The sequence below is a fragment of the Vicinamibacterales bacterium genome (genome assembly GCA_036496585.1).
Lineage (GTDB): Bacteria > Acidobacteriota > Vicinamibacteria > Vicinamibacterales > 2-12-FULL-66-21 > JAICSD01.
In genome coordinates, this window is record DASXLB010000050.1 from 1 (window position 1) to 56,440 (window position 56,440).

The following is a 56,440-nucleotide window of genomic DNA, read 5'->3' on the forward strand; positions in this document are numbered from 1 at the left end:
TGCCGGCGCTGCGAATCGGACTGGCGGCGGTGCCGCGCGCGATCGCGGGCGACCCACCGGCCGGCGCGGCGCTTTCGCTGAAATGCGGCCGCACCCCGGAGGCCCCGCGGTCCCAGTTCATCACGTGCGCCGGCGCGTTACCGCGCCTGAACGATCCGTCCGTCACGGTGGTCCACGCCGAGGCATAGCGGCTTCCGTAGTGGCCGGCGTAGTACGACGGGCCGACGTTATAGAGGCCGAGCGAGGACACCGCGTGGTCGTTCCTGCCGAGCGGGCACCAGCTGACATAGCCGGGAGCCGCGGCCCACGACACGTACGCGGGTCCCCAGTGCGTCGCCGGAATCCAGAACCACTGGCCGCCCGACACACCCCACCGTCCATAGTGATGCGTCGGATAGCCAAAGGGATCTGCCGTGATCCACGTCCAGCCGTAGGCGGGATAGGAGGCCCAGGTGCCGTGGTAATAAGGATGCCAGTCCGTCGCCACGCGCGGGTACCAGACATAGCCGTACGTCTGCTGATACTGCCAGTCGCCGTACTGGTCGAACGTGGACGCGTATCCGCTCAGATCTGACGGGAGGTACTGCACCGACGCGCTCGTCGACGGGTACACGACGGCGTCCTGCTGGTCGACCCAGTGATCGAAGTCGTCGGCGATGGCTGAGTTGTAGGCGTAGGTGTACGACGGCAGGAGCCCGGCACTCGCGTAGGCGCGCTCGCCGGCCCGGACGGCGGTCGCGCCCTGCTCGGTCGAGATCTCGCCGCCGCCGCTCGTCACCGCCAACTCGAGCTGCAGCGCCGGACTCACGGCGTCAGGCGCCGCCGGCGCGCCGCGCAGCAGCGCGATGCGATATTCACCCGGCTGCGCGATGTGCGCCGAGCCGGCCGCCGAATCGACGCGATAGCTGACCTGCGCCCCCGAGGTGCGCCGGATGTCGAGGCGCACGCGTCCGTCAGCGAGCCGCAGCAGATCGTCGGCGAGGAGATCGACCGCGGTGTTCGTATCGAGCACCAGCCGGGCGCCATCCGCATACTGCACTTCCACCCGACCGTTCGAGGTGCGGAGCCGGTCGCCGCTCAACAGCGGCATGTTCAGCGGCGAGATCTCGACACGCCCGTCCCGCTGCAGGGTCGCCTCACCATCGACTCGCGCGATGTAGGCGGGCGCGTCGAATTGTGTGGGGGGCCTGGCTGACGCGTCAGCCGATTGCGGTTCTCGAGCCAGACCGGGGCCGCTCGGCGCCAGCGTCGCCAGGGTAAGAGCGGCGACAGCCACTCGGATGTGGAGACGTGGAGATGTCCACATTTTCCCATTTCCACACCTGCGCAGTTTTTGAAATTCCCGTTTGGGGCAGGGTGGCAATTGCCACTATAGCACTGACTTACGGGTTTCAGGCCTGCTCCGAATCGTCATACTTGACATGGCTTAGCTCACATTTTATACTTTGAGGGTTATAAAGCTTAGCGAAGGCGAGGACAATAGGACATGAGCAGCAAGATTATCGGCATCGACCTGGGCACCACGAACTCGGTCGTGGCGGTGATGGAGGGTGGGGAACCCGTCGTCATCACCAATCCGGAAGGCAGCCGCATCACGCCGTCAGTTGTGGGCTTCACCAAGTCGGGCGAGCGGCTCGTCGGGCAGGTCGCCAAGCGTCAGGCCGTGACGAATCCGGAGAACACCGTGTTCTCGATCAAGCGGTTCATGGGGCGCAAGTACGACGAAGTAAACGAGGAAATGAAGATGGTCCCGTACACGGTCGTGCGGGCGGGCAACGGCGACGTCCGTGTGAAGGCGGGCGGGAAGGAATATCCCCCGCCGGAAATCTCCGCGATGATCCTGCAGAAGCTGAAGCAGGCGGCCGAGGAATATCTCGGCCAGTCGGTGACCAAGGCGGTGATCACCGTTCCGGCGTACTTCAACGACGCGCAGCGGCAGGCGACCAAGGACGCCGGGCAGATCGCCGGCCTCGAGGTCATGCGCATCGTCAACGAGCCAACCGCGGCGGCGCTCGCCTACGGCCTGGACAAGAAAAAGGACGAGACGATCGCCGTCTATGACTTTGGCGGCGGCACGTTCGACATCTCGATCCTGGAAGTTGGCGAAGGGGTCGTCGAGGTCAAGGCGACCAACGGCGATACGCACCTGGGCGGGGACAACCTCGATCAGCGCATCATCGAGTGGATCGTCGCCGAGTTCAAGAAGACCGACGGCATCGATCTGTCGAAGGATCGGATGGCGTTGCAGCGGCTGAAGGAAGCGGCGGAGAAGGCGAAGATGGAGCTCTCCACGGTGATGGAGACCGACCTCAATCTGCCCTTCGTCACCGCCGATCAGACCGGTCCCAAGCATCTGCAGCTGAAGTTGACACGCGCCAAATTCGAGCAGCTGGTCGAGGACCTGTTGCAGAAGAGCGTCGGCCCGACCAAGCAGGCGCTCGCCGACGCCGGCGTCGACGCCAGCAAGATCGACGAGGTCGTGCTGGTCGGCGGCTCGACGCGTATTCCGCGCGTGCAGGCGATCGTCAAGGAGCTGTTCGGCAAGGAGCCGCACAAGGGCGTCAACCCGGACGAGGTCGTCGCGGTCGGCGCCGCGATCCAGGCCGGCGTGCTCGCCGGCGAGGTCAAGGACCTGCTGCTGCTCGACGTGACGCCGCTCTCGCTCGGCATCGAGACGATGGGCGGCGTGATGACGACGCTGATTCAGCGCAACACGACGATCCCGACGCGCAAGGGGGAGATGTTCTCGACCGCGGCGGACAACCAGACGAGCGTCGAGGTGCACGTGCTGCAGGGCGAGCGTCCGATGGCGCGCGACAACCGCACGCTCGGCCGCTTCCATCTGTCGGGTCTGCCGTCGGCGCCGCGCGGCGTGCCGCAGATCGAGGTCACCTTCGACATCGACGCCAACGGCATCGTCAACGTCTCGGCCAAGGACATGGCGACGCAGAAGGAGCAGAAGATCACCATCACCGCGTCGAGCGGCCTGAGCAAGGACGAAGTCGACAAGATGATGAAGGAAGCCGAGTCGCACGCCGAGGAGGACCGCCAGCGCAAGGAGGAGATCGAGACGCGCAATCATGCGGACCAGGCGGTCTATGGCGCCGAGAAGCTGGTGCGCGAGGCGGGCGACAAGCTGTCGCCGGCCGACCGTGCGCCGATCGAGAGCGCGATCGAGGACCTGAAGAAGGCGATCGAGCGCAACGACACCGCCGAGATGAAGCGGGCGATGGAGGGGCTGAACACCGTGCAGCACCGCGCCGCCGAGGCGATGTACAAGAACGCGAACGCCGCCGGCCCGCAGCCGGGCCAGGCCGGCGGTGCGCAGGCCTCGTCGAACCCTTCCGGCGGCACGTCGCCGAGCGGCGACGTCATCGATGCCGAAGTCGTCGAGGAGGAAAAGAAGTAACTCTAGAATCGGGTGATCGGGTGATCGGGTGATCGGCGAACCGCCCCATCACCCGATCGGACAGATCACCCGATCACCGGATCACCCGATTACGGTAACCCGATGGACCTCTACGCCCTTCTCGGTCTGGCGCCCGGCGCGACGTCCGCGGACATCAAACGGGCGCACCGGCGACTTGCGCGCCGCTATCACCCCGACATCAATCCGGGGGATCAGGCGGCCGAGCTGCTGTACCGGCGGATTCTCGAGGCGTATGAGACGCTCGTCGATCCGGAGCGGCGACGGCACTACGACGCCGGCGCGCCAAAGGTCGACGCGGCGACGTCGCCGCTCGAGTTCAGCGGATTCGATTTCTCCGCCGCGGCGTACGGCGCGCAGGCGGCCACCTTCAGCGAACTGTTTGCAGACGTGCTGCATCCGCTCGCTCCGGGCGAGGGACGGCCGGAGAACGGCGCCGACCTGCACGCGACGCTCGTGCTCGCGTTCGAGGAATCCATGCACGGCGGCGAGCGGCAGGTCGTCGTGACGCGCCAGGATGTCTGCCGCGCATGCCGCGGCGGCGGTGTCATCCGGACGCCGGAAGGACGTTGCGCGCCGTGCCACGGCACCGGCCACGTGCGCTGGGCGCGCGGGCACATGGTCTTCACGAAGGCTTGTGCCGCCTGCCATGGCAGCGGGCAGCAGCGCACGCTGCGCTGTGCCGCCTGCATCGGCTCGGGTCGGCAGGTTCGCACCGAGGCCGTCCCGGTCGCCGTGCCGCCCGGCATCGTCGAAGGCGCCCGGCTGCGCGTGCCCGAGATGGGGCATGCGGGGCGGCAGGGGGGACGTAACGGAGACCTCTACGTCAGCATCCAGGTCCAGCCGCATCCGGTGTTCCGACGGCAGGGTGACGATCTCTGCATGACGCTGCCGATCGGCGTCCACGAAGCGGTACTCGGCGCGCGCGTCGAGGTGCCGTCACTGGAGGGGCCAGTGCGTCTGCGGGTGCCGCCGGGCACACAGGCCGGCCAGCGTTTCCGGTTGCGTGAACGGGGCGTGCCCGTGCCCTCCGGCCGCGGTGACATCATCGTCGAAATTCGCATCGTGCTGCCGGCGATCGTCGATGAGCGGGGAAAGGAACTGATGCGCGAGTTCGGGAAGCTGTATGGCCAGTAAGCGCGGCGGCAAGGCGTACTACATGATCAGCGCGGTGGCGCAGAAGTACAGCATCCACCCGCAGACGCTGCGGCTGTACGAGCGCGAAGGGCTGCTCAAGCCGTCGCGCACCGAAGGGAACACGCGACTGTACTCGGAAGACGACCTCGAGCAGCTCGAGACCATCCTGTCGCTGACGCGCGATCTGGGCGTCAATCTCGCGGGTGTCGAGATCATCCTCAACATGCGGCGCAAGATGGAGCAGATGCAGGGAGAGGTCAACCAGTTCATGGAGTACGTGAAACACGAACTGGCGCGCGGCCTCGGCGACTGGGAGCAGCGCCTGAGTACGGCGCTGGTCAAGGCGTCGCCGGCGGAGCTCGTACGCGCGCATCAGCCGGTCGTCGACGCCGATCCGGCGCCGCCGGAAAAGATCACCGACGTCACGGCCAAATGACGAATGACGAAACGCTGAATGGTGTAAGATTCTGTCGGCCTTCGTCATCCGTCATCCCTCATCGACATGTGCGAGCGTTGCGACGACACCGGGTGGAAATCGGTTACCGACGACGGTGTCCGGCGCGTCGTCCGCTGTGACTGCTGGCGCGAAGGGCAGACGGCGCGTCTGCTCGAGGACGCGCGCATTCCGCCGCGTTACCGCGACTGCGATCTCTCGACGTTCGTCACCTATCCCAACGAGCGTCTGCTGGCGGCGGTTCGCCGCGCCCAGGCGTTCGCCGAGCACTTTCCCGCCGGCGACTACGCGCAGAAAGGCCTCTGTCTCATCGGTCCGCCCGGCATCGGCAAGACACACATCGCCGTCGCCGTGCTGCGGCGCGTCATCCTGACGCGCGGGGCGCGCGGCCTGTTCTACGACACGCGCGATCTGCTTCGACTGATCCGCAGCACCTACAATCCGCTCGTCCGCACCGCCGAAATGGACATCCTGCGGCCGGTGATGGAGGCGGACCTCCTGGTGCTCGACGATCTCGGATCGGAGAAGACCTCAGAGTGGGTGGAAGAGACGATGAACCTGATCGTCAACACCCGCTACAACGAGCGCCGGCACACGATCTTCACGTCGAACTACGACGACACGCCCGACGACGAGGACCCCAACTGCCTGAAGGCACGCATCGGATTCCGCATCCACTCGCGGCTGCACGAGATGTGCGAGTTCCTCGAGTTCGACGGCGCGGATTTCCGCCTGGGTCCGTCGACGCCGACCGGCGACGATCTGCTCACGCTCTGGAAGGCGCGGCCCACCCGCCGCACGACGCTGCCGACGCGCGCCAAAGGCCCCGTCCGGGCCCAGCTCAAGCCGGGGAAAGAGCTAGGCTGGAGTGGTGGCAAGCACGGGACGTAATTTGATCCGAGGGGCGTCGCCCCTCGGACTCCCCTACACGCGATCTCGCTCGCCGCTTCGCCGGCTCGCTCCGTTCGCGTGGCTCGCGCGCCCTGCGCGCTCGCGCTGCCGTTTGATCCGAGGGGCGTCGCCTCTCGGACTCCCCTACACGCGATCTCGCTCGCCGCTTGGCCGGCTCGCTCCGTTCGCGTGGCTCGCGCGCCCTGCGCGCTCGCGCCGCTGTACTCGTCACGATCGCTTCTGACATGGGTTCCAGGCCGCCGCACGACGACTCCGAGCCACGGCAACCGCTCGGCGTCTACGTTCACATTCCGTTCTGTTCGGCGATCTGCAACTACTGCAATTTCAATCGCGGGCTCTACGACGAAGCGCTGAAGACGCGCTATGTCGACGCGCTCGTCCGCGACGTCGCGGCGGCGTGGTCCGGTGACCCGCGCCTCGCGCCGTCCGCGTCGCCCCGCGCCGACACCATCTATTTCGGCGGCGGCACACCGTCGCTGCTCGATCCCGCGGACATCGCGCGCATCATCGCCGCCGTTCGGGATCGGTTCGACGTGGCGGCCGACAGCGAGATCACCCTCGAGACCAATCCCGAGACCGTCGATCAGCGGGCGCTGGAACGTTTCCGCCAGGCCGGTGTCAATCGACTGAGCTTCGGCGTCCAGTCGTTTCAGGACACCGAGCTGCGGCGCCTGGGCCGGATCCATACGGCGGATCGCGCCCGCGGGGCGGTGCGTGCCGCTCGGGCGGCAGGCTTCGACAACGTCAGCCTGGACTTGATGATGTGGCTGCCGGGGCAGAGTGTCGCCGACTGGCTGGCCAACGTCGACGCGCTGATCGCCGAGGCGCCCGACCATGCCTCGCTGTATCTCCTCGAGCTCTACCCGAACGCGCCCCTGAAAGACGAGATGGCGCGCGGCGGCTGGTCGCTGGCCCCCGATGACGACGCGGCCGAGATGTATCTGCGGGCGATGGAGCGTCTCGAGGCGGCAGGACTCGTGCAATACGAGATCTCGAACGTCGCTCGCCCGCGGCGCCAGTCGAGACACAATCTCAAGTACTGGACCGACGGCGAATGGCTGGCCTTCGGCTGCGGCGCGCACGCGACGATCGGCGGCGTCCGATCGCGGAACGTCGCTGGGACAGGAGACTACATCGATCGGATCACGAACGGCGTCAGTCCGGTGAGCGAGCGGCGTGTGATGACGCCGAGCGAGCGTCTGGAAGACGCGCTGTTCATGGGCCTGCGGTTGAATGAAGGAATCGACGTCGCGGCGGTAGGGCGCCGTTACGGGGTCGATGTCTTCGCGCGGTTCGGGCAGGCGCTGCGCCCATTCATGGACGCCGGATGGCTGCTGCGCGAGGGCGACGGGCTGCGCCTGACTCGGGATGGAATGCTGATGGCCAACGAAGTGATGGCTGTTTTCGTGTGATAGAGTGTCGGTTCCTTTCGCCCAAGGAGGAGATTGGGATGCGTTCTTTCGTGACATCGACTTTCGCGCTCGCGCTGGCCCTGGTGCCCGCCGTAGCCTTCGCACAGGCGACGCCGCCGCCGGCCCAACAGCCGCCCGCCGGTCAGCCACCCGCGGCTGCTCAGCCCGCGGCTGCTCAGCCCGCGACCCCCGCTGCGCCGAAACTTTCGTTCTCTACTCCCGCCGGTATGCTCCTCGTGCAGGTGAAGCCCGATCAGGCTGCCGCGTTCGAAGAGATGATCGGCAAGATCAAGACAGGCGTGGCGGCGTCTACTGATCCGTCGGTCAAGGCGCAGGCTGGAAGCTGGAAGGTCTACAAGGCTGCTGAGCCCGCGGCCGGCGGCAACATCATGTATGTCGTCCTCATCGATCCGGCCACGGCCAATACCGAATACCAGTTCTTCGAGGTGATTCAGAAGACGCTGACCGACGAGCAGAAGCGCGATCCGGCCACCGCGGAGATGTACAAGAAGTACGCCGCGGCGATCGCCGGCATGAACAAGCTGAACGTCACGCCGATCGGGCAGTAGACGCCGGCTGTTCGCAGCCGGCACATGTGTCTGCCGTGAAGGTTCTGACGATCGTATTTGGAGTGGCCGCGGCAGCGATGCCTGCCGCGGCGCTCGCCCAGGCCCAGACTCCCGCGGCACCGGCCGCCCAAACTCCCGTCGCGCCAGTTAGTCCGCCGGCCGTCCAGGCGCCAGGCACCCCGCCGCCTCCCGCCGTACCTGCCTCGCGCAAGTTCACGTCCGACGGCGGCATGATCTTCAACGTGATCAAGCCCGACAAGGGGCCTGATTTCGAAGCGGTGATGGCGAAGGTCAAAGAGGCGCTCAACAAGAGCGACAACCCGAAGCGCAAGCAGATGGCCCTCAGCTGGCGTGTGCTGAAGGGGGTCGAGGCCGGCCCGGGCGGCAATCTCGTCTACATTTTCTGGCTCGATCCGCCGGTGAAGGACGAGGACTATTCGATCACCAGCATTCTCGCCGACGGGTTCCCCAACGAAGCGCAGGATCTGTGGGCGAAGTTTACCGCCTGTTTTGCCAGCGGCCAGACGATGTTGAATCTCGCGCAGGTGCTCAACATGTCCCCCAACGCGGCCGTCGTGGCGAAGTAGCGAAGTCGCGACCGATTCCCCGGTCCCTCCTCAGAATTTCAGATTGAGACCGGCGTAGAACCGCTGCACGGGCGTGTGGCGCGGTGTCCCGTGCAGGTTGAAGACGCGATAGTCGAGGCGCAGCCGCAGCGGGCCGGCGAGGTTCATCTTGGCGCCGCCGCCGATGTTGCTGCCGAAGTTCGTTTCGATGGCATTGGGCTGCGTCGAGAGCGACTCGCGGTAGACGCCGCCGCCGAGCGTGCCGTAGAACTGGAAGCCGGCGATCGGGATCGGCGTCTGCAGCAGGCCGTTGAACATGAAGGTGCGCAGCGAGGGACCGCCGAATTCGACGTCTTCGCTGGTGTCGGCGTATTCCGCTTCGAACCCGATGATGACCAGCCCAGCGCCGATCGCGAACCCCTTCACGGGCCGATTCACGGGCGTCGGGTTGATGCCGAGAAAACCCGTGAGATCGGCGTAGGCCGGCACGGCGAAGGCAAGAAGACAGAAGAGAGAGAACGGCAGACAGATGCGGCGCATGGGGATGATCGTAACCCAACCTCCACGGCCCGACCTCCTCGCTATAATCACCACATGGACTTCCGCCCATCGGAGGAACAGGAGCTCCTGCGCAAGAGCGTGCGGGAGTTCGCCGAGGCGGAGATCCGGCCCCACGTCATGGAGTGGGACGAAGCGCAGCGCTTTCCGATCGACCTCCTGCCGAAGCTGGCTGCCCTCGGGCTGATGGGCATTCAGTTCGACGACCGCTACGGCGGCGCCGGCATGTCGGCGCTCGACTACTGCATCTGCATCGAAGAGCTGGCGCGCGTCTGCCCGGCGATCGCGCTGTCGGTGGCCGCGCACAACGGTCTGTGCTCGTCCCACATCAACATGTTCGGCAGCGAGGCGCAGAAGGCCCAGTACCTGCCTCGGCTCGTCACCGGGGAAGTCCTGGGCGCGTGGGGGCTGACCGAGGCAGCAGCCGGCAGCGATGCGGCGGGCATGCAGACCCGCGCCGAGCGCGACGGCGACAGCTGGGTGATCGACGGGTCGAAGCACTTCATCACGCACGGCAGCATCGGCGGTGTGATGGTCGTGATGGCGGTGACCGATCGGACGAAGGGCAGCCGCGGCATCTCCGCGTTCGTGGTCGAGCGAGGTACGCCGGGCATGACGCCGGGCAAGAAAGAGAACAAGCTCGGCATGCGGGCGAGCGACACCAGCGAAGTCGTGTTCACGGAATGCCGGGTACCGGCCTCGCAGATGCTCGGCGCCGAAGGGCAGGGTTTCATCAACACGCTGCAGGTGCTCGACGCCGGCCGTATCGGCATCGCCGCGCTCTCGGTTGGGCTCGCACAGGGGGCGTACGAAGCGGCGCGCCGCTACGCCAAGCAGCGCCGGCAGTTCGGGCAGCCGATTGCCGCGTTCCAGGCCATCCAGTGGAAGCTGGCCGACGCGGCGACGACGATCGAGGCGGGACGTCTGCTCACCTATCGCGCCGCTTACCTGAAGGATCTCGGACGGCGGATGACGCGCGAATCGGCGATGGCCAAGCTGTATGCGAGCGAGGTCGCCGTCCGCGTCGCCGACGACTGCGTGCAGATCCACGGCGGCTACGGTTTCGTCAAGGACTACCCGGCCGAAAAATACTTCCGCGACGTGAAGCTGCTCACCATCGGCGAGGGCACGAGCGAGATCCAGCGGCTGGTGATCGCCCGGCAACTGCTCGCCCAGTGAACAGCCTCCCGCTTGCCGAACGGGTGCTCGACGGCGATCCGCGCGCCGTGGCGCGCGCCATTACCCTGGTCGAAAACGAGGAGCCGGCCGGCGCCGATCTGGTGCGGGCGGTGTTCGGCCGCACCGGGCGCGCCTACCTGGCCGGCATCACCGGCGCCCCCGGCGCGGGCAAGAGCACGCTGGTCGATCGTCTGATTGCCGAGCTGCGGCGGCGCGACCTCACGGTCGGCGTCGTCGCCGTCGATCCGAGCAGCCCATTCAGCGGCGGCGCGCTGCTCGGCGATCGCGTACGCATGCAGTCGCACGTGGCCGACGCCGGCGTCTTCATCCGCAGCATGGCGACCCGCGGCCATCTCGGCGGGCTCGCCCGGGCCACCGCGGACGCGGCGCTCGTCCTCGATGCCGCGGGGCGCGACTACGTCCTCATCGAGACCGTCGGCGTCGGCCAGGACGAGGTCGACATCGTCAGGACCGCCGACGTGTCGATCGTCGTGCTGGTGCCAGGCAGCGGCGACGACGTGCAGGCGCTGAAGGCCGGAATCATGGAGATTGCCGACATCTTCGTGGTCAACAAGGCGGATCGGGATGGGGCCGACCGCACGGTCGCGTCGATCGAGGCGATGCTCTCGCTCGAGTCGTTCGAAGGCGCCCGCTGGCGCCCGCCCATCGTCAAGACGGACGCCACGACAGGCACGGGCGTCGGCGAGCTGATGGACGTCATCGAGCGCTTTCGCGCGCATACCGCGGCGCGGCTCGGAGAGCGGCGCCGCGCGCGGGCGGAGTTCCGCGTGCAGGAGCTGCTGGCGCAGCGCTTCGTGCGGCACGTCGCGTCGAGCGTGCTGTCGGCGGGGGAGTTCGAATCGATGCTCGACCGGATTGCCGCCCGCGAGGCCGATCCGTATTCGGTCACCGACGAAATCGTCGGCCGGGCGCTGGCCACGCGCGACGTGCCGCTCAGTCGCCCCGAGCTTGACCACGTCGGCATCGCCGTCTCGGATCTGCCCCAGGCGCTGGCGTTCTACCGTGACGCGCTGGGGCTTGCCGTGGGCGCGCCGGAGGACGTGGCCAGCCAGCGCGTGCGGGCGCATTTCATCCAGGCGGGCGGCGCGGCACTGGAACTGCTCGAAGGCACCGCAGACGATTCGCCGATCGCGAAGTATCTGCACACGCGCGGCCCAGGGCTTCACCACCTCACGCTGCGCGTCCCCGACATCGGCGCGGCGCTGGCGCGGCTGAAGGAGAACGGCATCCGGCTGATTGACGACGAGCCGCGGCATGGGGCGCACGGCTCGCTCGTCGCATTCATCCATCCCTCATCGGCGCACGGCGTCCTTGTCGAGCTCAAGCAGGGATGAGCGTGCCTTCCCCAGGTCGTCCCCTTCGCATCGGGGAACTCGAACTCCTTCCTCTTCTCGACCGTCACTTCCGGCTCGACGGCGGCGCGATGTTCGGCGTCGTGCCCAAGCCGCTGTGGGAGGCGCGAACGAGCGCCGACGCCCGTAACCGCATTCCACTTGCCATGCGGCCGCTCCTCGTCAAGGGCGCGCGCCTGATGATCATCGACGCGGGCGCCGGCGACAAGATGCCGGCCAAGCTGGAGGAGATCTACGGTTTCGAGAAGGCAGAGAGCCTTGACCGGTCGCTCACGGCGGTTGGGCTGAGCGCCGCCGACGTCGACATCGTGCTCGCGTCGCATCTCCACTTCGACCACGCCGGCGGCTTCACCGTCCGCGACGCGTCGGGCGCCCTCCTGCCTCGGTTCCCGAAGGCGCGATACGTGATCAACGCGGGCGAGTGGGAGGACGCCACCCATCCGCACGAACGCAACCGGGCCAGCTATTTCGACGAGAACTACCGGCCGCTCCAGGAGGCCGGCGTGGTCGACTTCACCACCGGCGACGCCGAGATCATGCCCGGCGTCCGCGTCCGCTGCACCGGCGGCCACACCCGCTGGCACCAGATCGTGTATCTGGAATCGGGCGGACGGACCGCGGTGTTTGCGGCCGACCTGATTCCCACGACGGCGCACGTCGACGTGCCGTGGATCATGGGCTACGACCTCTATCCCATGGAGACGCTCGCGTTCAAGCGCGCGTTCGTCCGCGAGGCGATCGAGCGCGAGTACGTTATCTTCTTCGAGCATGATCCGGAGGTGGCGGCCGGTTGCATCCGGCAGGCGAACGGCCGCCTCTACGTAGAACCTGTATAACGAGCCATCGGCTTATCGATTATGAGCGACGCGATCAAGATCGGGATCATCGGCGGCTCGGGCCTCTACGACATGGCGGAGCTCACCGACCGCGAGGAACGGCGGCTGACGACGCCTTTTGGCGATCCCTCCGATCCGTATGTCGTCGGCATGCTGAGCGGCCAGCGGGTGGCGTTCCTGGCGCGGCACGGCGCCGGGCACCGCTTCACGCCGAGCGAGCTGAACTACCGCGCCAACATCTTCGGCATGAAGATGCTGGGCGTCGAGTACATCCTCTCGGCGAGCGCCGTTGGATCGCTCCAGGAGCAGTACGTTCCGCAGCACCTCGTCATCCCCGATCAGTTCTTCGATCGCACCAAGGGGCGGGTCAGTACCTTTTTCGGCCACGGCCTGGTCGCACACGTGGCGTTCGCGCACCCCGTATGCGGACGTCTCGGCGACGTCGCCTACGAGGCGTGCACGGCGGTCGGCGCGACGGTGCACCGCGGCGGCGCCTATGTGTGCATGGAGGGGCCGCAATTCTCGACGCTCGCCGAGTCGAAGCTCTATCGATCGTGGGGCATGGACATCATCGGGATGACCAACCTGCAGGAGGCCAAGCTCTCGCGCGAGGCCGAGATCTGTTACGCGACGATCGCGCTCGTCACCGACTACGACTGCTGGCACCCGGCCCACGACTCGGTCACGGTCGAGATGATCATCCAGAATCTCGTTGCCAACGCGAAAACGGCGCAGGCGGTCATCGCCGATGCCGTGTCGCGGCTGCCCTACGAACGGACGTGCGAGTGCGCCGGCGCGCTGCAGCACGCGATTCTCACCCGTCCCGACGCGGTGCCCGCGCGCGTCAAGCAGGACCTTGCGCCGATCATCGGCAGGTACATGAAATAGATGTCGACCGTCGTCACTGGCTCGATCGCGTTCGACTACCTGATGTCGTTTCCGGGGAAGTTCACCGAGCACATCCTTCCGGAGCACATGCATCGCGTCAGTCTGAGTTTCCTGGTCGACTCGATGGACAAGCGGCGCGGCGGCTGCGCCCCCAACATCGCCTATACGCTGGCGCTGCTCGGCGAGCGGCCGCGGCTGATGGGAACCGCGGGGCAGGATTTCGACGATTACCGCCGGTGGCTCGAGGCCGCCGGGGTCGACACCTCGCTCGTGCGGCAGGTGTCCGACAAGTTCACCGCGTCGTTCTTCTGCAGCACCGACGCCGACAGCAACCAGATCGCCTCGTTCTACACCGGCGCGATGGCCAACGCCGCCGAACTCTCGTTCCGGGATGCCGGCACCTGCACGATGGCGATCATCTCTCCGAACGATCCGGCCGCGATGGTGCAGTATGCCGAGGAGTGCCGGGCGCTGAGCGTGCCCTATGTCTGGGATCCCGGGCAGCAGTGCGCGCGGATGAGCGGCGCCGAGCTGGCCGCCGGCTTGCGCGGGTCGGCGATCACCATCTGCAACGACTACGAATTCGAGCTGCTTCGCCAGAAGACCGGCCTCGATGCCGACGCGGTGCTGGGGCAGACCGGCGCGCTGATCGTGACATGCGGCGAGCGCGGTTCGACGGTGCGCCAGGGCGCGCGTGAGATCTCGGTGCCGGCCGTCCCGCCGCAGCGCATCGTCGATCCGACCGGCGTGGGTGACGCGTTCCGCGGTGGCCTGCTCAAGGGGCTGGCGATGCGCGTGCCGCTCGAGGTGTGCTGCCGGCTCGGCAGCGTCGCGGCCACCTACGCGCTGGAGCACCTCGGAGGCCAGTCTCACGCGTACACGTGGGGCGAGTTCCGGAACCGCTACGAAGCCCAGTTCGGCCGGCTCGAACATCCCGCCGTGTAGCCGGCTCGATCGCGTCGAGCTTTCGCGGACGCCTCGGCTAAGATCGGTCGATGCGGGCGCAGCGGCTGGCGCAGCTGGCATTGGCGGTCGCGGCCTGGGCATGGGTCGCGGCCATCGTCTTTGTGCCCGGCCTCGTCTTTCCGGTGGGTCGGTTCATCTGTCACCAGCGGCCTGAACGCAGCTTCTTTTTTCACGGGCGCCAGCTCGCGGTCTGCGCCCGGTGCACGGGGCTGTACTTCGGGGCCGCCGGCGTCGTTCCGCTCGCCTGGCTCGCGGCCGCGCAACTGCAGAGCGGGCGGGCCCGCTGGCTGCTGATCCTGGCGGCGCTGCCGACGGCGGTGACGTGGGCGATCGAGTTCGCGGGGCTCGCGCCGGTCTCCAATTTGGTGCGGTGCGTGGCCGCCCTGCCGATGGGCGCCGCTGCGGCGTGGCTCGTGTTTTCGGTGACCGCCAAGCCGCCGGCATCGGCCCTCGTCAGTAGGGTAGAATGACCCGATCGGCATGGCGTCAAAGTCCACAGTAGCGGAACGGCCGCGCGCGTCGGCGGAACCCGGGCGGCTCGCGTTCGTCTGTGTGCTCTCGTGGCTGATCCCCGGCGCCGGCCATCTGCTGCAGGGGCGGCGCGACAAGGGTCTGGTGTTCCTGTTGATCCTGCCGCTGATGTTCGGCATCGGGCTGTGGCTGCAGGGCCGTTTGTTTCCGTTCGAGATGTCGGATCCGCTGGTGTTCCTCGGTGCCTTCGCCGACCGCGGCATCGGCCTGCCCTACGTGATCGCGTATCTCGCCGACGCCGGTGCCGGAACCGTGACCGCCGCGTCGTATGAGTACGGCAACACCTTCCTGATGACGGCCGGCCTGCTCAACTTCCTCGTGATCCTCGACGCCTTCGACATCGGGAAGGGGAGGAAGTAATGCCGCAGCTGCCGGCGAGCCATTTCCTGTACATGGTGCTCTACGCGATCCTGGTCTCGGTGGTCTTCGCGGTGCTGCTGAAAGACGAGCGGCGCGAGCAGGTGAAGACCGCTGCGATGATGCTCGGCGGCTTCGTCGCCGCGGCGCTGGCTATGAGCTGGATGATGTATCCCTTTCCGCTCTGAGATGCGAACGAGCGCCGCGACAGCGCAGGGAACATGACTCTCGAGAATCTGCTGGTCGAGCGCGACGGCGCGGTGGCGCTGGTGACAATCAACCGGCCGCGGGTCCTCAATGCGCTCGATTCGCGGACCCTCGACGAGTTGCGACAGGCCTTCCTCGACGTGCAGCGCGACGCGGCGGTGCGCGCCGTCGTGCTCACCGGCGCGGGAGAGAAGGCGTTCGTGGCCGGTGCCGACATCAACGAGCTCGCGGTCATGACGCCGGACGGCGGACGCGACCACGCGCGGCGCGGCCAGGCTGTGTTCGAGGCGATCGAACAGATCGGCAAGCCCGTGATCGCGGCGATCAACGGCTTCGCCCTGGGCGGCGGCTGCGAGCTGGCGATGGCCTGCACGCTGCGCATCGCGGCGTCCACCGCCAGGCTGGGACAGCCGGAAATCAACCTCGGGCTGCTCCCCGGCTATGCCGGCACCCAGCGCCTCGCGCGAATCGTGGGCAAGGGGCGCGCGTTCGAGATCCTGTTGACCGGCGAGTCCATCACGGCGGACGAGGCGTTGCGCATCGGGCTGGTGAACCGGGTCGTGCCGGCGGCGGAGCTGCTCGCGGAGGCGCGCCGCCTCGCCGCCGCGCTCGCCGTCAAGCCGCCGGTCGCGCTGCGCTACGTGCTCGACGCGGTCAACCACGGGCTCGAGATGTCGTTCGCCTCGGCGCAGGTCTACGAGGCCACGCTCTTCGGGCTGGCGGCCAGCACCGAGGACATGCGTGAGGGGACGCGCGCGTTCCTCGAGAAGCGCACGCCGGAATTCAAGGGAAGGTAAGTGGGCAGGCCTCAAGAAGCACCTTCGGCGCTTGGCGATGCGTCGCCGTTTCGATTCGCGATCGTCGTGTCGCGCTTCAACCAGGCGATCACCGACAGCCTGCGCGATGCCGCGGTCGGCGCGCTTGCCGAGGCGGGCGCGGCCGCGAGCCAGGTCGATCGCTTCGAGGTGCCGGGCGCCTACGAGCTGCCGCAGGCCGCCCGCGCCGCGGCCGCGAGCGGCGCCTACGACGCGATTGTGTGCCTTGGCTGTGTCGTCCGCGGCGAGACGCCGCACTTCGACTACATTTCGGCGGCGGTCGCGCACGGCATCATGGACGCGGCCGGCGATACCGGCGTGCCGATGGCGTTTGGCGTGTTGACCGTGGACACGCAGGCGCAGGCCGTCGCGCGCGCCGGCACCGGGCCCGACAACAAGGGGCGCGAAGCGGCGGCGGCCGCGATCGAAATGGCGCTGGTCTACCGCAAGATCGAAGCCGCACGAAAAGCACGAAAAGCACGAAAAGCACGAAGCGCGCGAAGGACCCGAAGGACCCGAAGGAGCGGGGGCTCGTGACACCGGTTGACGGGGAGTCCCGGCATCGGGCCCGCGAAGCGGCGCTGCAGATGCTCTATCAGTGGGAGGTCGGACGCGTGTCCGCGCCCGAGGCGGTCCGATCCTATTGGCCCGGGCGCGACGCGCCGCCGTCGCCCGAGGACGAGCGCGCCGATGCGACCCCCGCGGCGATGGTCGACGAGCACAACCGCTCCTGGGCGAACGCGCTGGTGGCCGGCACGATCGCGCGGGTGAAGGACGCCGACGAACTGATCACCGCGCACACGAAGAACTGGCGGATCGAGCGGATGGCGGTGATCGACCGGCTCGTGCTGCGGATGGCCATCTACGAGCTGCTGAGCGAGCCCGACACGCCGGCCAAGGTCGTCATCAACGAGGCGATCGAGCTGGTCCGCACCTTCAGCGGCGAAGATCCGGTGCCGCTCGTCAACGGCGTGCTCGACGCGGTGAGAAAGACACTGGGCCGCGAGAGCGAGGCGCGATGATCGCGAGCGGCACATGACTGACGAACTGAACGATCAATTGCGCCAGCGGCGCGCCAACTTCGAGGAATTGCGGCAGCTCGCGGTCGATCCCTACCCGCACGCCTTCGAGCGGACCGATACCGTCTCGGCGCTGGTCTCGGCGCACGCGGACAAAGGCGGTGAGGCGCTCGAGGCGTCGCCGATCCAGACGCGCACCGCCGGCCGCGTGCTCGCCATCCGCAGCTTCGGCAAGGCGAACTTCCTCGCCATCTCCGACGGCACGTCACGCATCCAGGTCTACGTCCGGAAAGACGCGCTCAGCGAGCGCGAGTTCGCGGTGTTCAAGCTCCTCGACTTCGGCGATTTCGTCGGCGTCGAGGGGCACCTTTTCCGCACCAAGACCAACGAGCTGACGATCTGGGCGACCAGGCTCGAGTTCCTGGCCAAGTGCTTCATTCCGCTGCCTGAGAAGTGGCACGGCCTGACCGATGTCGAGGCGCGCTACCGCCAGCGCTATCTCGATCTCATCGTCAATCCTGACTCGCGCCGCGTGTTCGAGGTGCGCAGCAGGGTGCTGACCGGCATCCGCCGCTTCCTCGACGCGCGCGAGTATCTCGAAGTCGAGACGCCGATGATGCAGCCGATCGCCGGCGGCGCGCTGGCGCGTCCCTTCGTCACGCACCACAACACCCTCGACATGCAGCTCTACATGCGGATCGCGCCCGAGCTGTACCTGAAGCGTCTGAGCGTCGGCGGCATCGAGCGGGTCTACGAGATCAACCGCAACTTCAGGAATGAGGGGATCTCGACCCAGCACAATCCCGAGTTCACGATGCTCGAGTTCTACCAGGCCTACAGCGAGTATCGCGCGCTGATGGTGATGACCGAGGAGCTGCTGTCGGCCGTGGCCCGCGACGCGATCGGCACCGACCAGATTACGTTCGGCGGCCATCAGATCTCGCTCGCGCCTCCGTATCGCCGGGTCGCGCTGCGCGAAGGGGCGCGCGAGAGCGCGTCGGCCAGGCTCGGGAGCGTCGTCACCGACGCCGACCTGCGCGGCCGCGAATCGGCAGCGGCCATCGCCCGGCGGCTGCACCTCGAGGTCCAGCCCGGGTGGGGCGCCGGCAAGATCGCCACCGAGATCTTCGAGCGTCTCAACGAGGACGCGTTGATCCAGCCGACCTTCGTCCACGACTTCCCGACCGAGGTCTCGCCGCTCTCGAAACAGCGCGCCGACGATCCCGACACCGTCGAGCGCTTCGAGCTCTACGTCGGCGGCTTCGAGGTGGCCAACGCCTTCAGCGAGCTCAACGATCCCGCCGAGCAGCGGCGCCGCTTCGAGGCGCAGCTGGCCGGCCGTGCCGCCGGCGACCACGAAGCGCATGCGATGGACGAGGACTACATCCGCGCCCTCGAGTACGGGCTGCCGCCGACCGCCGGCGAAGGGGTCGGCATCGACCGCCTGGTGATGCTGCTGACCGACAGCCCGTCGATTCGCGACGTGATCTTGTTCCCGCTGATGCGAACGAAGGACGCGAAAGGGACGAAGGAATGAAGGAGCTGGCTCCTTCGCTGTCCTTCGAAGCCTTCGTGGCCGTTCGGTATCTGCTGGCGCGGCGCAAACAGGCGTTCATCTCGCTCATCTCGTTCATTTCGGTGATCGGTCTGATGGTCGGGGTCATGGCGGTGCTGATCGCGCTCGCGTTGATGACCGGCCTGCAAGGTGAACTGCGCGATCGCATCGTCGGCGCCTCGGCGCACGTCTACGTGTTCAAGCTGGTCGGCGACGGCCTCCGCGACGCGCCGGCCGAGATGCAGAAGGTGAAACTGGTCCCGCATGTCGTCGGCGTCGCGCCGGCTTTCATCGGTAAGGGCCTGATGGTGTCGTCCGCCGACCGCCAGGCGCCGGTCACCCTGAAAGGCATCGATCCGGTTCTCGAGACGACGGTGACCGACATCCGCAAGGCGATGAAGCAGGGCAGCCTCGACGCCGTGCGCCAGCCCGCCGACCAGATGGACGGGGTCGTTCTCGGAACCGACCTGGCGTCGACGCTCGACGTCACGATCGGCGACACGGTGCGGCTGATCACGCCCGACGAGATCGTCACGCCGATCGGCGCCATGCCGCATCGCCGCGCGTTCAAGGTCGTCGGTATCTTCACGCTCGGCCTCTACGAGTTCGACAGCGAGTACGCGCTGGTCGACCTGCCCATCGCCGAGCGCATGTTCGGCAAGGCGCAGGCGGAGTTCCTCGAGGTGCGGCTCGACGACATGTGGAAGTCGAGCGAGGTCGCGGCCGACATCACCAGGCGGCTCGGCGACGACTACCTCACCCAGGACTGGCGGACGATGAACAAGTCGCTGTTCTCGGCGTTGTGGCTCGAGAAAATGGCGGTCAGCATCACCATCGGCCTGATCATGACCGTCGCCGCCGTCAACATCGTCGCGTCGCTGGTCCTGCTGGTCATGGAGAAGACGCGCGACATCGCGATCCTCAAGACGATGGGGGCATCGACGGCCAGCATCCGGCGCATCTTCATGCTGCAGGGACTGATCATCGGGCTGAGCGGCACGCTGCTCGGTACGGTGTTCGGCGTCTCGGCGATCTACGTCCTCGACCGCTTCAAGCTGATTCACGTCCCGATCGACGTCTATCAGATCTCGTACGTCCCCTTCATTCTGCAGCCGCTCGATTTCATGATCGTCGTCGTGGCGGCCGTGCTGGTGAGCTTCCTGGCCACCGTGTATCCCTCCCGGCAGGCGTCGAAGCTCGATCCGGCGCAGGCTCTCCGCTACCAATGACGCCGGCGTCGTTGGTCATTCGTCGCTGACATGGCGTTTCTGGAAGCCACTGGCGTCGACAAGCGCTACGTGGTCGGCCACGCGCAGCTCGCGGTACTGCGCGCGCTCAACCTGACCGTGGAACAGGGCGAGATGGTGGCGATCGTGGGGGCGTCGGGGGTGGGGAAGAGCACGCTGCTGCACGTGCTCGGCGGGCTGGACGCCGTCGACGCGGGTGCCGTCCGCGTGGCGGGCCAGGACCTCGGGTCGATGAAGCCCGACGCCCTCACCGCGTTCCGCAACCAGCACATCGGGTTCGTCTTTCAGTTCCACCACCTGCTGCCCGAGTTCACCGCGCTCGAGAACGCCGGGATGCCGATGCGCATCGCGCGGCGTCCGGCCGGCGAGCGCGACGGCCGCGCGCGGGCCATGCTCGATCGCGTCGGCCTCACCGAGCGTGCGGCACACACGCCGGGGATGTTGTCGGGCGGCGAGCAACAGCGCGTCGCCATCGCGCGGGCGCTGGTGATGAATCCGTCGCTCCTGCTCGCCGACGAGCCGACCGGCGACCTCGACGAACACACCGCCGAAACGCTTCACGACCTGCTGCGGGAGATGCATCGCGAGGGACGCCTGACGTCGGTGATTGCGACGCACAATCCCCGTCTGGCGGCGGCCTGCGACCGGGTCTTGCGGCTCGAAGAGGGTAGGCTGCGGGGCGCGTAGGCCGCTGGCGTTGAGGGTGGGCAGGGGCCCCGGTCGGGTCCGATTTGGCAGGCCACCCCGCCCGGGCCAACATAGCTGACTGAAAGTTGCCGAGTTAGGCTAGAATGCCGGGGCACTATCGGCCGGGTTTCGTCGTATATCCGGTTCAACGAGGAGGATTCGGTATGAAGAAGGTACTGATGTTCGCAGCGATCCTTGCGGTCGCTGCGGCTCCGGTCTTCGCGCAGGGCGCGAAGGGGAGCGACAAACCGGCCAAGACCGAGAAGTCGATGGCCAAGTCCGGAGCGGTCACGGGAGTCGTGTCGGCCGTGTCGGCCGATTCGGTGACTGTCAAGGGCAAGGACGGCGCCGACGTGATGGTCGGGGTCGATGCGAAGACCAACGTCCAGGCGTCGGGCGCGAGCCACAAGACGGCGGCCGCCAAGGCCGACAACAAGCCGACCCCCATCACCGACTTCGTGCACGTCGGCGACATGGTGGCGGTCAAGTACTCCGACAGCGGCAGCGCGAAGACGGCGACGAGCGTCCGCGTGACTTCGGCCAAGACGGCCGCCAAGAAATAGGCCTCGGTTACCGCAACACCCGGGCATCACGACGGGTGAGGCACCGAAGGGCGCGTCCCGGCTTGCGGGCGCGCCCTTTTTCCGTACGGTCTGTCCCGCCTTCATCGGGCCATCCGCCGGCGCCTGGCCGGCCCTCCGTGGCCGTCGGTCCTGCACCCTGCCACCCCCAGCGGGCGTCCAAATCAGCAGGGAACGCCTAAGTCGTTGTCCCGGCGCACTTTTTGCCGTATAATCGTCGCGGCCTCTCAAGGATTCCTGGATGTTCGAACGCTACACGGAACGGGCGCGGCGCGTGCTCTTTTTCGCGCGGTATGAAGCCTCGCAGCTCGGCAGCATCTCGATCGAGACCGAGCATCTCCTGCTCGGCCTGATTCGAGAAGGGAAGGGACTGACCAGCCGGATCTTTGCCCGGTCCCACCTGTCCCTGGAGTCGATCCGCAAGGAAATCGAGGGACGCACGGTCTTTCGCGAGAAGGTGTCGACGTCGGTCGAGATTCCCTTCAGCGCCGAGACCAAGCGCGTCCTGCAGTTCGCGGCCGAAGAGGCCGACCGGCTGCTGCACAACTACATCGGGACCGAGCACCTGCTGCTCGGCATCCTGCGCGAAGAGCGCTCGGTGGCGGCCACCATCCTCATGGAGAAGGGGATGCGCCTCAACACCGTCCGCGAGGACATCGTCGCGCTGCTCAACGAAAAGACGACGCTGACGCGCGTCAAGGAAACGCCGCTGCTGGCCGAGTTCAGCCGCGACCTGACCGACGCGGCGATGAAGAACCAGCTCGATCCGCTGGTCGGCCGGCATGCCGAGCTCGAGCGGGTCCAGCAGGTGCTGTGCCGGCGGACCAAGAACAACGCCGTGCTGATTGGCGAGCCGGGAGTCGGCAAGACGGCGATCGTCGAAGGGCTGGCGCAGAAGATCGTCTACGGCGACGTGCCGCATTTCCTCGCCGACAAGCGCATCCTGGCGCTCGACATCTCGCTGATCGTCGCCGGCACGAAGTATCGCGGCCAGTTCGAAGAGCGCCTCAAGGCGATCATGAAGGAGCTGACCGAGAACCCGAACATCATCGTGTTCATCGACGAGCTGCACACGCTGGTCGGCGCCGGTTCGGCGGAAGGCTCGCTCGACGCCGCCAACATCCTCAAGCCGGCGCTCAGCCGCGGCGAGATCCGCTGCATCGGCGCGACGACGCCCGCCGAGTACCGCAAATACATCGAGAAGGACCGCTCGCTCGAGCGGCGCTTCCAGGCGGTCAAGGTCGATCCGCCGTCGGAGAAGGAAACCATCGAAGTATTGATGGGCGTGAAGGACCGCTACGAGCAGTTCCATCACGTCGAATACACGGGCGAGGCGATCGAAGCCGCGGTCTATCAGAGCAGCCGCTACATCACCGACCGTTTCCTGCCCGACAAGGCGATCGACCTCGTCGACGAGGCCGGTGCGCGCGCCAAGCTGCGCGAATCGGGCTACTCCTCCGAGGAGTTCGGCGAGATCAACCGCAGCATCCGGATGGCCGTCGAGGGGATGGAGTCGGCGGTCTCGGAGAAGAATTTCGAGAAGGCGCAGTACTTCCGCGACCAGGAAGTGCAGGCGCGCGAGACGCTGCAGTACGTGCGCGAGAAGTTCGACGTCAAGACCAACACCCGCAAGGTGACGGTCGGCAAGGCCGACATCGACGAGGTCGTCTCGAAGTGGACCGGCGTGCCGCTCACGTCGATCAATCAGGACGAAGGGGACAAGCTCCTGCACATGGAGGAGGCGCTGCACAACCGCGTCATCTCGCAGGATAAGGCGATCTCGGCGCTCGCCCGGGCGATCCGCCGCTCGCGGGCCGGGCTGAAGAACCCCAACCGTCCCGTCGGCAGTTTCGTGTTTCTCGGTCCGACCGGCGTCGGCAAGACCGAGCTGGCGCGCGCGCTCGCCAACTTCCTGTTCGGCAGCGACCACGCGCTGATTCGCTTCGACATGTCGGAATACATGGAGAAGCATTCGGTCAGCAAGCTGATCGGCTCGCCGCCCGGCTACGTCGGACACGAAGAGGGCGGTCAGCTCACCGAGAAGGTGAAGCGCAATCCGTATTCGGTCGTGCTGCTCGACGAGATCGAAAAGGCGCACCCGGATCTGTTCAACATCCTGCTGCAGGTGTTCGAGGACGGCCACCTCACCGACGGTCTCGGCAACCGGGTGAATTTCAAGAACACCATCATCATCATGACCTCGAACATCGGCGCCCGCTTCATCCAGAAGAAGGCGGGCCTCGGGTTCCAGACGGCCGACACGGCGGCGATCACCCGCAGCGTCAACGACATGGTGCTCGGCGAAGTGCGCAAGACCTTCAACCCCGAGTTCATCAACCGCATCGACGAGATCATCGTGTTCGAGGCGTTGTCAGACGACGACCTGCGGACGATTACCCGGCTGCTGGTCAAGCAGCTCAACGACAACCTCGTGGACAGGAAGATCACCCTCGAGCTGGCGAGCGAGGTCGTCGACTGGGTCATCGAGCAGACCTGCAAGGACCGCTCGTACGGCGCTCGTCCCTTGCGCCGGGCGATCCAGCGCTATATCGAAGATCCGCTCTCGGAGGAGCTGATCCGCGGGCACCTCAAGGGGGGCAACATCGAGGTCTATCTGGATGGCGGGTCGTTGGCCTACCGGCCGGCCGGCCAGCCGCAGGAAGGACGGCGGCTGGCCTGAGGCCGGTCGTCGTCAACGCCGTCACGCCGGAACGCTCCGCGCCCGCCGTCAGTCCGATTCCTGTAGATTCAAGAGATCACGAGAGCCTCGGCGAACAGGCCCTCGAGGCAGTGGCTGTCGCCAGCGTCGGTGTCTGGCACGGCGCATATGTTCACGGGTGGACGGGAGTGGCGCGTTGCAGCGTTGGAAATCGCAGGGCAGGCCGCGAAGTGGTCTGCTGCGTCTAAAGTCCTGTAAAATACCCGCTTGGCCTCGGTGCGGCATGCCGCCACATCGAGGCGAGCTCCCTCGCTGCATGTTGAAATTCCGTTGTTTTCTGGCGGCGTCGCTTCTGGCGGCTGCCGTCTCCGCGCAGGCGCAAACCACACCGGCTGCGCCGACCGCGCCGGCGCCGACCGCCCCGGTGCCGGCCGCTCAGGCGCCGGCCGCTCAGGCCCCCGGCACACCACGGCCGGTCGCGCCGGCCGCGGCCGGGCCGAAGCCCACCGAGGGCACGTTGCCGCTCTGCGGCGGCATGTACCAGGTCGGTCCGCCGGCCAAGTTGCCTCCGGGCAGTTCCCCCCCGGTCATCTACTACGTGGCCGCCTGTTTCGAAAAGCAGGGCGGCTACTCGGTCGTCGATCCGCAGACCTATCTCTATTACATGGAGATGGCGCACCAGGTGAGCGACCCGAGCGCCGACAAGTGGGTCACCTATACAGACAAGACGGAGCAGACGATCCTCGCCGACTTCAAGCGCCTCTGGGCGACCAACTTCCTCGACGACCTCTCCGCCGAGACCTACGACTACGTCTTCAGCAACGGCGTCGTCGGCAAGATCATCCTCTACAACATGGAGGAGCGGCAGCGCGTGAAGATCGTCGACTACGTCGGCTCGAAGAAAATCGAGATGTCGAAGATCGACGATGAGCTGAAGAAGAAGGGCATCCGCATCGCGCTCGACTCGTTCGTGGATCCTGGGCTCGTCAAACAGGTCGCCGGAACCGTCCGCGACCTCTACGCCGATCAGGGCTACGAGTACGCCGAGGTCAAGCCGGAGGTCAAGCCGGTCAGCACCGCGACGAAGACCGTCAATCTCACGTTCCACATCAGCGAAGGCCCGAAGGTCCGCATCCGCTCGGTCGATTTCCTGGGCAACGACGCGCTCAAGGACAAGACCCTCGCGCACAAGATGAAGGACAACAAGGGACCCAATCCGTGGATCCCGATTTTCGGCCGCGGCGGCACCTACAAGGAAAGCAAATTCGAAGACGACGCCGACAAGGTGCAGCAGTACTATCGCGAGGAAGGCTACGTCAAGGCGCAGATCGGCCAGCCGCAGCTGCGCATCCTCGAGGACGACGCCGACGGCAAGACGCGCTGGGTCCAGCTGCAGATCCCGGTCACCGAGGGACAGCGCTACCGGGTCGGCGACATCAGCTTCTCCGGCAACACCGTCGTCAAGACCGAGGCGCTGACGCCGTTCTTCAAGATGGCGCCGGGCGACTGGTTCAACGAAAAGCTGATCCGCAAGGGATTCGAGAAGGTCCGCGAGGCTTACGGCACCGTCGGGTACTTCGAGTTCACCGGCGCCCCGGAGTACGCCTTTCCCAACGACGCCAAGGATCCGAACGCGCCCGGCGCTACCGGATCCTCAGGCCCGCCGCCGCCGGTCGCCGCAGCGGCTAGCCAGCCCGCCGCGATCGCGCCGCCCGTCACGAAAAACGCCTCGCCGGTCGTCAACGTGACGATGCGGCTCGAGGAAGGCAAGCAGTATTTCGTCAATCGGATCACCTTCGCGGGCAACACGACGACGCGCGACAACGTGATTCGACGCGAGATGCGGCTCTATGAGGGAGGCGTCTTCAACACCGAGGCGCTCAAGTACAGCGTCCGGCGTCTCAACCAGCTCGGTTACTTCAAGCCGCTCGAGGGCGAAGCGATCGACGTGCAAAAGGCGCAGACCCAGGAAAACGAGCCGCCCAAGGTCGACGTCCGCCTGAAGTTCGAGGAGCAGAACCGCAACCAGATTACGTTCGGCGCCGGCGTCTCCCAGTACGAGGGATTCTTCGGGCAGCTGGCGTTCCAGACCTCCAACTTCATGGGGCGCGGCGAAACCTTCAGCGTCTCGGCGCAGCAGGGCAACCGGGCCAAGAACTACCAGGTCGGCTTCACCGAACCGTTCCTGTTCGACCGCCCGATCACCGCCGGCGTCAACGTGTTCGATCAGGAGATCCAGTACGTCGGCCAGTACACGCAGGCGTCGAAGGGGGTGAACACGGTCTGGGGCTTCCCGGTCGGTCCGTTCTCGCGGATGTTCGTGACGTACAGCTACGAGGGCGTCCAGGTCAAGGACCTCAACCCGCTCTACAGGAACGCCGCGACGCTGGCCAACAACCCCTTCCTCATCGATTCGCTGCTCACCAGCCAGAATGGCGAGCGCAAGATCAGCAAGATCGGCCCGAGCTTCCAGCACAACAGCGTCGACAACCCGATCTTCCCGACGACCGGGCGCAAGTTCACGGCGTCGTTCGACCTCGCCGGGCTCGGCGGCAACACCAAGTTCTACGACGCGAACGTCGAGGCGATCGGCTACTTCAAACAGACCAACCGCACGTCGCTCGGGATTCGAGCCGCCTGGCAGTACCTCAGCCCGTATGGTTCGCAGTGCGTCGGCGGCGTCTGCGCGCAGTCGGTGCTGCCGATTTTCGAGAAGGTGTACCTGGGCGGCGAGTACAGCATCCGCGGCTTCGACCTTCGCAGCGTCGGGCCGCGCGATCCCGCGAGCGGGCTGGTGATCGGCGGTAACAAGAGCATCCTCGGCAACGCTGAGTACTTGATCAACATCGCCGGTCCGGTGCGGCTGGTGCTCTTCTACGACATCGGCCAGGTGCGCGATGAGGGGGAGCACTTCTCGCTGACCGAGCCGGTCAAGCAGCTCGTTTACCTGAACCGGGTGGGCGCGGCAGATTCGTTGACCTCGTTGTACACTGTCACCGGGTTCACGACGAATTACGGCACGCGCATCGACACCATCGCCACGACGAGTGCGTTCAAGACCTCGACGGGCGCCGAGATCCGGTTCTTCATGCCGGTGCTGAACGTGCCGTTCCGGCTGATCTTTGCGATGAACCCGCAGCGGGGCAACGTGCTGGACAACAACCTCCAGCCCGAGAAGTTCTTCAAGTTCCGGTTCGCGGTAGGCACGACGTTCTAGGGGGAGCGTTGGGGTTGCCGGGGCGCCCGGCCGGCACGGCTGGCCGGTGGAGCGCGGTAACTGCCAACAGGTCACGGGCAACGGGTCGCACAAGGGGAATGACGATAATGAGAGTGGTGAAGCTGGCCCTCGTCGAGGGCGCGCTCGTGGCATCGCTGTGCGTGCCGGTGTTGGCCCAGGCGCCCCCGGCCGGTGCGTCCAAGCCGCAGGCCCCGCCGGTGGCCGGTGCGCCGGCCCCGCCGGTGGCCGGGGCGCCGGCCCCGCAGGGCACGCCCGCCGGCCAGGCGGCCCCCCCGGCTCCCAAGCCGCAGCCGGCCGTGCCGTTTCCGCCCGACTCCAAATACGCGTTCGTCGACGTCCAGGCGGTGGCCTCCGCGTCGCAGGCGGGCAAGGACGCCTCGAAGCGGCTGCAGGCGCTGACCGAAAAGAAGCAGACCGAGATCACCGACAAGAACAAGCAGCTGCAGGCGCTGACCACCAAGCGCGACACCAGCGTCGGCGTCATGAACGAGGCGGCGCGGGCTCAGATCGACAAGGACGTCGAGAAGCTGCAGCGCGACATCCAGTTCTCGAACAGCAACGCCCAGGCGGAAGTGCAGGAGCTGCAGAACGACCTGATGGGAGATTTCCAGAAGAAGCTCGTGCCGATCATCGAGGATGTGGCGAAGGAGCGAGGGCTCTACCTGGTGCTGACCACCGAGTCCGGCCTCGCGTACGTCCATCCTGGGCTCAACATCACCGACGAAGTGGTCAAGCGGCTCGATGCCAAGAAGTAGCGTGTAAGATCCTCGGGTTTTATCAAAGGAATCATTCAGATGAGAGTGTTGCAGATGTCCTTTCTTGCGGCCGTGCTGACCGTGGCGCTGGCCGTGCCCTCGTTCGCGCAGACCGCTCCCGCCGGGGCGCCGAAGCCCCAGACGCCGCCGCCGGCGACCCCCGCCGCGCCCGCGGGGCTGGGGGCGCCACCCGCGGTGGCTCCCAAGCCGCAGCCGCCGATGCCGTTCCCGCAGGACGCGAAGTACGCGTTCGTCGACGTCCAGGCCATCGCCTCGAACTCCGCGGCCGGTAAGGACGCGACCAAGAAGCTGCAGGCGCTCACCGAGCGGAAGCAGCAGGAGATCGGCGACAAGAACAAGCAGCTGCAGGCACTGACGAGCAAGCGCGACACCAGCGCCGGCGTGATGAACGAGGCGGCGCGGGCTCAGCTCGACAAGGACATCGAGAAGCTGCAGCGCGACATCCAGTACGCCAACAGCAGCGCCCAGGCCGAAGTCAACGACATGCAGAACGAGCTTCAGGGAGAGTTTCAGAAGAAGCTGATCCCGATCATCGAGGAGCTCGCCAAGGAGAAGGGGCTCTACATGATCTTCACGGCGGAATCCGGCTTCGCCTACGTCTATCCAGGACTCAACCTCTCCGACGAAGTGATCAAGCGGCTCGACGTCAAGAAAGACTAGCGATTTGGATCTGGAAATCTGAAATGTGGTTTCCGGTTCCCCACATTTCCAAATTTCCACATGGACATCGTCTCTGCCCTCGACCGTCTCTGTTACCGCTATCCGTCTCCGCTGGTTGACCTCGTGCTCGAACACGAGCCGGGGAGACGGATGACTGCGGTCAAGAACGTCAGCGTCAACGAAGATTTCTTTCAGGGGCACTTCCCGGGCGAACCGATGATGCCCGGCGTCCTGATGATCGAAACCATGGCGCAGGTGGCGTCAATTCTGCTGGTGGGGGGAGCGCGGCCGGTCGCGCGCGCCTGGCTGCGCGGCGTCGACAACGCCAAGTTCCGCTCGCGCGTGGTCCCCGGCGATCGCCTGATGGTGGAAGTGACGACCGGCCCCTGCCGCGGCCCGATCGCGCGGCTGAACGCGGTTGCGACGATCGACGGCAGCGTCGCGGCCGAGGCCGAGCTGGTCATGGGCGTCGAGTTCGCGGCGGCGACCGAGACGACGGATCCCGCCGGGATCCATCCCACCGCGATCGTCCATCCTGGCGCCAGGATTGGCGCCGGGACCGTGATCGGGCCGTACGCGACCATTGGCCAGCACGTAACGATCGGCTGCGACTGCCGCATTGGCGCCTCGTGCGTCATCGACGGCCTGACCACGATCGGCGACGGCAACGAGATCTTCCCGATGGCGTCGATCGGGCTGGTGCCGCAGGACCTCAAGTTCGGCGGAGAGATGACGCGCGTGGTGATTGGCGATCGCAACGTCATCCGCGAATTCGTCACCGTGCACCGCGGCACCAAGGGCGGCGGCGGCGTCACCACCATCGGCAACCACAATCTGCTGATGGCCTACGCCCACATCGCGCACGACTGCCACGTCGCGAGCGAGACCATCTTCGGCAACGCCGCGACGCTCGCCGGTCACGTGCTGGTCGAAGACTTCGCCAACGTCGGCGCCTACTCGGGCGTGCACCAGTTCTGCCGCGTCGGCAAGTACGCGTTCGTCGGCGGCTACTCGGTGGTGACCAAGGACGCGTTGCCCTACGTCAAGTCGGTCGGCAACCGCGCCCGCGTCTACGGCATCAACTCGATCGGCCTCATCCGCCGCGGGTTCTCGCCGGACTCGATCACGCGCTTGCGGCGCGCCTATCGGCACCTGCTGCACTCGAACACCAGCCGCGCGATCGCGCAGATCGAGAAGGACCCCTCGCTGCAGACGCCGGAGATTCGCTACCTGGTGGAGTTCATCCGCACCTCCAAGCGCGGCGTCGGCCTCCGCCGCCCGAGCCGCCGGGTGGAAGAAGTCGTCGAGGACTGAAAGGGAAGGACACGAAGGCTGGGGAAATTGGTCGTCTGCCGGGTTCAGCAGAGAGCGGCGCGCGATCAGAAGCGCTCGGGCTTGTCGGATAGGCGCATCCTCCCTCAGCACCACGCCCGTCAGGTCAGACCGCCGCCGCCAGTTCGGTCGCCTTCAAAGAGAAACCCTCGTCCCGCAAGAGCCCACCACCCCTTCGGTTCCTTCGCCGCCCCTTCGCTCCTTCGCCCTCCTTCGGGTCCTTTTATTGGGGGTGGCTGACCGTGATCGTGAAGGTGTACGGCACGTTGTCGGCGGTGGTGCTGCCGTTGTCGTAGATGCGCACGCAGTAGGTGCCGATTGACGAGGTGGAGGCGTTGAACGCGAAGCCCTGCGCCGCGGCGCCGTTGTCGAGGATGATGGTGCAGACGGCGCCGTTGAAGCTGCCGAGACTGAAGCCGACCGTTTTCGTGTTGTCGGGGCCGATCGCCGTCACGCTGGCGATCACGGCGCCGCCGGTCAGCGTGTTGAACGTGAACGTGCCCGCGCTCGCCGGAATGAGCGTGCCGATGAAGGTTTCCGAGACGATGACCGGCGTCGGGACGACGGTGGTGGTCGTGCTGCCGCAGGCGGTGATCAGCGCTGCCAGTGCGGCCAGCGCGAACCCGCGCGCGATTCTACGAAACATTGCCTCTCCTACCAGAATGATAGACTTTTAGACTTCCAGTGGCCCGCATCGGTCTGATTGCCGGCAACGGCCGGTTTCCCTTCCTTGCGCTCCAGGGCGCCAGCAGCCTCGGTCACGACGTCACCGTCGTCGCCGTGAAGGAGGAGGCGTTCCCGGAGCTCGAGGGGGCGGCGCGCGAGGCCGGTGCGGACCTCCATTGGGTCTCCCTCGGGCACTTGGGTAAGTGTATCAAGATACTCAAGCAGGCCGGTGTCCGCCAGGCGATCATGGCCGGGCAGGTGAAGCACGCGAAGATCTTCTCGGTCGTGCCCGACCTGACGCTGCTGTCGGTGCTCACCAGGCTCAAGGCGAGGAACACCGATGCGCTCATCTCGGCGGTCGCCGACGTCCTGCGAGGCGAAGGGATCGAACTGCTCGACTCAACCGCCTTTCTCGACCCGTTGCTGGCGCGGCCGGGCGTGCTGACCCGGCGTCCCCCATCGGCCGCCGAGCTGGAGGATTTCGCGTTTGGCTACCGGATGGCCGATACGATTGCGGCGCTCGACATCGGCCAGACGATCGTGGTCAAGGACAAGGCGGTGGTCGCGGTCGAGGCCATGGAGGGGACCGACGCCGTGGTGCGTCGGGCCGGAGAGATTGCCGGCCCTGGCACCCGGGTCGTCAAGGTCGCCAAGCCGAAGCAGGACATGCGCTTTGACGTGCCGGTGGTCGGCGTCGCGACGATCGCGTCGATGCGCGCCGCCGGCGCAACCGCCATCACGATCGACAGCGGCCAGACGCTGGTGGTGGACGGCGACCGGTTCATCGAGGCCGCCGACGCTGCCGGCATAGCGGTCGTCGGCCGCGCGCCTGCGGGCGGGCGAAACGAGGCGGCCATCGCGACGGCGCCTCCAGGACGCCCATGAACGAACTGAGGGTAGCGGTGGTCGGCGTGGGCCATCTGGGCAGACATCACGCCCGGCTCGTCCCGGAAATCGAGGGGGCGCAGCTCGTCGCGGCGGTCGACACGGTCGGCGAGCGGGCCGCCGCCGCGGCAGCCGCGACGGGTGCGCTGGCCTTGAGCGACTACCGCGAGCTGTACGATCGGGTGGACGCGGTGACCATCGCGGCGCCGACCGAAGCCCACCATGCGATCGCCCTTGATTTCCTGCAGCGCGGGATCTCCGTGCTGGTCGAGAAGCCGATGACCCGCACGCTCGGCGAAGCGGACGCGCTGATCGCGGCGGCCGCGGCGTCGGGCGCGACGCTCGCCGTCGGACATACCGAGCGCTACAACCCGGCGGTCGCGGCGGTCATGCCGTTCGTGACGACCCCCCGGTTCATCGAAGTGCACCGGCTCGGCGCATTTCCCGATCGCAGCCTCGACATCGACGTCGTGTTCGATCTGATGATCCACGACCTGGACATCATCCTGGCGCTGGTCAAGGCCGCGCCCGTCTCGATCGAGGCCGTGGGCGTGCCGGTCCTGACCGACAAGTACGACATCGCGAATGCCCGCCTGCGCTTCGCGACGGGCTGTATCGCCAACGTCACCGCGAGCCGTATCAGCAAGGAGCGCGTGCGCAAGATCCGGTTCTTCCAGCCCGACGCCTACGTGTCGATCGACTATGCCGAGCAGGAAGTGGAAGGCTATCGGCTGCTGCGACGGCCGGGCGAGCGCCCCGAAATCCAGGGCGGCAAGCTGCCGGTGGTTCGCGAGGAGCCGCTGAAGCGCGAACTGGCGGATTTCGTCGGCGCGGTGCGCGGCCGGCGCCGCCCGCTCGTCAGTGGCGAGGACGGCTTGCGCGCGCTCACGCTGGCGCAGGCGATTGCTGACAAGATGGAGACGGTGTGAAGCAGCCCTGAAGGGCTGCCCTACGGGGGCCGATGTGGATGTAGGCCGGGTCTTCAGCCCCGGCTTTGCTTATGTTCAAAGACCTCAACACTTTCATCGACGCGCTCGACAAGCGGCGCGAGCTTGCGCGCGTCAGCGAGCCGGTGAGTCCGGATCTCGAGATCGCGGCGGTCACCGATCGCGTGTCGAAGTCGCCTGGCGGCGGCCCGGCGCTGCTGTTCGAGCAGCCTACCGGCTTCGACATGCCTGTCGCCATCAATCTCTTCGGATCGATGGCGCGCATGTGCATGGCGCTCGGCGTGGCGTCACTCGACGATCTCGCGAAAGAGATCGAGGATCTGACCAATCCGAAGCTGCCCACCGGCATGCTCGACAAGCTCAAGATGCTGCCGATGCTGGGGCGGCTGACCGACCTGCTGCCCAAGACGGTCAGCAGCGGGCCGTGCCAGGAGGTCGTCAAGCAGAAGGGCACGCTCGAAGGCATCCCGATCCTCAAGACCTGGCCGGAAGACGGCGGTCCCTACATCACGCTGCCGATGGTGTTCACGCGCGATCCGGAGAGCGGGATGCGCAACGTCGGCACCTATCGCATGCAGGTCTACGACGAGCGAACGACCGGCATGCACTGGCAGCGGCACAAGGGCGGCGCTCAGCATTATCGCGTCGCCGAGCGCCTGGGCCAGCGCCTGCCCGTCTCGGTCGCGCTCGGGGCCGATCCCGCGCTGCCGTTCGCCGCGACCGCGCCGATGCCGGAAGGTCTCGACGAACTGCTGCTCGCCGGGTTCCTGCGCCGCGAGCGGGTCGAGCTGGTGAAGTGCGTCACCAACGATCTCGAGGTCCCCGCGAGCGCGCAGATCGTGCTGGAAGGCTACGTCGAGCCAGGCGAGCGCCGGCGCGAGGGGCCATTCGGCGACCACACCGGCTTCTATTCGCATCCCGATGACTATCCGGTCTTCCACATCACCTGTGTCACGCACCGCAAGAACCCGATCTACCTGACGACGGTTGTCGGCATTCCGCCGATGGAGGACTTCTATCTCGGCAAGGCGAGCGAGCGGATTTTCCTGCCGCTCATCAGAAAGACGGTCCCCGAGATCGTCGACATGACGTTCCCCGCCGAGGGCATCTTCCACAACTGCGTCATCATCTCGATCGACAAGCGCTACCCTGGGCACGCGCGCAAGATCATGAACGCCGTCTGGGGGCTCGGGCAGCTCATGTTCTCGAAGATCGTGATCGTCGTCGACAGGGACGTCGACGTGCAGAATCTCTCGGAAGTGGCGTGGATCGTCGGCACCCACATCGACCCGGAGCGCGACGTCCAGTTCATGCGCGGGCCGGTGGATGATCTCGAAGACGCCAGCGACCTGCCCGCGTACGGCAGCAAGATGGGCATCGACGCGACGCGGAAGTGGGCGTCGGAGGGGTTCACGCGGCCGTGGCCGAAGCGGATCCGCACGACCGACGCGGCCGCGGCGCGCGCCGATCAGATCTGGGAGAGAATTCGCCAGGGATGGAAAGCGTGAGTGTTGTGGCCCAGGAGCCGAATCTGATCGCGTTTGCGGCGCAGGGCGACGAGGAGCGCCGCCGGCGTCACGGGCTCAAGACGACGTTCGTGCGTGTGTTCGAGGCGCACGTGGACGCGATGCCGGCGGCGATGGCGGCCGGTGTGACGGCCGGCGAGTTTCGCGTGATCGGGAAGCCGGCCTCCCCAGACGAAGCGGTCGCGGTGGTCAACGCCGCTCGTGCGGCGGCCGGGTCTGTCCCGATCACCGCGTTTTCGCTCGTCGATCTGTTCGAGCTCGGCAATCACACCGTAGTCGGCCTGGGCGAGCTCTCGAAACGCCTCGTCGACGCGGGCCTGCAGGCGCTGGCCGAGCTGACCATCGATGTCCTCCCGGAAGGGGTGACGTTGCCGGCCGCAGAGGTCGTCGTGAAGACCGGATTGCGCATGCCGCGCCTGACGGTTCGCGAGTCCGGCGCCGCCGCACGCGACCGCCTGATCGCGCTCGCGGTCGAGATTCAGCGGGCGACCGGCGGCGTGCGTGCCTTCGCGCCCCTGCCGCGCGTCAGTTCGATTGCGCAGCCGTCGACCGGCTACGACGACGTCAGGACAGTGGCCTCGGCACGCCTGCAGGCGCACAACATCGACTCGATCCAGGTCGACTGGCAGCGCTACGGCCCGAAGCTCGCGCAGGTCGCCCTGACGATGGGCGCCGACGACGTGGATGGGGTGTCGCCGCTCGAGGGCGAGCTGGGGCGCCGCCGCAGCCCTCTCGAGGAAATTCGCGGCAACATCACAGCGGCCGGATTCGAGCCGATCGAAAGAAACGGACTGTGGGAATCCGCCTAGGGGCCGTCACGTATCTGAACGCGCGGCCGCTGGTCTACGGTCTGGAGCACAGCGGGCGTTTTGCGATTCGTTACGACATTCCGTCCGAGTGCGCGCGGCTGCTGCATGCGCACGAGACCGACCTCGGGCTGATTCCGTCGATCGAATACCTCCGCGGGCCGGTCCCGTACGCGCTCGTGCCAGGGCCGGCGGTGACCTCGCGTGGCCCGGTCGCCTCGGTGGCGATCTATACGCGGCGCGAACCGCGCGACCTTCGCACGATCGCGATGGACACCAGCTCGCGGACGTCGGTCGCCCTCGCCACGGTGCTGCTGAAGCGGCGTTTCGGCGTCGCCCCCGAGCCGGCGCCGATGGCGCCCGACCTCGACGCGATGCTGGCGGCTGCCGATGGCGCCCTCATCATCGGCGACACATCGCTGCTGCTCGACCACGAGGCCGCCGGCGTCAGCAAGATCGACTTGGGCGAGGCATGGACGGCGGAGACGGGATTGCCGTTCGTCTATGCCTGCTGGACGGGTTGGCCCGGCGCCCTCGAGCGCGACGACGTCGCGGCGCTGCGGCGCGCCCGCGACGCGGGCGTCGCGCAGTCCGATGCCGTCGCCGCCGCCTACTATCCCGATGACACCGCGCGCCAGGCGGTCGCCAGGCGCTATCTGCGCGATAATATTCGCTACGTCCTCGGAGACGACGAGCTGGACGGGCTGCGGACCTTCTTTCACTACGCCGCCGAGCTCGGGCTCGTCTCGTTCGACGGAACGCTGCGCTTCTACGATGCCGACGATCAAGGCACTCGCTGACACGGTCACTGCCGGAGGACGGCTGAGCGCCGCCGACGCGCTCGAGCTCTATCATCACGCGCCGCTGCCCCTGCTGGGCGAGCTCGCCGAGACGGTCCGCGCCCGCAAGCATCCCGGGCGCATCGTCACCTACATCATCGACCGCAACGTCAACTATACGAACGTCTGCATCGCGCGCTGCAACTTCTGCGCGTTCTACCGGCCAGTGGGCTCGAGCGAGGGATACGTCCTCGGGTTCGAGGAAGTGTTTCGCAAGATCGACGAGACCATCGCCCTTGGCGGCGTGCAGTTGCTGCTGCAGGGTGGACACAATCCGGACCTGCCGTTCGAGTGGTACGAGGACCTCTTCCGCGCCGTCAAGCAGCGCTATCCGTCCTTCAAGCTGCACGCGCTGTCGCCGCCCGAAGTGATCCACCTGACGCGGATGACGAAGCTGACCGTGCCGGAGGTGCTCGATCGCCTGATCGCCGCCGGCCTCGACAGCGTCCCTGGCGGGGGCGCCGAGATTCTCGTCGACCGCGTGCGCAAGCTGCTCAACTGCTACGGCAAGGCCACCGCTGATGAATGGCTCAGCGTGATGCGCGAGGCCCACCGGAAAGGTCTGCGTACCACCGCGACGATGATGTATGGGCACGTCGAGACGGTGGAGGAGCGCATCGAGCACCTGGTGCGGCTGCGCGAGGTCCAGGACGAGACCGGCGGCTTCACCGCGTTCATCGCCTGGAGTTATCAGCCCGAGCACACGGAGTTGGGTGGCAAGGAGGCGAGCGGCGTCGAGTATCTGCGCATGCTGGCGCTGGCCCGGCTGGTCCTCGACAACTTCCCGAGCCTGCAGGCGTCGTGGGTGACACAGGGGGGCAAGGTCGGTCAGCTCAGTCTGGCCTACGGCGCCAACGACATGGGCAGCGTGATGATCGAAGAGAACGTCGTCCGCGCCGCCGGCGCCGCCTACTGCATGGACGAAGTGGAGATCGTCCGCAACATCGAGAACGCCGGCTTCGCCGCCAGGCGCCGGAACATGCACTACGAGATCCTCGGCGGCCCGTATTTTCGCGAGCAGTCGGTGCCGCGGCAGCTCGAGCTGGCGACGGCCAGGGCCGACGGGGACACGTCGCGTCCCGACGAGTTGCGCCAGTATGCGGCGCGCAGCGCCGCCGAGAAGCGCCAGCGCGCTGCGGAGACCGAGAACCGCGGATGACGGCCGTGTTCCGCCGCGGCCGTCCGCCCTCGACGGAATGACACGGTATCGCGCAGCCTGGATCCTCCCCATCACCGCGGCGCCGATCGCCGGGGGCGTCGTGGCCATTGATCGCGATCTGGTCGTCTCGGCCGGCGCGTACGACGGCGGCGCCGTCGAAGACCTCGGTCAAGTCGCGATCCTGCCGGGGCTCGTCAACGCCCACACCCATCTCGAGCTGTCGTGGATGCGCGGGCTGATCCCGCCCAACGCGTCGATGCCGGCGTGGGCGGCCGCGCTGATGGCGCTCCGCCGGACGGTGTCGCACGAACCGGCCGAGCCGATCGTGGACGCGATTGCCGAGGCGCGCCGCTCGGGAACCAGCCTGCTCGGCGACGTCACCAATACCTTCGCCACCTACGAGCCGCTGCTCGACAGCGAGCTCTCGGCGGTGCTCTTCCGCGAGCTGCTCGGATTCAAACCGGTTGATCCCGACGCGATGGTGCGCGGGGTAGAGGATCAGATGGCCGCGCTCACGCCGGTGCAATGGCTGCGGCCGTCGATCGTGCCGCACGCGCCGTACTCGGTGGCGCCGGCGCTGATGCGCGCGATCGGTCGCGCCAACGGGGAGCGGCCGCTGAGCGTGCACCTCGGCGAGTCGGCGCAGGAACTCGAGTTCCTGCGCGACGGCAGCGGCGATTGGCGGATGCTGCTCGAAGCGCTCGGCGTATGGGAGCCGGCGTGGGCGCCCCCCGGCTGCGGGCCGGTGCCGTACCTCGACGATCTCGGGCTGGTCAACGAGCGGCTGCTCGCCGTGCACGGCGTCCACTTCACCGAGGCCGAACTGGCGCGTTTGGCCTCGGCCGGCGCCACCGTCGTGACCTGCCCGCGCAGCAATCGCTGGACGGGAGCCGGCGTTCCGCCGGTGGCCGGGTTCTATGCATCTGGCGTGCGAGTCGCCATCGGCACCGACAGCCTTGCCAGCGTGGAGGACCTGAACGTGTTCGGCGAAATGGCCGAAGTCCGCCGTCTGGCTCCCGGCGTTCCCGCCTCGCGCATTCTCGAGAGCGGGACGCTTGCTGGCGCGCAGGCGCTGGGATTCGCTTCTGAGCTTGGCTCGATCGAGCCCGGCAAACGCGCTCAGCTTCTCGCCGTTCGACTACCGCCAGACTGCGCGGACGTGGAAGAATACTTGCTCGGCGGCGTCGAGCCGCGCGACGTCCAGTGGCTCGACCGCTGAGGCGAGTAGGGTTGAGTGTCGGAAGTTGGCTGTTTGGGGCTGCCGGACGCTGGAAGCCGGTAGCTGCCAGCCGGAAACTGTACCTGTGAGCCGAGTCGCTACCTATCTGTCATTCGTCCGCTTCAGCCACAGCGTGTTCGCGCTGCCGTTCGCGTTGACGGGCGCGCTCCTGGCGCTGCACCGCGGGCCGCTGCCGGAGCGCGACGTGCTGTGGCGCGTCCTGTGGATCGTGGTCGCCATGGTCTCGGCGCGCAGCGCCGCGATGGGGTTCAACCGGCTCGCCGACGCCGACTACGACGCGAAGAACCCGCGAACCGCGGCCCGCGAGATCCCGCGCGGCGCGATGAGCCGTGCCGAAGCGTCGGTGTTCGTTGGCGTGTCGTCGCTCGCCTTCATCGCGGCCTCGGCGATGCTTGGCAGGAACTGCCTCGCGCTCTCGCCGGTCGCGCTCGCGATCGTCTTCTGGTATTCGCTGGCCAAGCGCGTCACCAACTACACGCAGTTCTTCCTGGCGCTCGCGATGGCGGTCGCGCCGGTTGGCGGCTGGCTGGCCGCGGGCGGACGTCTGGCCGCGGCCGAGCCCTGGCTGCTCGGCGCCGCCATCGGTAGTTGGGTGGGAGGATTCGACATCCTGTATGCGTGTCAGGATCTCGAATTCGATCGCGCGGCCGGTCTGAAATCGATTCCGGTCAGGTTCGGAGTCCCGCGCTCGCTGCTGCTCTCCCGGCTGATGCACGTCCTGGCCGTCGGCTGCCTCGCGGTGCTCGGCGTGCTCGCCGATCTCGGGCCGTCGTATCAGGTGGGGGTGGCCCTGGTCGCCGTCCTCCTCGTTTACGAGCAGTCGCTCGTCCGCGCCGACGATTTGTCGCAGGTCAAGCGGGCCTTCGATCTGAACGGCTACGTCGGCATCCTGTATTTCGTCGCCACGGCCGTGGCCGTCTATGTGCGCTAGCGCGGCGGGGTCCGGCTCCGGCTTTGCCTCCCGCCGGTTTGCCCTCGCGATCACCGGAGCCAGCGGCGCGTTGTATGCCATGCGCACGATGGCGGCGCTGCTCGAGCGGGAGTGCCACCTGGAAGTGGTCGTCTCCGACTACGGGCGCCGGCTGCTGCTCGACGAACTGGGCGAACAGGCCTCGGTCAGCCGGCTGCGCGAGTATCTGGTGGGCAAGTACGGCGAGGCGGCGGCGAAGGGGACCTTCGACATCCTCAGCAACAAGGACCTGGGCGCCACCATCGCCAGCGGCAGCCACGATTGCGAGGGGATGGCCATCGTACCGTGCTCGATGAAGACGCTTGCCGGCGTGGCGCACGGTCTGTCGCGCAATCTCATCGAGCGCGCCGCCGACGTGATGTTGAAGGAGAAGCGGCGGCTCGTGGTCGTCCCGCGCGAGACGCCGATGAGCCTGCCGCAGCTCAAGAACATGGTCCTCTGCGCCGAGGCCGGCGCGATGATCCTGCCGGCGATGCCGGCGTTCTACCAGATGCCGAAGTCCCTCGACGACCTCGCCGATTTCGTGGCGGGGAAAATCCTGTCGGGGCTCGGCGTCCGGCACGGTTTGTATCCCGAGTGGAACGGCTGACGCTACGAGATGCGGATGCGCGTCGCATGCGTCGACAGCGTGCCGGCGTTGCTCGGATCGCGATCGGGATCGGTGTTGCCGGGCGGACGTGAATACGCGATCTTCGCGTGATAGAGCTCCGTCGCAGAAGGCGTTCCGACCCGCGGGCAGTTACCCTGCAGTTGCGGATACATCATGCTGCTCTTGTCCGAGACGTGCCAGAACCCGAGCGCGTGTCCGACCTCATGGACGGTGATGTCTCCGGGTATCTTGTTGCTGCCGCAGCCGCACGCGTCGGTGCCGTTGAATGTCTGCTCCGATGAAACCACCTTTCAGGGCACTTGCGCCGTGACCTTGATCCTTCCAGAAGACGCTCGGCCCGTGAAGTAAGATCGCGGTTTGCCGGTAGCCGTCGACAAGTCGCCCGAGCGCATCGCGTCGATGTTCGACGCGATCGCCAGGCGCTACGATCTCCTCAATCACGTCCTGAGCGCCGGCCGCGACCGGCACTGGCGGGCCCGCGCTATCCGCGACCTCGATCTCCCCGCCGACGCACGGATCGTCGATCTGTGTACGGGCACGGGAGACTTTGCGATCGCGGCCGCAGACGCGCGCCCGCGGGCCACCGTCGTCGGCGTGGATTTCGCCGGCGCGATGCTGGCGATCGGGAGAGAGAAGATCCGTGGAAGGGCGCTGACCGATCGCGTCGCGCTCGTACGCGGCGACGCGACGCGCATTCCGATCCGCGACGGCTGGGCCGACGCCGCGACGATCGGCTTCGGCATCCGCAACGTCGTCAGGCCCGAGGCCGCGCTCGTCGAGCTGGCGCGCGTGATCAAGCCGGGCGGCCGCCTGGCCATTCTCGAGTTAGGTGAGCCGACCCTCCCTGGTGTGCGCGAGCTGTATCACTGGTATTTCCGACAGGTTTTGCCGCGGCTGGGACGCCTCGTCTCCCACCACGATGGCGCATATTCGTATCTGCCGGCCTCGGTCGCGCAGTTTCCGCGGCCACGCGACTTCGCTGTCATCATTTCTTCACACGGGTTCGCGGGTGTGCGCGCCGTCCCGCTCACCGGGGGCATCGTCTACTTATACGTCGCCACCCGGCCCTGACCGCGACCGCGTCATCCGTATTCCTCGTGCATCGGTGAGCGTTTGTGGGGGCGGCTGGCATGGGAAAATCCTTGTCATCCGTGGCATAATTCTTCTAATTCACAGATGTATTTCGACTTGGAGGATCGGCGGCCGGATACCCCGATCCTCGATCGCCCGCTCACTCGTCTCGAACAGCTCCTGCTGACCATCATCGCGTATTTGCTGTTGGTCATCGGAATCATCGTGTATCCACGCCTGCCGTTCGTGAAGGCGGCGGAAGCCGCGCGGCTGAAGCGGCTCGACGACCAACGCGAGAAGATCGAGGCGATGCGCGAACCGATGCAGTTCGTGTTCGCGAAGCCCAAGGTCGAAGTCCAGCGGCTGCCCGACAGGCCGAAGTTCCTCTCCGACGAAAGCCACAAGGCGCAGGCGCCAGAGAAGGCGCCCGTTCCGAAGACCGACATCCCGATGTCGCGCGGCAACACGCCCGATCGGACGATCGCCGACGCGTCCAGGCCGCAGCCCGAGCAGCCGGCGCCGCAGCCCACCGCGCCGCCGGCCTCGAACCCGAATGCGCTCGCGCTCCCGACGACGGCGCAGTCGACGATCGCCCGCAACGAGCCGTCGAAGAATCCGATGATGGAAAACCGGTCGCCCGGGCCGTTGAGCGATGCGATCCGCAACGTGAATCGCTACACGCAGGGCGAGACGCTGCAGAACGTGCAGGGGAACTCCGACTTCGGCCCGTCATTCCAGTTCGACAGCAAGGGGGTCGACTTCGGCTCCTGGCTGCGCCGCTTCAAGGCGCAGGTCTATCGCAACTGGCTGATTCCCTACGCGGCGATGGCGCTGCACGGCCACACCGTCCTGCGGTTCACGATTCACAAGGACGGGTCGGTCAGCGAGCTGATCGTGCTGCAGCCCTCGAGTGTCGACGCGTTCACCAAGGCGGCGTTCAATGCGATCAAGGCGTCCAACCCGACCGTGCCGCTCCCGCAGGAATACCCCGACGAGAGCATGGTGATGACCGTCATCTTCTACTACAACGAGGTCCCGCCGAACGGCGGGGTGGAGTAGTGGTCAGCCGCAGCCAGCAGGTCGGTCTGTTTCTCGCGCTGACCGTCCTTGCGTTGTTCGCGCTCGCTCGCGTCCTCTAGCCCCGAGTCGTGAGACCTCCGCTTCTCGCCATCGTCGGTCCGACGGCGACCGGCAAGAGCGCCCTTGCGCTCGCCATCGCCGAGCGGGCCGGCGGCGAGATCGTCAGCTGCGATTCAACCGCGGTGTACCGCGGCTTCGACATCGGCACCGACAAGCTGGCGCCCGACGAGCGGCGCGGCATCGCGCACCACCTGATCGACGTCGTCGATCCCACGGAGGAATACTCCGCGGCGCGCTTCGCGCGCGAGGCGGCGGCGGCGATCCGGGCTGTGACGGCACGCGGGCGCCTGCCGATCGTGGTCGGCGGCACGGGCTTCTATTACCGCGCGCTGACGCGCGGGCTCTTCGCGGGGCCCTCGCGCGACGAAGCGCTGCGGCGGCGACTCGAGCGGGTTGCGGAAGGACGCGGCGCGACCGCGCTCCATCGCTGGCTGGCGCGCGTCGATCCTCCGTCGGCGGCGCGTATCGCGCCGGCCGACGTCAAGCGCGTGGTCCGCGCGCTCGAGGTGTGGCTGTTGACCGGCCGGCCGCTGACGGTCCATTTCGCCGAGACCGTGATGCCGCTGCCCGAGTACGACGTGACGGCCATCGCGCTGCAGATCCCGCCTGACGAGACCGCCGACCGCGTCGCGCGACGCGTGCACTCCCAGTTCGCGCGCGGGCTGCTGGCCGAAATACGGAGCCTGCTGTCGCGCGGCGTGCCCGAGACCGCGCTGCCGTTCGGCGGCCTCGTCTACCGCCAGGCGCTGGAGCACCTGCGCGGCGTGCGCGACGAGACCGCCACGCGCGAGCTGATCATGCTCGAGAACCGGAAATACTCGCGCCGTCAGTTGATCTGGTTCCGCAAAGAGCCTAACCTCCACTGGGTGCAGGCGCCCGGCGAGCGTCCCGAGACGCAGGACGCCGTCACCATGTTCCTTCGTGACCTTCGCCTTCTTCCATGATCCTTCCCGAGCGTGTCTTCCTCACCGTCCTGGACAGCGTCGGCATCGGCGAACTGCCCGACGCGCGCGCCTATGGGGACGAGGGCAGCGACACCCTCGGCAACATCTCGCGCATCGTACCGCTGCAGCTGCCGCACCTGCGCTCGCTCGGGCTGCCGCGGATCGCCACGGTCTCCGGCATGGCGGACGTCGCGGAGCCGCTCGGCGCCTACGGGCGGATGGCCGAGAAGTCGGCCGGCAAGGATTCGGTCACGGGCCACTGGGAGATGGCCGGCGTCGTGCTCGAACGCGCGTTCCCGACGTTTCCGCACGGCTTCCCGGCAGACGTAATCTCCGAGTTCGAGCGACGCATCGGGCGCAGCACGATTGGCAACTATGCGGCGTCCGGGACCGTCATCATCGACGAGCTCGGTCCGGAGCACATGCGCAGCGGTCGTCCGATCGTCTACACCTCCGCCGACAGCGTCTTCCAGATCGCGGCGCACGAGGAGGTCATTCCGGTGCGCGAGCTGTATCGCATCTGCGAGATCGCCTACGAGCTCGTCGGCAAGGGGCTGAACGTCGCGCGCGTCATCGCGCGGCCGTTCGTCGGCGCCCCCGGATCGTTCACGCGCACGGCCAACCGCCACGACTACGCTCTGCCCCCTTCGACGCCGACGCTGCTCGACGCGATGACCGCGGCCGGCAGGGCGGTGCTGGCGATCGGCAAGATCAGCGATCTCTTTGCGGGCGGTGGCATCACGACCTCCGTGCACACGACGAGCGACGACGAGGGTGTCGACGCGATCGAGAAGGCGATCGCCTCGGCAGGACCGGGCCTCGTCTTCACGAACCTCGTCGACTTCGATACGCAGTACGGTCATCGCAACGATCCGGCCGGCTACGCGGCGAACCTGGAGCGCTTCGACATCCGCCTGGGACGCCTGATCCCGTCCCTCCGCGACTCGGATCTGCTGATCGTCACGGCAGATCACGGCAACGATCCGACGACGCCGAGCACCGATCATGCGCGCGAGTACGTGCCGCTGTTTCTGGTCGGGAAGATGATCAGGCCGGGGACGGATGTCGGAACGCGCGCGACGTTCGCCGACCTTGGCCAGACCGTCGCCGAGATCTTCGGCGTCGGCCCGCTTGGCCACGGCACATCGTTCCTGGCGGACGTGCTGCGATAGCGCACGATCCGCCCTTTGTGATTAACTTCAAGACGAATGCCCGAACCGCGGATCCGCCAGCAGCTCGAGAAGCGTGAGCACGAGATCCTCGCCGCATCAGCGGCGAAGAGCGACCAGACGAGAGGGCGGATGCGCCCGGAGCCGGAGGATCCCATCCGTCCGGCCTTTCAGCGGGATCGCGACCGCATCATCCACTGCAAAGCCTTCCGCCGTCTCAAACACAAGACGCAGGTCTTCTTTGCCCCCGAAGGCGATCACTATCGCACCCGGCTGACGCATACCCTTGAGGTGTCACAGATCGCTCGCAGCATCGCCAAGGTGCTGCAGCTGAACGAAGAGCTGACGGAGGCGATCGCGCTCGGCCACGACCTCGGGCACACGCCGTTCGGCCATGCCGGGGAACGCGTGCTGCAGTCGCTGGTGCCAGGCGGATTCGAGCACTACGAACAGAGCCTGCGCATCGTCGACGTCCTCGAGCACGACGGCCAGGGCCTCAATCTCACCTGGGAAGTGCGCGACGGCATCGCCAGGCATTCGAAGGGGAAGCACGGCGTCCCGGTCGGCGCCGATCCGGAGCATCGCGCCTCGACCATCGAAGGGCAGATCGCCCGCGTCGCCGACATCATCGCCTACGTCAATCACGACATCGACGACGCCGTGCGCGCCGGTCTGCTGCGCGACGACGATCTGCCGCGCGAGTGGACGCAGGTCCTGGGTGCGACGTCATCGCAGCGCATCGGGACGATGGTCACCGACGTCGTCATGCGGACGCTCGAAGGAGGACTGGGCGAAGTGCGCATGAGCGACGAAGTGCTCGAGGCCACCATCGGGCTGCGCAGCTTTCTGTTCGACGCGGTCTACGAGAACGAGATCGCAACCGCCGAGTTCAAGAAGGCCGCCGGTATTCTGGGCGGGCTATGGGAAAAGGTGCGCGAGCGATCGGGGCAGTTCCTCGACCGCCGCACCATCGAGCAGGAAGGGCTCGACGCTGCCACCCGGGACTTCGTCGCGGGGATGACCGATCGCTACGCGGTCAACCTCTTCGAACAACTCTTCATTCCGAAGCCCTGGGTCGAGCTGCCGCGCTGACACCCTCAACCGAATCCGTTCGAGATCATTCGTTTCTCGGCTGCCGCCGGTCGAGCGTTCCTCGAGCCGTTGCACGGCGTTCGGCGCCGCGACGGCGCTCCTCGCCGAGCTGCCGGTTGAGCCGCTCAGCCAGCAGCCCAAACTGCTCAGCTGACTGACGCAACTGGCTATTCTCTTCTTTCAGTTCCGCGAGCTGTTGTCGGCATTCCTGCTCGTCTCGGGTCATCGCAGCTCCCCGCGGGACGCTTTCACAAACGGTACCGTAGGTGACCCTCGCATCTGCAAGTTTGGGCTCTTGCCGGAAAATGCACAATTTGTGGCCGATCTTCCCACCATTACAATCTTGATCGTCCGATCACAAATTTGGCTCTAGCGCAGAGGTGACTCGACGTATATCCTGAATGGCTTCAGAGGCTCTCCGAATGGACACCGAGAATTATCGTCAACGCCTGGCCGCGTTGCGGGAGGAGAACGAGTTTCTCCGATTCGCCGCGCACTCTTTCGGCGAGCTCGCCGAGCGGCTCGCGGACGAGTTGCGTCAGCTGCGCGCGCAGACCGATCCGGGTGCCGACTCTGCACTGCCAAGACCAACAGACACGCGCGGGAAGGTAATTCCAACCGACGCTTCTCTCCGGCGCTGAAGCCAAACCCGACACTGCCGCATCCGCAGGCTCCAGTTACCTCAAACTCACCAGGCGCGCGGCGCCACCTCGCTGCTTCCCTCGTTTCCTCTCCTTTCGTCCTTCGTCCCCCGCGCAAAATCGAAGTATCTCGAGGTATAATGACGGGTTCCCACCCGCACGGAGGGACACCCCGTGACGATGCAATTCGACCTCAGGCAGCTTTCGCGCAATAGCGGAGAAGATCACCTCGAACGCACGTTCGACGCGTCGTACTTTCAGACGCCTGAGACGCGCGACGAGGATTATGCGGTCGTTGCGCCCGTTCACCTGGTGATGGACGTCCGCAAGGACGGCGCGGCCTACCGCGTCACTGGTCATGTCCGGACACGGCTGCAGCTCGAGTGCGGGCGCTGTCTCGAGGGGTTCGAGACTCCGGTCGACAGCGCCTTCGAGCTGCGCTACGTTCCGGAGTCGGCACGCGCCGAGAGCGAGGAAGCCGAAGTCGCGGAGGACGATCTGACGACGGCGTACTACAGGGACGAGACGCTCGATCTCGGCGAACTGATGCACGAGCAGTTCGTGCTCGCGCTGCCGATGAAGCCATTGTGTTCGGAGGCGTGCCAGGGGCTGTGTCCCACGTGCGGCACGAACCTGAGCAAAGGAGCCTGCGGCTGCCCGCCCGAGTGGAAGGATCCACGTCTGGGCGCGCTGCAGGGTATTCTGGACCGACAGAAGGAGAGTTGACGACGTCATGCCGAATCCGAAACGGCGGCACTCGAAGACCCGTACCGCGAAGCGCCGCACCCACGACTCGCTGAAGCCCATCGGACGCAGCGAGTGTCCGCAGTGTCACGAAGCCAAGCTCCCGCACCAGGTCTGCGCGAACTGCGGCTTTTACGCCGGGCGCCAGGTCAAGGCCGTCGAAGAGTAGTGAGCAGCCGGCGGCCGGCCTTTCAGGGGCATGCGAGTGAGCCCAGCGAGCGAGCCAGCGGCGCGGCGCGAGCGGCGGCGCGGCGAGCGAGCGACGCTGTAGGGGAGTCCGAGGGGCGCAGCCCCTCGGAGTGAGATGCGCATTGCGATCGACGCCATGGGCGGCGATGCCGGCCCGTCGGTCATCGTCGACGGCGCATTGGTCGCTGCCCGTCACCTTCAGGTCGGACTGCTGCTGGCCGGCGACGCTGCCGCGATCGAAGCCGAGCTGGCGCGCCACCCGGTCGCCAGTCTTTTCCGGCGTCTCGACATCATTGTCGTCGACACGCCCGAGCGGGTCGAGGTGAGCGAACCGCCGGCGCAGGCGCTGCGGCGCAAACCGCGTGCGTCGGTCAAGGTGGCGGCCGAAGCCGTGCGGGACGGGCGTGCCGATGCCCTCTTCAGCGCTGGTCCCACCGGGGCGACCGTTATGGCGGCGCACGGTGCGCTCGGCCTGCTGCCTGGTGTCGAGCGTCCCGCGCTCGCGACGATCATTCCGACACGGCGGACGCCGGCGGTGCTGCTCGACGCGGGCGCGACGGTCGGCTGCCGCGCCTCGCACCTCGTGCAGTTCGCGGTAATGGGAGCGGCCTACGCGCGCGTCGCGCTCGGGCTCCCCGCGCCGCGCGTCGGACTGCTGTCGATCGGCGAGGAGGAGAGCAAGGGAACCGATCTCACGCGCGAGGCGCATCGGCTGTTGAAAGACGCGCCGATCAATTTCATCGGCAACATCGAAGGGCGACACGTCTACGCAGGCGGCGCCGACGTGATCGTCTGTGATGGTTTCACCGGGAATGTGACCTTGAAGCTGAGCGAAGGACTGGTCGAGACGGTCGAGAGCCTCCTCCATGACGAGCTTGCCGCGACCTTCGGCGGTCGTGTCGGCTACGTGCTGTCGAGGCAGGCGTTTCGCCGTTTCCGGCGCCGGGTCGACTATTCCGAATACGGCGGCGCGCCGCTCGTCGGCCTCAACGGCCTGTGCATCGTCGGCCACGGTCGCTCGTCGGCCAAGGCCGTCGCCAACGCCGTGACGATGGCGGTGCGTGCGGTGCACGAAGACCTGAGCGGGCGCCTGTCGAGGGATCTGTCGCGCCTCGGCACCTCACACCTCTCGCCTCGCGCCTCGCATCCCGCATGATTGCCTTCGTGTTTCCCGGACAGGGCGCCCAGAAAGTGGGCATGGGGCGATCGCTGGCCGAGGCGTTTCCCATCTGCCGCGACACGTTCGCGGAAGCCGACGCGGCGCTTGGCGAGCCGCTGAGCACGCTGTGCTTCGAGGGCCCTGACGATCGCCTGATGCTCACCGAGTACACGCAGCCGGCGATCCTGGCGATGAGTACGGCCGTTGCGCGGCTGGCCGTTTCGCGCGGACTGACGCCGGCGTTCGCGGCCGGCCACAGCCTGGGGGAGTACTCGGCACACGTCGCGGCGGGTACGCTATCCTTCGCGGATGCGCTGCGCACGGTGCGGCGCCGCGGGCGATACATGCAGGAAGCGGTGCCGGTCGGAGCGGGCGCGATGGCCGCGATTCTGGGACTCGACGCGGAAACGGTCGCTCGCGCCTGCGTCGAGGCGGCGCAGGGTGACGTCGTCGCGCCGGCCAATCTCAATGCTCCGGGCCAGATCGTGATCGCCGGTCACGCCGCAGCGGTGGCGCGGGCGAGCGAGCGCGCCAAGGCGCTTGGCGCCAAGCGGGCGATTCCGCTCGCGGTCAGCGCGCCCTTTCATTGCGCCCTCATGAAGCCCGCCGAAGAACGGCTTGCGCCGGAGCTCCGCGCGCTGGCCGCCCACGACCCGGCGGTGCCGGTGGTAGCCAACGTCGACGCCGAGCTCAAGGGAACGGCCGCCGCCGCGATCGATGCGCTCATTCGCCAGGTGTCCTTGCCGGTGCGCTGGGAAGACGTGGTCAAGCGCCTGGTCGCCGAAGGCGTGACGGCCTGCGTCGAGCTCGGGCCCGGCACGGTTCTGGCGGGTCTGATCAAGAAGATCGATCGCACCATCAGAGTGGCGAGCGTGGAAGACGAGGCCGGCTTGCAGGCGGCCTTGCAGCTATGATGCGGCTCGACGGCAAGGTCGCGATCGTGACCGGCGCCTCGCGCGGGATTGGCCGCGCCATCGCGGCGCGGCTCGCGCAGCAGGGCGCGCTGGTGGCGGCGGCCGCGCGCGGCGACAACGCCGCGGCGACGGTGACCGAGATCACCGCGGCGGGGGGCCGCGCCGAAACCGTCACCGCCGACGTCGGCGACGCCGCGGCCATCGACGCCATGGTCGCGGGCGTGCTCGAGCGGCACGGCCGCATCGACATCCTGGTCAACAACGCCGGCATCACCCGCGATCAGTTGATGCTGCGGCTGAAGCGTGATGACTGGGACGCGGTGATCGCGACGAATCTGACCGGGGCGTTCGCGGCGACCCAGGCCGTGCTCAAGCCGATGATCCGCCAGCGTGCCGGCCGCATTGTCTGCATCAGCTCGGTGGTCGGGCAGAGCGGCAACGCCGGCCAGGCGAACTACGCGGCGTCAAAGGCGGGGCTGATCGGGTTCGCCAAGGCGGTGGCGCAGGAAGTGGCCTCGCGCAACGTCACCGTGAACGTGGTCGCGCCAGGCCTGATCGAGACCGACATGACGCGCGGGATCGCCGAGAAGGCGCACATCGACTGGACGGAACGGATTCCGTTGAAGCGGCTGGGCACGCCCGCCGATGTCGCCGCGGCGGTCTGTTTCCTGGCGTCCGACGAGGCAGCGTATATTACTGGGCAGGTGCTTGCCGTCAACGGCGGCATGTACATGTAAGCCGGGTCCGTGCACCCGGCGTTTTCGCGTTAGGCTTTAGGTGGAGGCATTGATGGCCGTAGCAGACAAGGTGAAGAGCATCATCGTCGAGCAGCTCGGGGTCGACGAAGAGGAAGTGACCCCGGATGCTTCATTCGTCGACGACCTGGGCGCCGACTCGCTCGACACCGTCGAACTCGTGATGGCGTTCGAGGAGGAGTTCGGGATCGAGATTCCGGACGAGGACGCCGAGAAGATCACGCGCGTCAAGGAGGCCATCGAGTACATCGAGTCGCACGCCAAGGGAAAGAAGTAGACCGGGTCTCCAGACCCGGCGTGAAGTAGGCCGGGTCTTCAGAACCGGCGTGCCGTCGGGTCCCCGACCCGATAGTCGGAGGCTGATTGAGCAGGCGAGTAATGGTGACGGGCGTAGGGCTGGTGTCCCCGCTCGCCATCGGGACGCAGGCAAACTGGGACGCCCTGCTGGCAGGTCGGAGCGGCATCGGACCGATTACGCGGTTCGACGCCTCGCAGTACTCGGCGCGCATCGCCGGCGAGGTGAAGGGCTTCGATCCCCTGCAGTTCATCGACAAGAAAGACGTCAAGAAGATGGACGTCTTCATCCAGTTCGCGCTCGCCGCGTCGCAGTTTGCCGTCGACGACGCGCGGTTGCAGGTGACGCCGGAGATCGCCGACGGAGTCGGCGTCTTCATCGCCTCGGGGATCGGCGGCTTCCAGACCATCGAGCGCGAGCACATCGAGCTGATGAAAGGCGGCCCGCGCCGCATCTCCCCGTTCTTCATTCCTGCGTCCATCATCAACCTCGCCGCCGGCCAGGTGTCGATCCGCTTCGGGGCGCGCGGCCCGAATCTGGCGACCTGCACCGCCTGCACGGCGTCGGCGCACGCCATCGGCGAGTCGTTCGAGATCATCCGCCGCGGCGACGCCGACATCATGATCGCCGGCGGCTCCGAGGCGGCGATCACCCCGCTGGGCGTCGGGGGCTTCGCGGCGATGCGGGCGCTGTCGACGCGCAACGACGATCCGGCGCGCGCCAGCCGGCCGTTCGACACCGATCGCGACGGCTTCGTCATGGGGGAGGGATCCGGCATCTGCGTGCTCGAGACGCTCGAGTCCGCCGAGCGGCGTGGCGCCTCGATCTACGCCGAGCTGGTCGGCTACGGTCTCAGCTCCGACGCCTACCACCTCACCGGCCAGCCCGAAGACGCGCACGGCGCCGTCCGCTCGATGCGGATGGCGTTGCGGAAGGCGGGCATCGAGCCGTCGGCGGTGGATTACGTCAACGCACATGGGACGTCAACCCCGATTAACGATCCGACCGAGACGCGGGGCGTCAAGATGCTCTTCGGCGAGCACGCGCGGCGGCTGGCGATGTCGTCGACCAAGTCGATGACCGGTCACCTGCTCGGCGCCGCCGGCGGTCTCGAGGCCGGCATCACCGCGCTGGCCGTGAAGCACCAGATCGCGCCGCCGACCATCAACCTCGACCACCCCGACGAAGCCTGCGATCTCGACTACGTGCCGCACACCGCCCGTCCGATGGCCATCCGCTATGCGCTGTCGAACTCCTTCGGCTTCGGCGGCACCAACGGCACGTTGCTGATGAAAAGATTCGAGGGCTGAACATGAGCGCCACGCGCGAGCGGAATGGAGCGGCCGGCGAAGCGGCCGCGTAATGGAGCGAGCTTAAGCGATGCGCCGAAGGCGCGAGCGCCAATCATGAAAATTGCCGTTTGTATCAAGCAAGTGGTCACGCGCGAGTGGCAGCTCCGCGTCAACGATCAGAAAACCTGGATCCGCGACCAGGACGCCAGCTTCGAGCTCAACGAGCCGGACGCCTACGCGTTGGAAGAAGCGCTCCGTCTCAAGGAAAAACACGGCGGCGAGGTCATTGTCTGCTGCGCCGGCCCGGCCCGCGCCACGCAGGTGATCCGGGAGGCGCTGGCCCGCGGCGCCGATCGCGCGTTGCACGTCGAATCGGACGCGCTCGGCACCGCCGACGCCGGCACGATTGCCGCGGCGCTCGCTGAGGCGATTCGCGCGGAGCAGGTCGATCTCGTGCTCACCGGACTGCAGTCCGACGATCAGGGGTTCGGACAGGTCGGCGTCGTGCTCGCCGAAACCCTCGGCATCCCGCACGCCACCATCATCATGGAAGTGCAGGTCGAGGCCAGCGGGCTCCGCGTCAAGCGTGAGCTCGAAGGCGGCTGGTTCCAGTGGGTCCGACTGCCGCTGCCGGCGCTGGTGACGATCCAGAGCGGCATCAACCAGCTCCGCTACGCCACGCTGAAGGGGATCATGGCCGCCAAGAAGAAGGAGATCAAGAAGGTGGCCGCGCCGGCCGTCGCCTCCGGCGGCCAGCGTGTCACCAGTCTGTATTTCCCCGAGAAGGCCAAACAGACGCAGGTGCTCGCCGGGCCGCCGGCCGAGGCCGCCAAGGCGCTCGTCACGCGCCTGCGCGAGGAAGCGAGGGCGCTGTGATTCTGGTGATCGCCGAACAGCGCGACGGCACGCTCAATCGCGCGACGCTCGAGTCCATCGCGGCGGCTCAGTCGGCGAGTGAGCCGGTCAAAGTCGCGGTGCTGGGATCCGGGGTCGACGCCGTCGCGCAGGAGCTCGCCCGTGCGGCGATCGACGAAGTGATCGCCGTCGACGATCCGTCGCTGCAGGCCTACACAGCCGACGGTTTCGTGCTCGCGCTGGAGCAGCTGGTGCGGGCCGAGCCGCCGCAGCGCGTGTTCCTGCCGCACACCTACCAGACGCGCGACTTCGCGCCGGCGCTGGCGGCCCGGCTGACGTGGCCGCTCGTCACTGATTGCACGGCGCTGAAAGATGGCGGCTACGTTCGACCGATGTTTCAGGGGAAGCTGCAGGCCGACATCGCCGTCGACCGTCCGCACCTGGCGACGTTCCAGATCGGCGCCTTCCGCGCCGACGCGATGAAGGCGGGCAGCGCCGGCATACGCAAGGCCTCGATCGCCATCGACGCATCGAAGATCCGGCAGAAACCGGAGGCCCCGTTCAAAGAGGCCAAGCAGGCGGTCGATCTCTCGCAGGCCGAGCGGATCGTCGCGGTCGGCCGCGGCATCAAGGGGCAGGAGCACATCGAGCTTGCCCGCAAGCTGGCCGAGGCGATGGGCGCCGAGCTCGCCGCGTCGCGGCCGATTTGCGATGCCGGTTGGCTGCCGATGGACCGCCAGATCGGCAGCTCTGGACAGACGGTCGCGCCCAAGCTGTACGTGGCGCTCGGCATCTCCGGCGCCATCCAGCATCTCGTCGGCATGAAGGGCTCGCGGACGATCGTCGCCATCAATAAGGATCCCGAGGCGCCGATCTTCGAGGTGGCGGACTACGGCATCGTCGGGGACCTGTTCGAGATAGTGCCGGCGCTGATCGCTGCGCTTAAGTAAGCCGGGGTGCAAAAGGGGCCAAAGGTGCTAAGGGGGCTAAGGGTGCTGGTGCTAAAGGTGCTAGGGTGCTAAGGGTGCTGGTGCTAAAGGTGCTGCTGCCACGAGCGCAGGCGATGCGAACGATGCGCACGACGCGCCGCGGCTCGGATGCGGTCGTGGCCGCCGTCGGCAAGACCAGCGGCCGCATTCGGCGCACTCGTAGCACCCATCGCACCCCTAGCACCCTCGGCACGCTGAGCACCCCTAGCACCAGCACCCGTCGCACCCCTAGCACCCGCACCCTTAGCCCCCTTGGCGCCTTTAGCACCTTTGGCACCGTCAGCATCCCTCGCCTCCGCACCCCTCGCACCCGCACCCTTAGCCCCCTTGGCCCCTTTTGCCCCTTTAGCACCGTTCGACCGGCGAGCGCGGCGTGAGCGGACGCGAGACTCTCGAACTCGATGTTCTCATCGTCGGCGGCGGTCCTGCCGGGATGTCGGCGGCGCTCCGGATCGCCCAGCTGCAGCGCGAACGGGGAGGCGAGCCGCTGGCCATCGCGGTCCTGGAAAAGGCGCGCGAAGCGGGCGCCCACATGCTCTCGGGCGCGGTGCTCGATCCCTCGACGCTGAAAGATCTGATTCCCGACTTCAAAGAGAAAGGCGCGCCTCTCGCGACCGCGGTCCATCGCGACGACATCTACTTCCTGACGCGCACGTCGAAAATCCGTCTGCCGATCACGCCGCCGTTCTTCAGGAACCACGGCAACTACCTCATTTCGCTCAACCGGTTCGTGAAATGGCTCGCGGGCCTCGTCGAGGCCGAGGGCATCGACATCTTCACCGGTTTTCCGGCGACCGAAGTGCTGTACGACCCTTCGACAGGCTCAGGGCAGGCCCCTTCGACAGGCTCAGGGCAGGCGGCCCGTGTTGTCGGCGTGCGCACCGGCGATCGGGGTATCGACAAGCACGGGCAGAAGAAGTCGACGTTCGAACCCGGCGTCGACATCCGCGCGAAGGTCACGATCTTCTGCGACGGCGTCCGCGGCAACCTGACGAAGGCGCTGGTGCGCCGGCTCGGGCTGGATGACGGCAAGAGCCCGTCGGTGTATGCGATCGGCATCAAGGAGCTGTGGGAAGTGCCGCCCGGCCGCAGCGAGCCGGGGCGCGTCGTGCACACGATGGGCTACCCGCTCAAGATGGAGGAATTCGGCGGCGGCTTCATGTACGGCCTGCCCGACAACTTCGTCGCGGTGGGGCTCGTCGCGGGTCTCGACTACAAGGATCCGATGTTCGACCCCCACGTCGCGTTCCAGCATCTGAAGCGGCATCCTGTGATCGCCTCGGTGCTCGAAGGGGGTACGCTCGTGCGCTACGGCGCCAAGGCGCTGCCCGAGGGCGGCTGGTACACGATCCCCAAGACCTACGCGTCGGGCGCCCTCATCGCCGGCGACGCCGCGGGGTTCATGAATTCGGCGCGGCTCAAGGGCATCCATCTGGCGATGCGAACGGGGATGCTCGCGGCCGAGACTGCCTTCGAGGCCGTGCGCACAGGGGAGACGTCGGAGGCGGCGCTGAAAGCCTACGACGACCGCATACAGGCGAGCGCGGTGCGCAAGGAGCTGTACCCGGTCCGGAACGTTCACCAGGCGTTCGGCTACGGCACCCTCGCCGGCGCCGCGTTCACCGGACTGTCGATCGTCACCGGCGGCGGCTGGTTCAAGGATCCGCTGCCGGCGCACGGCGGGTGGACGCGGATCGCCAGACTCGCCGCCTACTACAAGGATGCCCGTCCCGACCCCGAATCCATCGTCAATCCCGTCAAGATCGACCGCGAATTGACCTTCGATCGGCTGACCGGCGTCCACTATTCAGGCACGCGCCATCCCGAAGATCAGCCGTCGCACCTGATCGTGCACGATGCCAGCATCTGCGCGACCCGCTGCCGCGAGGAGTACGGCAACCCATGCATCCGCTTCTGCCCGGCCAACGTCTACGAGATGGTCGACGCCGGCGACGGCACGAAGAAGCTGCAGATCAACGCCTCGAACTGCGTGCACTGCAAGACGTGCGACATCATGGATCCCTACCAGATCATCGACTGGGTGCCTCCGGAAGGCGGCGGCGGGCCGCAGTACGAGGGGATGTAGAGCGGGATCGGGTCATCGGCTGATCGGGTAATCTGGCGACCATCGAGAAGACACGTCTCGCCGCGCCGCGGATCCGCAAGGCCCGTCTCATTGCCGCGGCCGCCGCGCCGCTCATCCGTCTGCTGGGCGCGACGTACCGGTGGCGCGTCGACGGCTTCCATCGTTACGAAGAGATCGTCAGGTCCGGCCGTCCGCCGATCCTGGCGTTCTGGCACGGCCGCGTCCTCGCGGCCACGCTCTACTTCCGCGATCGCGGCATCGTCGTCATGACGAGCGAGAACTTCGACGGCGAGTGGATTACCGGCGTCATCCAGCGCTTCGGCTATGGCGCGGCGCGCGGGTCGAGTTCGCGCGGCGGCGCGCGGGCGCTCGTGCAATTGAAGCGCGACCTCGAGGCCGGGCGGACGGTGGGGTTCGCGCTCGACGGGCCGCGCGGTCCTGCGCGGGTCGCGCAGCCGGGTGCGATCTGGCTCGCGGGGGCGACCGGCCATCCGGTACTGCCGTTCCACGTCGAAGCGTCGCGTGCCTGGACGATGAAGAGCTGGGATCGGACGCAGGTGCCGCAGCCGTTCAGCCGCGTGGCACTGGTGGTGGGAGAGCCGATCGTGGTGCCGGACTCGTCGGAGTCGGCGGTGGCGGCGGGGACGCGAGCGCTCGAGCGGCGGCTCGGAGAAATTGAATCGCGCGCGGCCGATATACTCGGCTCGCGCGCGAACCAACGCAGCGCCTAATCTAGAGGCTGCTCGACCCTGGGGTAAGGAACCGCTTTCTCCGTGCGGCAAGGCCGACCAGGCCAGTCGCCAGGAGTGCCAGCGTCGCCGGCTCCGGAACGGGCGCCAGAGTGATCTGGTCCTGTCCGGCTCCCGGGTTCGCGTCGAGCCAGGTTGTCGTCGCGGACATATATCCGCTGCCGGCACTGCTCAACGCCTGCAGATAGGACGTGCCGTATTTGAGGGCATCGTCCGACGCCATCGACACCCAGAAGGCTCCGCTCGACAAGTCGTAGTTCGTATCGTAGAGCACCTCCCAGATCGCAAGCTGCAGGCCAGCCGCCATGGCACTGGTGCCGGTGTTGTGGATGTCGACCGCGAAACTGTCGAACAACCACGCGGCCTTGCTCAACACCGCCGGTGCCAGGATGTCATCGGTGCTGCGTACGGCCACCGACTGTGGGTCCTGTTCGTTGTTGAGAACGTCCACGCAGTACGAGTAGAAGCTGCTGCCGTATCCGTTCGGCGTACCTCCCAACCATGCCCAATCCAACTCTCCCGCATAGGCCGTGACATTGCGAACACCGGCCAGAGTGACGACCTGCGCCTTGCCCAGTCCAACGAAATCGATCTGAATCGGCGAGGCGTCAGCCAGTCGCGCGAGAAGTAATACTCCGAGCGTCAATAGAACGGTCCTGCGCAACACTGCCTCCTTTCAGGGGAGCGCAGAGGCACAGGTGCTGCCAAGTTGTGACAAAACTATTTCAGCCATGTAAGGCTAGTAAATACAATGACTTACATTCGTC

59 protein-coding genes are annotated in these 56,440 nt (G+C 67.0%); 53 read left to right on the top strand and 6 right to left on the bottom strand.

All coding sequences use genetic code 11. The annotated features are described in order from the left end of the window. On the bottom strand, positions 1-1,276 hold a 1,276-nt coding region (locus tag VGI12_15670; GenBank protein HEY2434113.1), incomplete at its 3' end, for a DUF6600 domain-containing protein. Between the two features lie 210 nt (positions 1,277-1,486). Between VGI12_15670 and dnaK the strand changes: the two genes are divergently transcribed. The 7 genes from dnaK to VGI12_15705 all read left to right on the top strand — a co-directional run bounded on the left by dnaK (position 1,487) and on the right by VGI12_15705 (position 8,498). Then, the gene (gene dnaK / locus VGI12_15675; GenBank protein ID HEY2434114.1) at positions 1,487-3,409 is read left to right on the top strand and encodes a molecular chaperone DnaK; all 1,923 of its coding nucleotides are present in this window, start codon (positions 1,487-1,489) and stop codon (positions 3,407-3,409) included. 102 nt (positions 3,410-3,511) lie between these two features. Next, positions 3,512-4,564, top strand: a complete 1,053-nt coding sequence (locus VGI12_15680; GenBank protein HEY2434115.1) for a J domain-containing protein — start codon at positions 3,512-3,514, stop codon at positions 4,562-4,564. Continuing rightward, positions 4,554-5,000, top strand: a complete 447-nt coding sequence (locus tag VGI12_15685; protein HEY2434116.1) for a helix-turn-helix transcriptional regulator — start codon at positions 4,554-4,556, stop codon at positions 4,998-5,000. Before VGI12_15680 ends, VGI12_15685 begins: the two co-directional genes overlap by 11 nt. 66 nt (positions 5,001-5,066) lie before the next feature. Continuing rightward, positions 5,067-5,909, top strand: coding sequence for an ATP-binding protein (locus tag VGI12_15690; GenBank protein ID HEY2434117.1), 843 nt, complete (start codon positions 5,067-5,069; stop codon positions 5,907-5,909). 245 nt (positions 5,910-6,154) lie between these two features. After that, positions 6,155-7,342, top strand: coding sequence for a radical SAM family heme chaperone HemW (gene hemW / locus VGI12_15695; protein ID HEY2434118.1), 1,188 nt, complete (start codon positions 6,155-6,157; stop codon positions 7,340-7,342). Positions 7,343-7,569: 227 nt separating this feature from the next. Further along, positions 7,570-7,911 (top strand): hypothetical protein, encoded by a 342-nt coding sequence (locus VGI12_15700; protein HEY2434119.1) that lies wholly within the window; start codon positions 7,570-7,572, stop codon positions 7,909-7,911. A 35-nt stretch (positions 7,912-7,946) separates the two neighbouring features. Beyond that, on the top strand, positions 7,947-8,498 hold the full coding sequence (locus VGI12_15705) for a hypothetical protein (GenBank protein HEY2434120.1): 552 nt from the start codon (positions 7,947-7,949) through the stop codon (positions 8,496-8,498). Positions 8,499-8,528: 30 nt separating this feature from the next. Here VGI12_15705 and VGI12_15710 read toward each other — a convergent pair whose 3' ends face one another. Further along, positions 8,529-9,017, bottom strand: coding sequence for an outer membrane beta-barrel protein (locus VGI12_15710; protein HEY2434121.1), 489 nt, complete (start codon positions 9,015-9,017; stop codon positions 8,529-8,531). A gap of 54 nt (positions 9,018-9,071) precedes the next feature. On the opposite strand from VGI12_15710, the gene VGI12_15715 reads away from it, so the two are divergent. The 20 genes from VGI12_15715 to lpxA all read left to right on the top strand — a co-directional run bounded on the left by VGI12_15715 (position 9,072) and on the right by lpxA (position 29,923). Next, positions 9,072-10,214 carry an acyl-CoA dehydrogenase gene (locus VGI12_15715; protein HEY2434122.1) on the top strand — a complete coding sequence of 381 codons (1,143 nt, stop codon included), beginning with the start codon at positions 9,072-9,074 and terminating at the stop codon, positions 10,212-10,214. Beyond that, on the top strand, positions 10,211-11,569 hold the full coding sequence (gene meaB / locus VGI12_15720) for a methylmalonyl Co-A mutase-associated GTPase MeaB (GenBank protein ID HEY2434123.1): 1,359 nt from the start codon (positions 10,211-10,213) through the stop codon (positions 11,567-11,569). The genes VGI12_15715 and meaB overlap by 4 nt, the downstream gene beginning before the upstream one ends. A 2-nt stretch (positions 11,570-11,571) precedes the next feature. Continuing rightward, positions 11,572-12,423 (top strand): MBL fold metallo-hydrolase, encoded by an 852-nt coding sequence (locus tag VGI12_15725; GenBank protein ID HEY2434124.1) that lies wholly within the window; start codon positions 11,572-11,574, stop codon positions 12,421-12,423. 21 nt (positions 12,424-12,444) lie between these two features. Further along, entirely contained in the window at positions 12,445-13,311 is an 867-nt protein-coding gene (gene mtnP / locus VGI12_15730) for an S-methyl-5'-thioadenosine phosphorylase (protein ID HEY2434125.1), read from the top strand. Beyond that, the gene (locus VGI12_15735; GenBank protein ID HEY2434126.1) at positions 13,312-14,256 is read left to right on the top strand and encodes a carbohydrate kinase family protein; all 945 of its coding nucleotides are present in this window, start codon (positions 13,312-13,314) and stop codon (positions 14,254-14,256) included. Positions 14,257-14,306: 50 nt separating this feature from the next. Continuing rightward, positions 14,307-14,747 (top strand): DUF2085 domain-containing protein, encoded by a 441-nt coding sequence (locus VGI12_15740; protein HEY2434127.1) that lies wholly within the window; start codon positions 14,307-14,309, stop codon positions 14,745-14,747. A gap of 10 nt (positions 14,748-14,757) precedes the next feature. Continuing rightward, positions 14,758-15,168 carry a DUF6677 family protein gene (locus VGI12_15745; GenBank protein HEY2434128.1) on the top strand — a complete coding sequence of 137 codons (411 nt, stop codon included), beginning with the start codon at positions 14,758-14,760 and terminating at the stop codon, positions 15,166-15,168. Then, the gene (locus tag VGI12_15750) at positions 15,168-15,353 is read left to right on the top strand and encodes a hypothetical protein (protein HEY2434129.1); all 186 of its coding nucleotides are present in this window, start codon (positions 15,168-15,170) and stop codon (positions 15,351-15,353) included. The genes VGI12_15745 and VGI12_15750 overlap by 1 nt, the downstream gene beginning before the upstream one ends. A 33-nt stretch (positions 15,354-15,386) precedes the next feature. Further along, a complete protein-coding gene (locus tag VGI12_15755) occupies positions 15,387-16,169 on the top strand; it encodes an enoyl-CoA hydratase-related protein (protein HEY2434130.1) in 783 nt (260 codons plus the stop codon). After that, on the top strand, positions 16,170-16,724 hold the full coding sequence (ribH, locus tag VGI12_15760) for a 6,7-dimethyl-8-ribityllumazine synthase (protein HEY2434131.1): 555 nt from the start codon (positions 16,170-16,172) through the stop codon (positions 16,722-16,724). Next, a complete protein-coding gene (gene nusB / locus VGI12_15765; GenBank protein HEY2434132.1) occupies positions 16,721-17,209 on the top strand; it encodes a transcription antitermination factor NusB in 489 nt (162 codons plus the stop codon). The genes ribH and nusB overlap by 4 nt, the downstream gene beginning before the upstream one ends. A 13-nt stretch (positions 17,210-17,222) precedes the next feature. Further along, positions 17,223-18,743: a lysine--tRNA ligase gene (lysS, locus tag VGI12_15770; protein HEY2434133.1), complete on the top strand. Its 1,521-nt coding sequence runs from the start codon at positions 17,223-17,225 to the stop codon at positions 18,741-18,743. Beyond that, positions 18,740-19,990 (top strand): FtsX-like permease family protein, encoded by a 1,251-nt coding sequence (locus VGI12_15775; GenBank protein HEY2434134.1) that lies wholly within the window; start codon positions 18,740-18,742, stop codon positions 19,988-19,990. Before lysS ends, VGI12_15775 begins: the two co-directional genes overlap by 4 nt. 30 nt (positions 19,991-20,020) lie before the next feature. Next, complete coding sequence (locus tag VGI12_15780; protein HEY2434135.1) at positions 20,021-20,695, top strand: ABC transporter ATP-binding protein; 675 nt, start codon at positions 20,021-20,023, stop codon at positions 20,693-20,695. A 164-nt stretch (positions 20,696-20,859) separates the two neighbouring features. Further along, a complete protein-coding gene (locus VGI12_15785) occupies positions 20,860-21,258 on the top strand; it encodes a hypothetical protein (protein HEY2434136.1) in 399 nt (132 codons plus the stop codon). Positions 21,259-21,517: 259 nt separating this feature from the next. Then, positions 21,518-23,956 carry an ATP-dependent Clp protease ATP-binding subunit gene (locus tag VGI12_15790; GenBank protein ID HEY2434137.1) on the top strand — a complete coding sequence of 813 codons (2,439 nt, stop codon included), beginning with the start codon at positions 21,518-21,520 and terminating at the stop codon, positions 23,954-23,956. A gap of 295 nt (positions 23,957-24,251) precedes the next feature. Further along, a complete protein-coding gene (locus tag VGI12_15795) occupies positions 24,252-27,152 on the top strand; it encodes a POTRA domain-containing protein (GenBank protein HEY2434138.1) in 2,901 nt (966 codons plus the stop codon). A 107-nt stretch (positions 27,153-27,259) separates the two neighbouring features. Then, on the top strand, positions 27,260-27,928 hold the full coding sequence (locus VGI12_15800) for an OmpH family outer membrane protein (GenBank protein ID HEY2434139.1): 669 nt from the start codon (positions 27,260-27,262) through the stop codon (positions 27,926-27,928). A gap of 39 nt (positions 27,929-27,967) precedes the next feature. Then, positions 27,968-28,609 carry an OmpH family outer membrane protein gene (locus tag VGI12_15805; protein ID HEY2434140.1) on the top strand — a complete coding sequence of 214 codons (642 nt, stop codon included), beginning with the start codon at positions 27,968-27,970 and terminating at the stop codon, positions 28,607-28,609. Between the two features lie 60 nt (positions 28,610-28,669). Beyond that, complete coding sequence (gene lpxA, locus VGI12_15810; GenBank protein HEY2434141.1) at positions 28,670-29,923, top strand: acyl-ACP--UDP-N-acetylglucosamine O-acyltransferase; 1,254 nt, start codon at positions 28,670-28,672, stop codon at positions 29,921-29,923. A gap of 241 nt (positions 29,924-30,164) precedes the next feature. On the opposite strand, the gene VGI12_15815 is transcribed toward lpxA, so the two are convergent. Continuing rightward, entirely contained in the window at positions 30,165-30,587 is a 423-nt protein-coding gene (locus tag VGI12_15815; GenBank protein HEY2434142.1) for a hypothetical protein, read from the bottom strand. A gap of 38 nt (positions 30,588-30,625) precedes the next feature. Between VGI12_15815 and lpxI the strand changes: the two genes are divergently transcribed. The 9 genes from lpxI (at position 30,626) to VGI12_15860 (ending at position 39,568) form a co-directional block, all read left to right on the top strand. Next, the gene (lpxI, locus tag VGI12_15820) at positions 30,626-31,492 is read left to right on the top strand and encodes a UDP-2,3-diacylglucosamine diphosphatase LpxI (GenBank protein HEY2434143.1); all 867 of its coding nucleotides are present in this window, start codon (positions 30,626-30,628) and stop codon (positions 31,490-31,492) included. Further along, positions 31,489-32,421 (top strand): Gfo/Idh/MocA family oxidoreductase, encoded by a 933-nt coding sequence (locus VGI12_15825; protein ID HEY2434144.1) that lies wholly within the window; start codon positions 31,489-31,491, stop codon positions 32,419-32,421. The genes lpxI and VGI12_15825 overlap by 4 nt, the downstream gene beginning before the upstream one ends. Before the next feature lie 71 nt (positions 32,422-32,492). Beyond that, complete coding sequence (locus tag VGI12_15830) at positions 32,493-33,947, top strand: menaquinone biosynthesis decarboxylase (GenBank protein HEY2434145.1); 1,455 nt, start codon at positions 32,493-32,495, stop codon at positions 33,945-33,947. Next, positions 33,944-34,774, top strand: coding sequence for a hypothetical protein (locus tag VGI12_15835; GenBank protein ID HEY2434146.1), 831 nt, complete (start codon positions 33,944-33,946; stop codon positions 34,772-34,774). The genes VGI12_15830 and VGI12_15835 overlap by 4 nt, the downstream gene beginning before the upstream one ends. Then, positions 34,759-35,571 (top strand): menaquinone biosynthesis protein, encoded by an 813-nt coding sequence (locus tag VGI12_15840; protein ID HEY2434147.1) that lies wholly within the window; start codon positions 34,759-34,761, stop codon positions 35,569-35,571. The genes VGI12_15835 and VGI12_15840 overlap by 16 nt, the downstream gene beginning before the upstream one ends. After that, complete coding sequence (gene mqnC, locus VGI12_15845; GenBank protein HEY2434148.1) at positions 35,546-36,769, top strand: cyclic dehypoxanthinyl futalosine synthase; 1,224 nt, start codon at positions 35,546-35,548, stop codon at positions 36,767-36,769. The genes VGI12_15840 and mqnC overlap by 26 nt, the downstream gene beginning before the upstream one ends. A gap of 37 nt (positions 36,770-36,806) precedes the next feature. Next, positions 36,807-37,988 (top strand): amidohydrolase family protein, encoded by a 1,182-nt coding sequence (locus VGI12_15850; GenBank protein HEY2434149.1) that lies wholly within the window; start codon positions 36,807-36,809, stop codon positions 37,986-37,988. 85 nt (positions 37,989-38,073) lie between these two features. Further along, positions 38,074-38,940 carry a 4-hydroxybenzoate octaprenyltransferase gene (locus tag VGI12_15855; GenBank protein ID HEY2434150.1) on the top strand — a complete coding sequence of 289 codons (867 nt, stop codon included), beginning with the start codon at positions 38,074-38,076 and terminating at the stop codon, positions 38,938-38,940. Further along, on the top strand, positions 38,930-39,568 hold the full coding sequence (locus tag VGI12_15860; protein ID HEY2434151.1) for a UbiX family flavin prenyltransferase: 639 nt from the start codon (positions 38,930-38,932) through the stop codon (positions 39,566-39,568). The genes VGI12_15855 and VGI12_15860 overlap by 11 nt, the downstream gene beginning before the upstream one ends. Before the next feature lie 2 nt (positions 39,569-39,570). Here VGI12_15860 and VGI12_15865 read toward each other — a convergent pair whose 3' ends face one another. Then, complete coding sequence (locus tag VGI12_15865; protein HEY2434152.1) at positions 39,571-39,876, bottom strand: matrixin family metalloprotease; 306 nt, start codon at positions 39,874-39,876, stop codon at positions 39,571-39,573. A gap of 70 nt (positions 39,877-39,946) precedes the next feature. Between VGI12_15865 and ubiE the strand changes: the two genes are divergently transcribed. The 5 genes from ubiE to VGI12_15890 all read left to right on the top strand — a co-directional run bounded on the left by ubiE (position 39,947) and on the right by VGI12_15890 (position 45,005). Then, entirely contained in the window at positions 39,947-40,660 is a 714-nt protein-coding gene (gene ubiE / locus VGI12_15870) for a bifunctional demethylmenaquinone methyltransferase/2-methoxy-6-polyprenyl-1,4-benzoquinol methylase UbiE (GenBank protein HEY2434153.1), read from the top strand. A gap of 105 nt (positions 40,661-40,765) precedes the next feature. Then, a complete protein-coding gene (locus VGI12_15875; protein HEY2434154.1) occupies positions 40,766-41,719 on the top strand; it encodes a TonB family protein in 954 nt (317 codons plus the stop codon). An 89-nt stretch (positions 41,720-41,808) separates the two neighbouring features. Further along, positions 41,809-42,744: a tRNA (adenosine(37)-N6)-dimethylallyltransferase MiaA gene (gene miaA / locus VGI12_15880; protein ID HEY2434155.1), complete on the top strand. Its 936-nt coding sequence runs from the start codon at positions 41,809-41,811 to the stop codon at positions 42,742-42,744. Continuing rightward, on the top strand, positions 42,741-43,916 hold the full coding sequence (locus VGI12_15885; GenBank protein HEY2434156.1) for a phosphopentomutase: 1,176 nt from the start codon (positions 42,741-42,743) through the stop codon (positions 43,914-43,916). The genes miaA and VGI12_15885 overlap by 4 nt, the downstream gene beginning before the upstream one ends. A gap of 36 nt (positions 43,917-43,952) precedes the next feature. Next, on the top strand, positions 43,953-45,005 hold the full coding sequence (locus tag VGI12_15890) for a deoxyguanosinetriphosphate triphosphohydrolase (GenBank protein HEY2434157.1): 1,053 nt from the start codon (positions 43,953-43,955) through the stop codon (positions 45,003-45,005). Between the two features lie 25 nt (positions 45,006-45,030). Here the strand turns inward: VGI12_15890 and VGI12_15895 are convergent, their stop codons facing one another. Beyond that, entirely contained in the window at positions 45,031-45,231 is a 201-nt protein-coding gene (locus VGI12_15895; GenBank protein ID HEY2434158.1) for a hypothetical protein, read from the bottom strand. A gap of 196 nt (positions 45,232-45,427) precedes the next feature. Here VGI12_15895 and VGI12_15900 point away from each other — a divergent pair, with 196 nt between their 5' ends. From VGI12_15900 to VGI12_15955, 12 genes are all read left to right on the top strand, one after another. Beyond that, positions 45,428-45,646 carry a hypothetical protein gene (locus VGI12_15900; GenBank protein HEY2434159.1) on the top strand — a complete coding sequence of 73 codons (219 nt, stop codon included), beginning with the start codon at positions 45,428-45,430 and terminating at the stop codon, positions 45,644-45,646. A 180-nt stretch (positions 45,647-45,826) separates the two neighbouring features. Next, complete coding sequence (locus VGI12_15905; GenBank protein HEY2434160.1) at positions 45,827-46,372, top strand: DUF177 domain-containing protein; 546 nt, start codon at positions 45,827-45,829, stop codon at positions 46,370-46,372. 7 nt (positions 46,373-46,379) lie between these two features. Next, positions 46,380-46,559 carry a 50S ribosomal protein L32 gene (gene rpmF / locus VGI12_15910; protein ID HEY2434161.1) on the top strand — a complete coding sequence of 60 codons (180 nt, stop codon included), beginning with the start codon at positions 46,380-46,382 and terminating at the stop codon, positions 46,557-46,559. A gap of 135 nt (positions 46,560-46,694) precedes the next feature. Further along, entirely contained in the window at positions 46,695-47,735 is a 1,041-nt protein-coding gene (plsX, locus tag VGI12_15915; GenBank protein HEY2434162.1) for a phosphate acyltransferase PlsX, read from the top strand. Continuing rightward, a complete protein-coding gene (fabD, locus tag VGI12_15920) occupies positions 47,732-48,652 on the top strand; it encodes an ACP S-malonyltransferase (protein HEY2434163.1) in 921 nt (306 codons plus the stop codon). Before plsX ends, fabD begins: the two co-directional genes overlap by 4 nt. Next, complete coding sequence (gene fabG, locus VGI12_15925) at positions 48,649-49,389, top strand: 3-oxoacyl-[acyl-carrier-protein] reductase (protein ID HEY2434164.1); 741 nt, start codon at positions 48,649-48,651, stop codon at positions 49,387-49,389. Before fabD ends, fabG begins: the two co-directional genes overlap by 4 nt. Positions 49,390-49,441: 52 nt before the next feature. Beyond that, positions 49,442-49,684, top strand: coding sequence for an acyl carrier protein (gene acpP / locus VGI12_15930; protein ID HEY2434165.1), 243 nt, complete (start codon positions 49,442-49,444; stop codon positions 49,682-49,684). 101 nt (positions 49,685-49,785) lie between these two features. Continuing rightward, positions 49,786-51,012: a beta-ketoacyl-ACP synthase II gene (fabF, locus tag VGI12_15935; GenBank protein ID HEY2434166.1), complete on the top strand. Its 1,227-nt coding sequence runs from the start codon at positions 49,786-49,788 to the stop codon at positions 51,010-51,012. Positions 51,013-51,108: 96 nt separating this feature from the next. Beyond that, positions 51,109-51,870 (top strand): electron transfer flavoprotein subunit beta/FixA family protein, encoded by a 762-nt coding sequence (locus tag VGI12_15940; protein ID HEY2434167.1) that lies wholly within the window; start codon positions 51,109-51,111, stop codon positions 51,868-51,870. Further along, positions 51,867-52,799, top strand: a complete 933-nt coding sequence (locus VGI12_15945) for an electron transfer flavoprotein subunit alpha/FixB family protein (protein ID HEY2434168.1) — start codon at positions 51,867-51,869, stop codon at positions 52,797-52,799. Before VGI12_15940 ends, VGI12_15945 begins: the two co-directional genes overlap by 4 nt. Before the next feature lie 412 nt (positions 52,800-53,211). After that, positions 53,212-54,924 (top strand): electron transfer flavoprotein-ubiquinone oxidoreductase, encoded by a 1,713-nt coding sequence (locus VGI12_15950; GenBank protein ID HEY2434169.1) that lies wholly within the window; start codon positions 53,212-53,214, stop codon positions 54,922-54,924. Between the two features lie 200 nt (positions 54,925-55,124). After that, entirely contained in the window at positions 55,125-55,655 is a 531-nt protein-coding gene (locus VGI12_15955; GenBank protein HEY2434170.1) for a lysophospholipid acyltransferase family protein, read from the top strand. Between the two features lies 1 nt (position 55,656). Here the strand turns inward: VGI12_15955 and VGI12_15960 are convergent, their stop codons facing one another. Continuing rightward, a complete protein-coding gene (locus VGI12_15960) occupies positions 55,657-56,337 on the bottom strand; it encodes a PEP-CTERM sorting domain-containing protein (GenBank protein ID HEY2434171.1) in 681 nt (226 codons plus the stop codon). Positions 56,338-56,440 lie beyond the last annotated feature (103 nt).

What these genes read in the sequence shown, in the direction of transcription:
- plsX (HEY2434162.1), top strand. Translation starts at nt 46,695, where the DNA reads ATGCGCATTGCGATCGACGCCATGGGCGGCGATGCCGGCCCGTCGGTC.
- VGI12_15815 (HEY2434142.1), bottom strand. Translation starts at nt 30,587, where the DNA reads ATGTTTCGTAGAATCGCGCGCGGGTTCGCGCTGGCCGCACTGGCAGCG.
- VGI12_15680 (HEY2434115.1), top strand. Translation starts at nt 3,512, where the DNA reads ATGGACCTCTACGCCCTTCTCGGTCTGGCGCCCGGCGCGACGTCCGCG.
- VGI12_15750 (HEY2434129.1), top strand. Translation starts at nt 15,168, where the DNA reads ATGCCGCAGCTGCCGGCGAGCCATTTCCTGTACATGGTGCTCTACGCG.
- VGI12_15735 (HEY2434126.1), top strand. Translation starts at nt 13,312, where the DNA reads ATGTCGACCGTCGTCACTGGCTCGATCGCGTTCGACTACCTGATGTCG.
- lysS (HEY2434133.1), top strand. Translation starts at nt 17,223, where the DNA reads ATGACTGACGAACTGAACGATCAATTGCGCCAGCGGCGCGCCAACTTC.
- hemW (HEY2434118.1), top strand. Translation starts at nt 6,155, where the DNA reads ATGGGTTCCAGGCCGCCGCACGACGACTCCGAGCCACGGCAACCGCTC.
- VGI12_15895 (HEY2434158.1), bottom strand. Translation starts at nt 45,231, where the DNA reads ATGACCCGAGACGAGCAGGAATGCCGACAACAGCTCGCGGAACTGAAA.
- lpxA (HEY2434141.1), top strand. Translation starts at nt 28,670, where the DNA reads ATGGACATCGTCTCTGCCCTCGACCGTCTCTGTTACCGCTATCCGTCT.
- VGI12_15715 (HEY2434122.1), top strand. Translation starts at nt 9,072, where the DNA reads ATGGACTTCCGCCCATCGGAGGAACAGGAGCTCCTGCGCAAGAGCGTG.
- VGI12_15875 (HEY2434154.1), top strand. Translation starts at nt 40,766, where the DNA reads ATGTATTTCGACTTGGAGGATCGGCGGCCGGATACCCCGATCCTCGAT.
- VGI12_15795 (HEY2434138.1), top strand. Translation starts at nt 24,252, where the DNA reads ATGTTGAAATTCCGTTGTTTTCTGGCGGCGTCGCTTCTGGCGGCTGCC.
- VGI12_15740 (HEY2434127.1), top strand. Translation starts at nt 14,307, where the DNA reads ATGCGGGCGCAGCGGCTGGCGCAGCTGGCATTGGCGGTCGCGGCCTGG.
- VGI12_15940 (HEY2434167.1), top strand. Translation starts at nt 51,109, where the DNA reads ATGAAAATTGCCGTTTGTATCAAGCAAGTGGTCACGCGCGAGTGGCAG.
- VGI12_15830 (HEY2434145.1), top strand. Translation starts at nt 32,493, where the DNA reads ATGTTCAAAGACCTCAACACTTTCATCGACGCGCTCGACAAGCGGCGC.
- VGI12_15700 (HEY2434119.1), top strand. Translation starts at nt 7,570, where the DNA reads ATGCTCCTCGTGCAGGTGAAGCCCGATCAGGCTGCCGCGTTCGAAGAG.
- VGI12_15690 (HEY2434117.1), top strand. Translation starts at nt 5,067, where the DNA reads ATGTGCGAGCGTTGCGACGACACCGGGTGGAAATCGGTTACCGACGAC.
- VGI12_15745 (HEY2434128.1), top strand. Translation starts at nt 14,758, where the DNA reads ATGGCGTCAAAGTCCACAGTAGCGGAACGGCCGCGCGCGTCGGCGGAA.
- mqnC (HEY2434148.1), top strand. Translation starts at nt 35,546, where the DNA reads ATGCCGACGATCAAGGCACTCGCTGACACGGTCACTGCCGGAGGACGG.
- dnaK (HEY2434114.1), top strand. Translation starts at nt 1,487, where the DNA reads ATGAGCAGCAAGATTATCGGCATCGACCTGGGCACCACGAACTCGGTC.
- VGI12_15780 (HEY2434135.1), top strand. Translation starts at nt 20,021, where the DNA reads ATGGCGTTTCTGGAAGCCACTGGCGTCGACAAGCGCTACGTGGTCGGC.
- VGI12_15790 (HEY2434137.1), top strand. Translation starts at nt 21,518, where the DNA reads ATGTTCGAACGCTACACGGAACGGGCGCGGCGCGTGCTCTTTTTCGCG.
- VGI12_15825 (HEY2434144.1), top strand. Translation starts at nt 31,489, where the DNA reads ATGAACGAACTGAGGGTAGCGGTGGTCGGCGTGGGCCATCTGGGCAGA.
- VGI12_15755 (HEY2434130.1), top strand. Translation starts at nt 15,387, where the DNA reads ATGACTCTCGAGAATCTGCTGGTCGAGCGCGACGGCGCGGTGGCGCTG.
- VGI12_15805 (HEY2434140.1), top strand. Translation starts at nt 27,968, where the DNA reads ATGAGAGTGTTGCAGATGTCCTTTCTTGCGGCCGTGCTGACCGTGGCG.
- VGI12_15885 (HEY2434156.1), top strand. Translation starts at nt 42,741, where the DNA reads ATGATCCTTCCCGAGCGTGTCTTCCTCACCGTCCTGGACAGCGTCGGC.
- VGI12_15900 (HEY2434159.1), top strand. Translation starts at nt 45,428, where the DNA reads ATGGACACCGAGAATTATCGTCAACGCCTGGCCGCGTTGCGGGAGGAG.
- mtnP (HEY2434125.1), top strand. Translation starts at nt 12,445, where the DNA reads ATGAGCGACGCGATCAAGATCGGGATCATCGGCGGCTCGGGCCTCTAC.
- VGI12_15800 (HEY2434139.1), top strand. Translation starts at nt 27,260, where the DNA reads ATGAGAGTGGTGAAGCTGGCCCTCGTCGAGGGCGCGCTCGTGGCATCG.
- VGI12_15785 (HEY2434136.1), top strand. Translation starts at nt 20,860, where the DNA reads ATGAAGAAGGTACTGATGTTCGCAGCGATCCTTGCGGTCGCTGCGGCT.
- fabF (HEY2434166.1), top strand. Translation starts at nt 49,786, where the DNA reads ATGGTGACGGGCGTAGGGCTGGTGTCCCCGCTCGCCATCGGGACGCAG.
- VGI12_15710 (HEY2434121.1), bottom strand. Translation starts at nt 9,017, where the DNA reads ATGCGCCGCATCTGTCTGCCGTTCTCTCTCTTCTGTCTTCTTGCCTTC.
- fabG (HEY2434164.1), top strand. Translation starts at nt 48,649, where the DNA reads ATGATGCGGCTCGACGGCAAGGTCGCGATCGTGACCGGCGCCTCGCGC.
- fabD (HEY2434163.1), top strand. Translation starts at nt 47,732, where the DNA reads ATGATTGCCTTCGTGTTTCCCGGACAGGGCGCCCAGAAAGTGGGCATG.
- VGI12_15860 (HEY2434151.1), top strand. Translation starts at nt 38,930, where the DNA reads ATGTGCGCTAGCGCGGCGGGGTCCGGCTCCGGCTTTGCCTCCCGCCGG.
- VGI12_15775 (HEY2434134.1), top strand. Translation starts at nt 18,740, where the DNA reads ATGAAGGAGCTGGCTCCTTCGCTGTCCTTCGAAGCCTTCGTGGCCGTT.
- acpP (HEY2434165.1), top strand. Translation starts at nt 49,442, where the DNA reads ATGGCCGTAGCAGACAAGGTGAAGAGCATCATCGTCGAGCAGCTCGGG.
- VGI12_15850 (HEY2434149.1), top strand. Translation starts at nt 36,807, where the DNA reads ATGACACGGTATCGCGCAGCCTGGATCCTCCCCATCACCGCGGCGCCG.
- VGI12_15905 (HEY2434160.1), top strand. Translation starts at nt 45,827, where the DNA reads ATGCAATTCGACCTCAGGCAGCTTTCGCGCAATAGCGGAGAAGATCAC.
- VGI12_15890 (HEY2434157.1), top strand. Translation starts at nt 43,953, where the DNA reads ATGCCCGAACCGCGGATCCGCCAGCAGCTCGAGAAGCGTGAGCACGAG.
- rpmF (HEY2434161.1), top strand. Translation starts at nt 46,380, where the DNA reads ATGCCGAATCCGAAACGGCGGCACTCGAAGACCCGTACCGCGAAGCGC.
- VGI12_15685 (HEY2434116.1), top strand. Translation starts at nt 4,554, where the DNA reads ATGGCCAGTAAGCGCGGCGGCAAGGCGTACTACATGATCAGCGCGGTG.